The organism is Vibrio sp. J1-1 (assembly GCF_021728395.1).
GTDB lineage: Bacteria > Pseudomonadota > Gammaproteobacteria > Enterobacterales > Vibrionaceae > Vibrio.
Map to the genome: position 1 here is coordinate 57,672 of NZ_JAKKCM010000015.1, position 43,832 is coordinate 101,503.

Below are 43,832 nucleotides of genomic sequence, written 5' to 3' on the forward strand. Positions count from 1 at the left end.
CGACGTCTACGTCACCACGAATGGTGATAACGTCGGTGTTCATTAGTCCACCAGCGGTATCTTCGGGGTAGGACAGGGCTGTTTCAACGCGAAGACGATCTGCTGAGTCCATTTGGGATAGGACTTCGCGTGATAGATCATCTGGCAAACTACGGAGTACGTAAGCAACGTCATCGGTATCCATGCCTTCTGTCGCTTCTGCAAGCGCTTCAGGCGCCATTTTGGATACAAGGTTGTCTTTGACGTCTTCGTTGAGTTCATCAAGAATCTCACCGTAGTCTTCAGGGTCGGTCAGCTGCCAAAGCACGTCACGGCTTTTACGTGGAGCCGCTTCTAATAGGTGAGCGATATCCTCAGGTTCCATGTCCTGTAGTTGACGGCGAACATGGACGAAGCGTCCGTTTTCCAACGCTTCTGTGACTTCTTGGAGGGCTTGGTGAGCTTGGTCGAATTCTATTTGCTCTGCCATTCGTTCCTCCCAATTCCTGATGTTTACAATGCGTTGAATAATAACTTAATTCTAGGCGCCTTTTAATAACAACTTGTGAAACTAAACAAAATTATTTGCTAAAAGAAAGCAACTCAGCAAAATAACGGAGGGATATATGACCAAAACTAAAGAAAAACGCAAAGTTGTTTGCTTAGTTCAGGGTTATGGAGTTGGAAGGAGTTAGCTTAAAGTTATTGATTATATTGCATAAAAAAGTGAATCACTCACCTTCATCAAATTTATCTTCAATGAGCAGACACACCGCATCAAGCGCTTGTTCTGCTTGGTCTCCAGCAGCATGAATTGTGACGTATTGACCTTGAGCCGACTCAAGCATAAGAAGTCCCATCACACTATCAGCTGTGGCGGTAATGTCTTCTTCGTTATCAATGGTGATGACGGCTTCAAAACTTTGTGCCAGCTCCACTAATTTTACTGCAGCACGCGCATGTAGGCCGAGACGATTTTGGATCAATACTTTGCGACTTAATTCCACCGTTACTCCTTAGCACTTTTTTCTAGTGAGGTATGACGAATCTGTACTTTGTGTCCCTTCTTAGCGAAGTACTCACCTATTTTTTGTGTCAGGTACACCGAGCGGTGTTTACCGCCAGTACAACCTATGGCTACAGTGAGGTAGCTACGGTTGTTTTTCTCGAGCATCGGGAGCCAGTTCTCGATAAAGTTTTCAATTTGCAGCTTCAGTTCGATAACGGATTGGTGCTGTTCTAAAAACACGGCAACAGGAGCATCTAGTCCCGTAAATGGGCGCAATCCTGGCTCCCAGTGTGGATTAGGTAAAAATCGCACATCAAAGACATAGTCGGCATCGGAAGGTAGGCCGTATTTGAAACCAAATGATTCAAATACCATCACCAGTCCTTTACTTTCGCGCGCGACAACTCGCATTCGAACCGTTTCACTCAAATCATGAAGCGACTGTCCACTACTGTTAAGAACCAAATCTGAATGGGTTTTGAGTGGCCTCAAAATCTCCTTTTCTCGTTCGATGGCTTGATCAAGCGAGAGAGATTCACTGCCAAGTGACAGGGGATGGATACGACGGGTTTCGCTGTAGCGCTTAAGTAATGTTTCCTTATCGGCATCTAAGAATAGCATGGTCACGTCTAACTCTTGTTTGAGCCTTTCCAGTGTTCTGGTGAATTCTTTGATCTTTTTAGGAATGTTGCGAATATCGATACTCACCGCAACGTTCTGTTTGCTATCAGCAACGGACTGAACAAATGCGTCAAGCAAACTGACTGGCAAGTTATCAACACAGTAATAACCTGAATCTTCCAGTACACGCAGTGCAATACTCTTTCCTGCACCTGAATGCCCGCTAACAACGATTAGTCGCATGGTTAGTTGTCCTGCTTATTGGTGAATCATGATGTCGTAGAGTTCTTGATCACTTTGAGCATTACGCAATAATTTGAGTACTTGCTTGTCGCTCAGACGCTCTGCCATAGAGGATAGGGTCTTGAGGTGCTCTTTGCACTGTTCTTCTGGTACAAGGAGTGCAAAAAGTAAATCGACAGGACGATTATCAATCGCATCAAATTCAATCGCTTCATCACATTGTAGAAGCACAGCAACGGCTTTATCGCTTGATTGCATTCTTGCGTGCGGGATAGCAATACCGTTTCCGATACCAGTACTGCCCATTTTCTCTCTGTTGAGCATGCACTCGAACAGCTCGGTAGAATCTTGGCCGGTATGATCGGCTACAATACGGCTGATCATCTCAAGGGCTCGTTTTTTACTTGTACAGTGGACTGCACTTTTCGTGCAGTCCAATGACAGTATTTCGCTCAGTTGCATGATTAATGACTGTGTAGTTTTTCTTTGTGCTTGTTAAGTTGGCGAACCAGTTTATCTACCAGCGAATCGATCGCGGCATACATATTCTCGTCATCAGATGACGCATGGATTTCACCTTGATTTACGTGGAGCGTAGCTTCCGCGATTTGAGTTAATTTTTCAACTTTTAGTACAACGTGGACCTGATTTATATGGTCGAAGAATCTTTCGAGCTTCTGAAACTTAGTTTGAACATAGTCTTGCATTGAATCGGTAAGATCAACGTGATGGCCTTGAATATTGATTTGCATAGACTTTCCTTTTCAGTTAGTGCCTAAAGTAGGCGTTTACGCTGACTTGAAGGGGCGATACCCAAGGATTCTCGATATTTTGCTATCGTACGTCTCGCGACCTGAATCCCTTGGTCAGCCAGAAGAGTAGCAATCTTACTGTCACTAAGCGGTTTTGCAGTATTCTCTGCCGCGACCAGTTTCTTAATGAGTGCACGAATTGCCGTTGACGAACATTCTCCACCATTATCTGTACTAACATGGCTGGAGAAGAAGTACTTCAATTCAAAAATACCACGTGGTGTATGCATGAATTTTTGTGTTGTAACACGAGAAATTGTGGATTCATGCATTTCGACCGCCAAGGCTACATCATTTAATACCATCGGCTTCATGGCTTCTTCACCATACTCGAAGAAATCTTGCTGATGTTCAACAATACATCTTGCAACTTTGAGTAGCGTCTCGTTTCTACTCTCTAAGCTCTTAATTAGCCACTTTGCCTCTTGCAAATTGCTACGAATGTACTGGCTATCTGCACTATTGCCTTTTCCGAGTTGGGCGTACTGTTGATTTACTTTTAGTTTTGGAATGCTATCTGGGTTAATGGAGACCATCCATTTCCCATTATCTTTAAATACGGATACGTCAGGAATAACGTATTCGGTGTCATCAGGGGTGATCCGGCTTCCCGGGCGAGGATCCAGTTGCTGAATGAGCTTCAGAACTTCACGCAGATCCGCTTCTTTTAGTTTGGTCTCTTTGATAACCAGTTTGTAATCACGATTACCGAGATGATCGATGTGATCGGTCAGAATCATTCTGGCTTCTTCAAGCCATGGCGTATCTTCAGGGAAGGTCACTAGCTGAAGTAACAGGCACTCTTGTAGATTTCGCGATGCAACACCTAGAGGATCGAACTGTTGAACACGCTTACGTACCGCTTCTACTTCATCAAGCTCAATATCTTCGTTATCGAAGCTTTCATGAATCTCTTCTGGAGAGAGGGTTAAGTAACCGTATTCGTCAACGGCATCAATAATGGCCATCGCGATGGTGCGGTCGGTTTCGCTAAAAGGCGTTAAATCCAACTGCCACATCAGGTAGTCGTACAGTGACTCGGTGGTTTCACCTTGATATACCGGCATATCATCATCCAGAGCAAGCCCTGTACTGCCAGTATTCGCACTGTAAACATCATCCCAAGTGGTGTCGATTTCAAGCTCTGAGCTGATTTCAGACTTTTCAATTACATCGGAACTGTCTGGAACGTCAATTTCTGTAGGTTCGTTAGCGCTGTTGCTATTTTCAGATGCATCCAGATCTGATTTATCTTCACCGTTAGCTAGAGGCTCATCTTGGCCATCTTCAACTTCCAGTAATGGGTTTGAATCCAAAGCTTCCTGAATTTCTTGTTGAAGGTCGAGGGTCGACAACTGCAATAAACGTATCGCTTGTTGCAGCTGAGGTGTCATGGCTAACTGCTGACCTAGCTTTAATTGTAATGAAGGTTTCATTCAGTGTTACTTACCTTGTAATGCTCAGAATCTTACCGTTCCTAATATAATCATAGACGGAATTGTTCGCCGAGATAAACTTGTTTCACCTGTTCATTGTTGAGAACTTCATCCGGAGTTCCCGATGCAATTAGGTGTCCTTGGCTTACGATATAGGCTTTTTCACATACGTCTAGTGTTTCGCGTACGTTATGGTCGGTGATAAGTACACCAAGACCTCTATCGCGCAGGTGTTCAATAATTTTTTTGATATCGCCAACCGAAATAGGGTCAACACCAGCAAAAGGTTCGTCCAATAAAATAAACTGCGGATTTGCTGCTAAAGCGCGTGCAATTTCAACCCTACGACGTTCACCACCCGATAGTGCCATGCCCGCACTGGCTCGGATGTGTTGTATGTGGAATTCTTCCAACAAATCTTCTAACTTATCCTGGCGTTCTTCTCTGGTCATTTCCTGACGGGTTTCCAGAACAGCCATAATGTTGTCTTCAACAGACAGCTTGCGAAAAATGGATGCTTCCTGTGGAAGATAGCCAATACCAAGACGAGAACGACTGTGCATTGGCAAGATGCTGATGTCTTGGTTATCGATGGTGATGACGCCCTCATCACGAGGTACTAATCCGACAATCATATAGAAGGATGTCGTTTTTCCTGCACCGTTAGGACCTAGTAGGCCGACAATCTGACCAGATTCCACTTCTAAGCTGACATCGGTAACAACCTTGCGCTTTTTGTAGCTTTTCGCCAGGTTCTTCGCACTCAGTACCGCCATATTATTTCTCTAGCTGATTAGGTTGCAAAATAGTCGTGACGCGCTCGTTTTCAGAGCTGTCTGCCACCAGTTTTTGTTGACCGATTTGGTAACGGATAGTGGAGCCCTTTATGGTGTTACCGTCTTGGGCTAGCTGAGCGTGACCTTTCATGGTTAATTCGTCAGTCGATATGCGGTAATCCAGCTCTGTCGCTTGACCACTCAATGTTTTACCGTCGTCCATCAGCTGTGAGAACGTCGCTGGTTGGCCAAATGCCTGAATTTGATTAATCGTTTCTGTTTTAGGATCGCGAGTCACTACGATCTTATCAGCATCGATATTGATGCTACCTTGCTTAAGAGATACATCACCACTGAAAATTACCTGGTTACTCTTCATGTCCACCTGTTGGGTGTCAGAGTTTATGTAAACCGGCTGCTGAGTATCCGACTTAAGTGCCAGCGCATGAGGCGCTGCCAAAATCAGGGCTAGTAGGCTAAGGTGTAACGGTTTCATATCGACCTTGAACGTTATCTGTCAGAGTCGCAGTATGCTGTTTCAGGTTCCCTTGCATTGCGCCTCCTATAGTTTCAAATTGTGGTCCAACCAACATCACTTGTTGGTCAGCTTTAAAATCACGATTAGTTAGGTTAATCACCAGCTTATCTGTTGCCATGGTATCAAAACTTGCCCCTTCTAATAGGTTTTGCATTAATACTTTGTCATATAAGGTCAGCGTTTGGTTTTCATCTAACACAGCTCTTGTAGCTGTTACCTTCCACTCAACGACACTACCTTCACGGTAAACCATTAATGTCGGGTTGTTAAAAATTGTTTCTCCACTCTTAGCATAATAATCTAAGTCAGAGGAGCGAATGATGTAACTGCGAACACCATTTTCACCATAGGTGATATTTTCCAGTCCAGTGCCACTGAACATGGGCAGTTCAGTATCTGGTGCGACTTGAATCGTATCTGTGCTTTTTGGTGTCACTATATAGTAAGCACACCATGCAATAACGAAAATCAAGAGCAAATAAATAAGGCGAGTAAAACTCATAAATTAGAGGCCTATCTTCTAGCTCAGTACGTCCCTGACTATTGCCTTAACCTGTGTGATAAGTGGTTGCGATGAGTTTACATCACACCCGCTTTTAGTAAATCATGCATGTTCAGTGCACCAACAACTTTACCGTTATTACATAAAATCAGCGCGTTGATATTTTTGTTTTGCATGAGATTTAATCCTTCAACCGCCAGCATGTCTGGATGTGCTGTTGTTGGGCTTTGTGTCATCACCTCGCCAATGGCGGTCGTATGAATATCAATACGTTTATCTAAAGTTCTACGTAAGTCACCGTCAGTGAATATACCAAGCATAGCATCGTGCTCATCTACAATGGCGGTCATACCCAGTCCTTTTTCAGAAATCTCCAGAAGTGCGTCGCGAATCAGCGAGTCAGGAGAGACTTTCGGCAGAGCATTACCAAAATGCATGATATCAGACAATTTAAGAAGCAGTTTTCTTCCTAATGCGCCACCAGGGTGTGAAAGCGCAAAGTCTTCCGCAGAAAACCCACGAGCCTGAAGCAGCGCGACCGCTAAGGCATCCCCCATGACTAACGTTGCCGTTGTACTACTGGTTGGTGCTAAACCAAGCGGGCAGGCTTCTTGTGGAACCGTGATCTGTAAGTGCAAATCTGAAAGTTGCGCCATGTTCGATTCTGGCTTACCTGTCATGCTGATGATCTTGATGTTCAATCGTTTCAATACAGGAAACAGAGACAAGATCTCATGAGACTCGCCAGAGTTTGAAATGGCAATCACAATGTCTCCAGCGCTGATCATACCCAAGTCACCGTGCGAAGCTTCTCCTGGATGAACAAAAAACGCCGATGTCCCGGTGCTGGCTAACGTTGCAGCAATCTTATTTCCAATATGGCCTGATTTACCCATGCCCATGATGACAACTTTTCCGCTATTGGAAAGTATCATTTCGCAAGCTTGTTCGAATTGGTCATCAAAGTATTTATCCAGCTCTTGCAGAGCGGCAACTTCAATATCAAGAACTTGCTTTGCAGCAGCGCGAAAATCAAATTGACGGGACATATCAGAGCTCCAATTTATGTCTACGAAAAGATAGTGTTATTAAGCGGCCATGTTCGCGAACAAATAAACTTGGTAGCCAATGAAGCAAGTAAAAAGAACGGCACCTTCCACACGGTTAATGCTGCGTGATCTCCCCAAACACATTGCAACCAGCAATAAAGAGACGCCCAGCATGACCCAGAAGTCACGACCCATTGCGTACTCACTTAACATTGATGGATTGATGATGCCAGGAATGCCCATTACCGCGAGAATATTGAATACGTTCGAACCAATAATGTTGCCCACTGCCATGTCGTCCTCGCCTTTTAGTACTCCAGCAAGAGAAGCGGCAAGTTCTGGCAGACTAGTACCAATAGCGATGATGGTTAAGCCGATCACGAGATCGCTCATACCAAAATGTTTAGCAATGATAACCGCGTTATCAACCAAAATGTTCGCTGACACAGGTAGTAATACTAAACCAAGCACTACCCATATCGCGGCTTTTGAGTTGCTGACTCCTTCAGGGATTTCAGATTCCTGATCATCGAGGAAAGCGTCACCTGATTTTTTCTCTTTTCGGCTGATCTGCAACATCACAAATAAAAATGCACCGAATAGCACGAATAGAAGGGCACCTTCGTAAAAGCCGAGGTGATTATTCCAAAGTATCAGACCTGCGAGCAAAGTGACTGCTATCATCAAAGGCAGTTCGCGACGAATAACCCCAGAGCTGATCGACAGGGGCTTAATTAACGCGGTGATCCCCAGAATTAATGCAATATTGGCAATGTTAGAACCCAGGACGTTACCGACAGCGGTGTCGGTCTTTCCATCCAGTGCAGCGGTGGCGGACACCATCATTTCAGGGGCTGAGGAGCCCATAGCCAGGATTGTCATACCAATCACAAGAGGTGAAATGCCAACGTTGCGGGCTATGGCTGCAGAACCAAAAACAAGTTTATCTGCACTCCAGACAAGTAAAACAAGACCGACAATAAGCAACGCTACGGCTTCGAGCATGATAATTCCTAACTATTAAATGAGAGTGATGAGTAACCGCTAATTTTGACCTTTTGCAGCGGAAAATGGAAGATAAACAACGAATAAATTAAAGGTTAGTGACGAAATTGTGTTTAATTTTCTTTCATCTAACCGCTACTGTTAAAGCAGTGATTCTGCATTAAGGTTTAAATATAGAGCCATAACTCTGTCATTGTTGATCAAGAATTGATTGAATTTGAGTGACTTTATTTAATCGAACAGTGCTTTTAATTCGCTGCTAATGTGCTTATGATTGCAGCCTAATAAATGAACCGAAGCCGCTTTTTGCTTTTTAACCAACACTCTTGTGTACGAAGGTTGTCAATCATACGCCTTAACGTTGTGAGAGCACTATGGTTACAAATTAAAAACATTCGGACGTGAGTTGGCTTGATGATACAGCGAGTTCCAACGCTCCGATAGTAGAAGGGATGATATGTCGAACAACGATTTAGTCACCGTTAACAATCTCACTTTTTCACGCGGAAATCGCACGATCTTTGATGGTATCGATCTGCACGTTCCTGAAGGTAAAGTGACCGCAATTATGGGGCCGTCGGGAATCGGTAAGACCACGCTGTTACGCTTGATCGGTGGTCAGTTGTATCCCGAACAAGGCGAGATCTGGTTCGATGGTGATAACATTCCAACCCTGTCACGCAAAAAACTTTATCATGCTCGTAAGAAGATGAGCATGTTGTTCCAGTCTGGCGCTTTATTCACAGATTTGAATGTATTTGATAACGTTGCTTTTCCTCTCCGTGAACATACCAATCTTTCGGAAGAGTTGATTCGTACAATGGTACTGCTCAAGCTGGAGGCGGTTGGCCTGCGCGGTGCGGCCCAGTTAATGCCAAGTGAACTCTCTGGCGGTATGGCACGTCGTGCAGCATTGGCCAGAGCGATTGCGCTCGACCCAGACTTGATCATGTATGACGAGCCATTTGTTGGACAAGACCCTATCACCATGGGCGTCTTGGTTGAGCTCATCAGCAATTTAAATCAGGCATTGGGCTTAACCTCTATTGTCGTTTCTCACGATGTGCCGGAAGTGATGAGTATTGCCGATTGGGTTTATCTTATGGCGGATGGAAAAATCATCGCTTTTGGTACACCTGAAGACCTAAAACAGAACTCTGATCCTCGTGTGCAGCAGTTTTTACAAGGCGATGCGGATGGCCCGGTGCCATTTCGCTTCCCTTCTCAAAGTATCGAAAAGGATTTATTTGATGGTCGATAACTTTATTCATTTTGTCGCGTCATTAGGTAAACGCACATTAGCTATTTGTGAAGCTTTTGGCCGTGCAACGTTAATGTTGTTGGGGGCACTGTTAACCAAGCCTCAACCGAGTAAAGGGTTCCCTTTACTCATCAAACAGCTTTACTCCGTAGGTGTTCAGTCTCTTGCCATTATTGTCGTATCCGGCTTATTTATCGGTATGGTATTGAGTCTGCAAGGCTATGTTGTTTTGGTGGATTACGGCGCAGAAGGTAGCCTTGGCCAGATGGTTGCACTTTCTTTGCTTCGTGAACTCGGGCCTGTGGTAACAGCTCTGCTGTTTGCTGGTCGTGCTGGGTCTGCCTTAACCGCAGAAATCGGTTTGATGAAAGCAACTGAGCAGTTGTCGAGCTTAGAGATGATGGCGGTCGATCCACTGAAGCGAGTCATTGCACCGCGCTTTTGGGCCGGCGCTATCTCCATGCCTCTGCTTGCAATGATCTTCATGGCGGTTGGCATTTGGGGAGCTCAGCTTGTTGGTGTGGACTGGAAAGGTGTTGACCATGGCAGCTTTTGGTCGGCTATGCAGTCTTCAGTCGAGTTAGGGCAGGACATTGGCAACAGTATGATCAAATGCTTTGCGTTTGCGATTACCGTTACTTGGATCGCTCTGTTTAATGGCTACGATGCGACTCCTACTTCGGAAGGAATCAGCCGAGCAACTACACGCACTGTTGTGCATTCTTCTTTAGCAGTACTGGGGTTAGACTTTGTACTGACAGCATTGATGTTTGGGAATTAATCATGCAACAAACACGTAAAACAGAATTATGGGTTGGCAGCTTTGTATTAGCGGGAATTTGCGCGATTCTTGTGATGATTTTTCAAGTTGCTGACGTAAAAAGTATGGGCTCTGGTGATACTTACACCCTCAAAGCCGAGTTTGATAATATTGGTAGTTTGAAAGTCCGCTCCCCAGTTAAGGTCGGTGGTGTCGTTATCGGTCGAGTAAGTAATATTACACTCAACCCAGATAACCTAGTGCCAGAAGTCAGCTTATCGATTAGTAGCCAATACAATCAGTTCCCTGAAACATCGAGTGTACAGATTCTGACATCAGGTCTGATTGGCGAACAATACATTGGCTTAGTACCTGGTTTCGTCTTTGATGACGAAGTGATGCTGGTCGATGGGGATACCATCGAAGACACTAAATCAGCTTTGGTACTTGAAGACTTAATTGGTCAGGTGCTTTACAGCGTGGGCGGCTCAGACGATTCAAGTAAGGAATAACTATGTTAGCGAGATTACTAATTTCGGTTGTTGCGGTTTTTGCCGCTTTTAATTTGAATGCGGCACAAGTTGATAAAACGCAGCCTTATCAAATGATGAAGCAGGTGTCAGAAGTCACGTTCGATCGCTTAAAAGCGGAGCAGCCAAAAATCAAACAAGATCCCAACCATCTTAAAGTGGTTGTGGAAGAAGAGTTGATGCCTTACGTCAACTACCGCTACGCCGCGTTAAAATTGTTAGGCTCAAACCTGAAAGGGGCAAAACGTGAAGATGTGCTTGAGTTTATTGATGCTTTTCATGGTTATTTGATAGCGTCTTATGCTCAGGTTCTGACTCAGTACAGCGATCAGAAAATTGAGTTTGGCCCAGAGCCAAAACTTGATCAATCTGATCGAATTACCAACGTTAAAGTCGATATCATTGACGCGCCACGCCCTAACATCAAGTTAGAGTTTAAACTGCGCAAAGATAATAAAACAGGTGAATGGGAAGCGTTCGATATGATTGCTGAAGGCATAAGCCTACTATCAAGCAAACAGTCGGAGTGGAACTCGAAAATTCGCCAAGATGGTATTTTGTCGGTATCGAAAGATCTTGAGAAGTTGGCAGCGGAACCGATTCGTTTTGAGGCGAAAAAGTAATGGCGCAGTCTCACGCTCAGTGGAATTTAACCAGTCATAATCTGAAGCTTTCAGGCGCGCTGGACAGAGATTCAGTGCCGTCACTATGGGCGCACGCTCTGCAGTGGCAGCCTTCTCAAGCTGAATTTGAGTGTTCTCTAGAAGACGTAGTGCGAGTCGACTCTGCAGGAATGGTGATGTTAATTCACTTATTAGAGCATGCAAAAAAGCAAAACTGTCATATAATGCTCAGTTTCGTGCCCGCGCAACTGCGCACTCTGTTTCAACTGAGTAACGTTGAATCGTTAGTGGACAAACACATACAGAATTATCAGGGGTAAATTGTGGACAGCGCAAAAGTACAACAGTTATTAGAAGAAGCACTAAACCTTCAAGAAGTGCATGTAAAAGGTGAAGGTAGCCACTATGAAGTGGTTGCTGTTGATGCTTGCTTTGATGGAATGAGCCGCGTCAAGAAGCAACAATTAATTTATGCTCCTCTGATGGAATACATCCAGCGTAATGACATTCATGCATTATCAATTAAAGCGTTCACACCAGAAGAGTGGGCTCGTGATAAGAAACTAATGTCGCTTTAAGGTTTATTGATGGAAAAGTTTCGAGTTATTGGGTCAGACAAACCGTTAGTCGGTGAAGTGACCATTTCAGGTGCAAAAAACGCAGCACTGCCGATTTTATTTGCGTCTATTTTGGCTGAAGAGCCAGTAGAAGTGGCGAACGTACCACACCTTCGTGATATTGATACAACCATGGAATTGCTGAGTCGTCTAGGCGCTAAAGTAGAGCGAAACGGTTCGGTTCACGTCGATCCAAGCAGCATCAATGAATACTGTGCACCATACGATTTGGTGAAAACCATGCGTGCATCAATCTGGGCTTTAGGTCCTCTAGTTGCGCGTTTTGGCCAAGGACAGGTTTCTTTACCTGGTGGTTGTGCTATCGGCGCTCGTCCAGTTGATCTGCATATTACAGGTCTCGAACAGCTTGGTGCGACCATCACACTTGAAGATGGTTACGTGAAAGCAGAAGTAGATGGTCGCTTGAAAGGCGCGCATATCGTCATGGATAAAGTGAGCGTAGGCGCAACCATTACTATTATGTGTGCAGCGACTCTTGCTGAAGGTCAAACAACACTAGACAACGCCGCGCGTGAACCTGAGATTGTGGACACTGCTGAGTTCCTTAACAAGCTGGGTGCGAAAATCACGGGCGCGGGCACGGACACGATCACGATTGAAGGTGTTGAGCGTCTTGGCGGTTGTAAGCACAGTGTTGTTGCCGACCGTATCGAAACGGGAACATTCCTTGTTGCAGCAGCAGTATCTGGCGGCAAAGTGGTATGTCGTAATACCAACGGTCACTTGCTTGAAGCTGTTCTAGCGAAGCTAGAAGAAGCGGGCGCATTGGTTGAGACTGGCGAAGACTGGATTTCTGTTGATATGACAGGCCGTGAGCTAAAAGCCGTCACTGTCCGTACTGCTCCGCACCCAGGTTTCCCAACAGACATGCAAGCGCAATTCACGCTATTGAACATGATGGCGAAAGGCGGCGGCGTAATCACGGAAACCATTTTTGAAAACCGCTTTATGCACGTTCCTGAACTGATGCGTATGGGCGCTAAAGCTGAGATCGAAGGCAACACGGTTATCTGTGGTGACGTTGAATCTTTAAGCGCTGCACAAGTAATGGCGACAGACTTACGTGCTTCTGCAAGTCTGGTTATTGCTGGTTGCATTGCGAAAGGCGAAACTATCGTCGATCGCATCTATCACATCGATCGTGGTTACGACAAAATTGAAAATAAACTGGCTGCACTTGGCGCAAATATTGAGCGCGTGAGCGTGACAAGTTAAACTGCACGACAGATGATTTGGATATGAAGAGCCGAAACTCAGGTTTCGGCTTTTTTATATCACTCTCTTTGCTTTAGTAAATCTGCATGAAATGAGAGAAATTAATAGCTGTATCTGGCAGAAGCCGGTTTCTGGAGAACAAGAATGATTGCACTGTTACGTGTATTTGCTATCGCAATTTTCGCTATTGTGATGTTTATTGGTGGTTGTGGTTACTGCCTGCTAAGTCCGAGAAATCCTAAGCATGTATTCACCTTTGGTCGTCTGTTTGCCAAGATGTCACGTGTTTTGGGGGTTAAACTTGAACTTCGAATTCCCGAAGACGCATACTCCCGTGGTCAGCATATTTACATTGCTAACCACCAAAACAACTGGGACATATTTACTGTGTCTGCAGCGGTAACACCAAAAGTCGTTACGGTTGGTAAAAAAAGTCTCGCGTGGATGCCACTATTCGGCCAACTTTACTGGCTAACGGGTAACATTCTGATTGACCGTGCTAACCGCTCAAAAGCGAAAGGTACGATTGATCAAGTCGTTAACAGTATCAAAGAAAGTGATGTGTCGGTTTGGATGTTCCCAGAAGGTACGCGTTCTCGTGGTCGTGGTTTACTGCCATTTAAAACGGGTGCCTTTCATGCCGCGATTGGTGCAGGAGTACCAATTATACCTATAGTTTGTAGTTCAACCGATAAGCTCAAACTGAACCGCTGGAACAACGGTCACGTTATTGTGGAAATGATGCCACCCGTAAGCACAGAAGGTTATACCAAAGAAGGTATTCGTGAGTTAGCGAATACTTGTCGTGAGCAGATGAAAGAGAAGCTTAAAGAGTTGGATGAAGAAGTGAAACAGCGTAACGCCGCTTAATCTTCCAAATACAAGCATATAAAAATGGGTAGCTCAGGCTACCCATTTTTAATTCAAATGAACTAACGCGTTTTCTTATTTACGAACTGCGATAGCTTCGATTTCGATACCAACATCTTTAGGTAGGCGAGCAACTTCAACACAAGAGCGTGCAGGGTAGTTTGCTACTTGGTGCTCGTCGAAGAATTTGCCGTACACGTCGTTAACGGTGGCGAAGTCGTTCAGGTCTTTAACGAAAACCGTCATTTTCACGATATCCGTCACTTTAAGGCCAGACGCTTCTACAACTGCTTTTACGTTGTCTAGAGACTGACGCGCTTGTTCTGCGATATCAGCAGATACTTCACCTGTTGCAGGGTTTACTGGGATTTGGCCAGAAGTAAGAACCATGTTGCCAAGATCTACGCCTTGTACGTAAGGGCCGATTGCTGCTGGTGCTGATTCCGTGTGAAGTACTTTTGTCATTTTATTTGTTCCATCTGTTTTAGCGAATAAAGATTTTCAGTTTGCCTCTAAATCTATGACAGGTAAAGAGCAAAATGCCCTGTAAATACAGGGCATTTGAACTTATTAGAGGTCTGAAATGTTTACTGGATTATCGCTCGGTAACGATCTCTCTTGAGAATACTTTCTCACAGTATTTACACTTCAGGCGAATCTCTTCTTTCTTCTCAAATACCTTGAAGCTACTCTCTACTGGCTCGTTGTGAGAAATACAGTTTGAGTTCGGACATTCAAAGACGTCGTTGATTCTTTCCGGAAGCTCTAGCGCGAGCTTTTTCACTACTTCGTAATTTTCGATTTGGTTCACGGTAGCGTGCGGTGCATATAGTGCCAACTTACTCGCCTGCTCTTCGTTAATGAAGACATTTTCAATTTTCAGCAGATCTTTATGACCTAGTGCTGACGACGGTAAATTAAGGCCGATAGTCACTCGCTGAGACGAGTTGTGCATATCGAACAACTTCAGCACTTTGATGCCGATTTGTGCCGGGATGTGATCGATGACAGTACCGTTTTTGATTGCTTCTACCTGCAATTGAGTTTCTTTAGCCATGTGTATTCTCCTCGATTACAGTGTTTCGTTAAGAACGAGCGCCAACAAAGCCTGACGGGCGTAGACGCCGTTTTGAGCCTGCTGGAAATAGTAAGCGTGTGGTGTTTGATCAACATCCGTCGTGATTTCATCCACACGTGGTAGAGGGTGTAGGACTTTTAGATTTTCACGCGCACCTTCTAGCATTGCCGCTGTCAGAATGTAAGCGGATTTGATGTGTGCGTATTCTGACTCATCAAAACGCTCTTTCTGCACGCGGGTCATGTAGAGAATATCAAGCTCAGGAATCACGGTTTCCATATCAGTGTGCAGGCTGTACTCAATACCCGCTTCATCCAGCTCTTCACAGATGTAGTCAGGCATCGCCAATGCTTCTGGAGCAACAAAGAAGAAGCGGATGTTATTGAACTTCGCCAGAGCTTGAGTCAGTGAGTGAACGGTGCGACCGTATTTTAAGTCACCAACGAATGCCACATTAAGGTTATCTAAGCGGCCTTGCGTTTCTGCGATGGTGTAAAGGTCTAGCAGCGTTTGAGTTGGATGCTGGTTTGCACCGTCACCGGCGTTAATCACCGGTACGCCGTTTGAAAACTCAGAAGCCAGACGTGCAGCACCTTCCTGAGGGTGACGCATCACGAAAGCGTCTACATACGAAGAGATGACTTGTACAGAATCAGAAAGCGTTTCGCCTTTCTTAGCCAGAGAAGTGTTTCCATCGTTATCAAAACCAATCACGTCGCCGCCCACGCGTTGAATTGCCGTCTCAAACGACAGGCGAGTTCGTGTTGATGGCTCAAAAAAACAGCTCGCAACGACTTTATTTTTAATCAGTTCTGGTTGAGGCTCTTTTTTCAGACTGCCTGCGGTTGCGACAATAAGTTCCAGCTCTTCACGTGAAAGCTCTGGAATAGAGATGATGTGCTTCTGGTAAAGCGAGTTCGCCATGATCTTCTTCCCTATAACAGTGATGACTATCTCCAAAATAAACCTTGAGGAATTTTGGACATAAAAAAACCTCCCAAATAGGGAGGTTTAAAAATCGATAGAATTAACGAAAATAACACCACGTAAGCGTAGTCGCTTAGTTTGAGCAAATCGCGTTGTTACGGCAGCAATCGGCGTGGTCATTTCTTAATCCTCAGACAAATTGCCGTGCATTATACGCTGAACTTTCACTAGTGCAAGCGATTACATTAGGGTTTTTGTTACTAAAAACCGTTAACTTCCCAACGTTGCCACCATCACTGCTTTGATCGTGTGCATGCGGTTTTCTGCTTCATCGAAGACGATAGAATATTCAGACTCAAATACGTCTTCAGTCACTTCCAAACCTTTCATGCCGTATTTCTCAGCCACTTCTTTGCCGACGGTGGTTTCATCATTGTGGAAAGCGGGTAGACAGTGCATAAACTTCACATGTGGATTATTGGTTTTCTTAATCACATCCATATTGATTTGGTAAGGCTTCATCAGGGCAACACGTTCGTCCCAAGCTTCCGCAGATTCACCCATTGATACCCAAACATCGGTATACAAGAAGTCACAACCCTTAACACCTTCTTCAACGCTTTCCGTCAAAGTGATCTTGGCACCAGTTTGTTGCGCGATTTCCTGACAAGTCTGAACTAAACCTTCTTCAGGCCAGAACGCTTTTGGTGCGATCAGGCGAATATCCATGCCCATTTTAGCAGCGCCCACCATCAGTGAGTTACCCATATTATTACGAGCGTCACCCAAGTAGGCAAAGGTCATTTCATGCAGCTGTTTGCCTCTTCCATGCTCCTGCATTGTGAGAAAATCAGCAAGGATTTGAGTTGGGTGGAACTCATCAGTCAGACCATTCCAAACGGGAACCCCTGCGTAAGCGCCTAGATCTTCCACGATTGCCTGACCAAAACCACGGTATTCGATACCATCATACATACGCCCTAATACTCGCGCGGTATCTTTCATCGACTCTTTGTGGCCGATTTGTGAGCCTGAAGGGCCAATATATGAGACCTGAGCGCCCTGATCAAAAGCTGCAACTTCGAACGCACATCGGGTTCGAGTAGAAGATTTCTCAAAGATGAGTGCAATGTTTTTACCTTGGAGTGTCTTCTGCTCTGTTCCTGCATATTTTGCTTTTTTTAGCTCTGCAGACAGTTCGAGCAAGAACTGGATTTCTTTGGTTGAGAAATCTAATAGCTTCAAAAAGTTGCGATTTCGTAAATTGAAAGCCATAGCTCGTCCCTTTGTACGTGTGATTGATTTTGAATCACTGCATTAAAACATATAAATGCTTTTATTGTGAATGATTATTTTAATTAAAAACTAAAAAAGGTTGATGCATTCACATCAACCTTAGTTTTTATTCACTGGTTCGGAAAGAGATTAGATATCGTCTCGCTCAATCGGACAGCTCATACAGCGAGCACCACCGCGGCCACGACCTAACTCGTTACCCGGTACAGTCAGTACTTGAATGCCAGCTTTATCGTACTTCTCATTGGTGTAGACGTTACGTTCGTAACCAATTACCACACCTGGTTTCACGGTTAGTACGTTGTTTGCATCATTCCACTGTTCACGCTCTGCTTCATAGCTGTCACCACCTGTTGTGATGATTTTCAGCTGATCCAAGCCAAGTGCAGATTCAATCGCATGCAGGTAGTTGTGCGATGCTTCAACATTCATTTCACCGTCAGTGCCTTTCGGAGTCAGGCGCCATGTATCCAGATCTTTGCGCATGATCTCTGGGTAAACGGAGAAGGTATCTACGTCCATGTGCGTCATTACGGTATCCAGGTGCATACATGAACGGTGCTTAGGAAGATCGATAGCAATAACTTCTGTCGCCTGACCCGCTTTAAATAGGTTTGCTGCCAGATTCTCTACCCCTTGCGCTGTGGTACGTTCAGACATACCTACTAGTACTGCGCCTTTACCTATAACTAGAACGTCACCGCCTTCAACGTTGGCGTTATCGTAGTGTAGGTCTTCATCGCCAAAGTATTTAATGAAATCTTGACCAGCAAAGATTGGGTGCCAGCGATAAATTGCACGTAAATGGTTTGTTTCGCGTTGACGCGCAGGCATCATCATTGGGTTTAGAGAAACACCGCCGTATACCCAACACGATGTATCGCGGGTAAATAGGTGGTTTGGCAGTGGTTCAATAACGAAGTCTAGAGGGCGTCTCATCTTCGGTAGCATAGAAGATGATTTGATAGGCAGTTCAGAGTAGGCCAATCCACCTAGTAATACTGAAGCAAGGTGTTCATTGTCCATTTCTGCAAAGTAGACACGTAGATCTCGGGCAAAGGTCGGGCCGTAGCGGAAATCAGAGATCTGAGTATCCAATAGCCACTTTTTCGCTTCTGGAACCGCGAGGGTTTCAACTAGTAAATCGTGAAGTAGAAGGACTTCTACATCTTGGTCGCGTAAAGTACGAGCGAAAGCATCGTGCTCTTCGCCTGCCGCTTCTACCGCAAGAACATCATCAAACAATAACTCATGACAGTTAGATGGCGTTAAGTGGGTTAGGGCGCGCTCAGGGCGATTTAATAGAACTCGTCTTAATTGACCAACTTCTGATCCAACGTACAGCTTACTCATTTTGTATCCTTACAGATTTACCAGCCGCTATTTATGACAACCTTATGGACAAGATGCAAGTTGGTTAACTTTGATAATATTTTGTTAAATGTTTTAATTTTAAATTAAAGTTCCACTGGTATCGGTATTGTAAATTAAAACTGGTTTTTTCTATTGTTTTTATACTTTTGGGTAAAGTGCGTTTTTATTCTTTTGGTCCGACTAGAGTATATTACATGCTTAGTGCATAAAAGGTGCATATGTATTCTAAATTATGCACTTTTGGGTTCTCTTTATTCGCTGAGTTGAGAATTTAAGGCGTTTCTGTATTCAATATAGGACCATAAACACGCATTGAAAGCAGGTTTGCACCCTAATTATGCCAATTAGGATCTTCTGAATATTACAAAACTGCATTTCTTGTTAACTTTTTGTGAGCTTGTGAGTGGGGTTTAATATTTATCAAGGAATAATTGACAACAATTACTGTGGTTTGGTGTTTGTTAGTGGCTTTTCGTCGCAATCCGTGCCATATTTCACCGGATCGTTTCCACCAAGTAACTAATCTGGAGCCAAAACATGTCTCACGAAGATGAATATCTGTCAGTAGAAGAATTAATCGAGATTCAAAAGGAAGATACTCGCGATATCATTGCAGCATTGCTAGAAGATGGCAGCGATCCAGATTCGCTATACGAAATTGAGCACCACCTATTTGCAGAAGATTTCACTACGCTAGAAAAAGCGGTAGTTGAAGCATTTAAGATGGGCTTTGAAGTACTTGAAGCTGAAGAGACAGAAGACGAAGACGGCAAAAAACTACTTTGCTGTGATGCGACGATGGAATCTGCACTTGATGCAGAAGCAATTGATGCTCAAGTTGAGAAGCTAGTTCACCTTGCTGAAAAGTACGACATTATTTATGACGGTTGGGGTACCTATTACGAGGGCGAGGACGCTCTATACTCTGACGAAGATGATGAAGACGAAGAATAGTCTCTCCTTGATTGAAAAAACCAGCGTATTTCGCTGGTTTTTTTATGTCTAACAATTGATAACTGTAAGGTATGAAACTAATTCACATTGAGCTTGTGTGGTTTTTTTACCATAATGCGTAAAAATTGATCTAGCTCAAGGTGTTTATGCAACTGTCACTCGCCGGTTTATGGCAAGTCTCTCCACTTACGGACCTATCTATCCCTCAGGATGACATCACTTTTCCTGCTCCATTAAGCCAGGTACTTCCCGACGAGTTGTCTGAAGAAGCAATCTGTCAGCAAGAATGGCACTTAATGCATGATATTGAAGTGGATGAGTCGATGCTTACATTCCCCGCTGTCGATATGGTACTTGGTGGTGTCGACTACCATGCTGAAGTGCGCTTAAACGGAGTCGCACTGTTTGACTGTGATGGTACCCAGGGCGTGTATAAGAAAGACATTCGCCCATTCATGCAGATGGGGCGTAATCGCTTTGAAATATTATTCTTAGAAGAAGAAGAAGATCTACTTTTAGAAGAAGATCAGCCTGAAATGTGTTCTCTTGCTGAGCATGAATACAAGAAAAGCGATAACCGAATCGGTGTATGGCAAGAGCCGTACCTGCAGTTTATTCGCAATGTTCGACTAGAGCGTGTGGCGACAGAACAGATCTGGCACCATGGTGGTGGTTGTGAGTTTAGGGTTGATCTTTATTATCAGACGTTCGCGCCAGGGCTGGTTTCTGCATCGGTTAAATTCAACGGCATGACTTACCATATTCCAATTGATGTGCGTGCTGAGCAAGCCAGTGCGCTGTTTCAGATTGAAGCACCTAAGTATGCGGATCTCAACAACCCTGATCCAAGCGATCTCTATGAGTTATCAGTAGAGTTAGACGGGCAACGCCAAGATTTTTCAGTGGCATTAAGTCAGGAGCTTTGTGTTACCCACCTAGTGCTTTAAAATTTGTCGTGCTTAAATTCTTACAGGGATTTGAGCATCACGACTTCACACGCATCATGCCCTGTTTGTCCAAGCGGGGCATCTAAATGCTCAAAGCCTAACTTCTCATACAAACCTATCGCTTCTTTTAAGCACTCAGTGGTTTCTAAATAGCACTTCTGATAGCCAAATTGCTTTGCTAATTGCAGACTCAGAGCCACAATACGTTTGGCCAGGCCGTGTCCTCTAGTTTGCGGAAGAAAATACATTTTTTGCAGTTCACAAACACTCGGTTCTCCAGCCAGTGGCGCAAATCCGCCGCCACCTACGATTTTCCCATTGTGCTCAATCACCCAATACGCTGCGCCTTGTTGGTTGTAGAAAGAATACATGTTATCAAGCGTTGGGTCTGCCACACCATAGCCTTTGTCTGCGGTTAGACCATATTCAGCGGAAACCTGGCGAATGACGCTGGCTATGTTTGGATTATCTTCTGGTGTGAGAGAGCGGAGAGTGAAGTGTGCGATTTTTTCCATACTTTGCCTACAAAAATGAGCTCTTAAGGGCTCAATATATTGCGGTTAGGCATGTCGATGCAAACCAAAGTGAGGTGCAGGGGTTTGGCTTGCAGATTTACGCAACCACACTTTCTCATGGAAGTAGTAGGCTACAGTATTCAGCGATGGTTCTAGTATCGCCATTACGCCACCGATAAACGCATCACCAGTAAGTAGATAAACTACGGTAAAAGCGACGCTGAAGTGCACGGTTGCGAAGCTGGCGGTTTTTAATTTTGTTATTGACTGACGAGCCTTAAGAGCCGGAATGCTTGTCCATGCTTTTTCATGAAAGTAGAAAGCGACCGTGTTTACTGATGGCTCGATCATGGCAATTAAACTACCAATTATGATGTCGCCAGTAAGTACGTAAGCGACACTAAATGCGATAGTAAAATGTAATGCAGCGAAAGTTAGTGTCTTTTTCATGATAATTACTCATCGTGTTATTTCGATAGAGTTATTATCGATAATAATTCTCATTGTCGCCAATGGGTGGTGAGTATTAATTCAATAGGGGAAAGCTATCAATGAGTGCGTTGCGAAGGGAAGATACAAAAAAGGTTGGCCTTGATGACCAACCTTTTTGATTCAAGCATCGAAGCGTTTGGCTTCTGTTTTGCTTTAGCGATTAAAGAGCTGCAATTGTGGTTTTTTGCTCTTCTAGCTTAGTCAGTGTCTCTTTGTAGCCTTCAAGCTTCTCACGCTCTTTAGCAACAACCGCTTCAGGTGCTTTCGCTACGAAGCCTTCGTTACCAAGTTTGCCTTCAATACGCTTGATCTCGCCGTGCGTTTTCTTGATTTCGCCATCAAGACGCGCAAGTTCTGCGTCTTTGTCGATCAGACCCGCCATTGGGATCATCAGCTCAGACTTACCAACCAATGCTGTTGCACACGCTGGTGTTTCTTCGCCAGCTTCAAGAACGCGTACCGCTTCTAGCTTCGCCAGAGACATCAGTACTTGCTTGTTCGCTTCTAGACGAGTCGCATCTTCTTCGCTTGCTGCTTTTAGCATTACATCAATCGGTTTACCCGGGTTGATGTCGTACTCAGCACGTAGGTTACGGATGCTAGTGATGAACGCTTTAACCCACTCGATGTCGTCTAGCGCTTCTTGATGGAAGTTCGCTTCGTCGAATTGAGGTAGAGCTTGAAGCATGATTGTCTCACCTTCAACACCGTCGACTAGTGGCTTGATGCTTTGCCAGATAGTTTCTGTGATGTAAGGAATCACTGGGTGAGCCAGACGTAGTGTCTTCTCAAGAACCGTGATTAGCGTACGACGAGTACCACGTTGCTGCGCTTCAGACCCTTTCCATAGAACAGGTTTCGTTAGCTCTAGGTACCAGTCACAGAATTGGTTCCAGATGAATTCGTAAAGCGTGTTCGACGCCATATCCAGACGGAAGTTGTCGATATGGTTGTTGAACGCTTTCGCTGCTAGTTCAAACTGAGACTCGATCCACTTGTCCGCTAGTGAGTATTCAATGTCACCACCGTTGAAGCCACAATCTTGCTCTTCTGTGTTCATCATTACGTAACGGCTAGCGTTCCATAGTTTGTTACAGAAGTTACGGTAACCTTCAAGACGCTTCATATCCCAGTTGATATCGCGGCCTGTTGATGCCATTGCTGCAAGTGTGAAACGCAGTGCGTCTGTACCGTATGCTTCGATACCGTTTTCAAACGTCTTACGAGTGTTCTTCTCGATCTTCTTCGCTAGCTGAGGCTGCATCATGTTGCCAGTACGCTTCTCAACCAAAGACTCAAGATCAATACCATCGATCATGTCGATTGGGTCAAGCACGTTACCTTTCGACTTAGACATCTTGTCGCCGTTTTCGTCACGGATTAGACCTGTCACGTAAACGGTTTTGAATGGTACTTGTGGCTTGCCGTCTTCGTCTTTTACGAAGTGCATGGTCATCATGATCATGCGCGCAACCCAGAAGAAGATGATGTCGAAACCCGTTACTAGTACGTCTGAAGGGTGGAATACTTTCAGATCGTCAGTTTGCTCTGGCCAACCTTGAGTGCCGAACGTCCATAGAGCAGAAGAGAACCAGGTATCCAGTACGTCTTCGTCTTGGTGCAGTTCAATCACTGATTCTAGGTTGTTGTTGCTACGAACTTCTTCTTCAGTGCGGCCTACGTAAACATTGCCTTGGTTATCGTACCACGCTGGAATGCGGTGACCCCACCATAGCTGACGAGAGATACACCAGTCTTGAACGTCACGCATCCAAGAGAAGTACATGTTTTCGTATTGCTTAGGCACGAATTGGATGTCGCCGTTTTCAACTGCTTCAACTGCGGTTTTCGCTAGAGGCGCAGTACGTACGTACCATTGGTCAGTCAGCATTGGTTCGATAACCACGCCACCACGGTCGCCGTAAGGAACTTGTAGATCGTGATCTTTCACTTCTTCAAGTAGGCCTAGCTCATCGAATTCAGCAACGACAGCTTTACGCGCAGCAAAACGCTCCATGCCGTGGTATTTAGCTGGAAGTTCTGTGCTGTATGCGTCGCTTGCTTCGCCGTTGGTGTTGAATACTTCAGCCGCGTCACGGATGTTCGCGTCAAAAGTCAGAATGTTGATCATTGGCAGCTGGTGGCGCTTACCAACTTCGTAGTCATTGAAGTCGTGCGCAGGTGTGATTTTCACACAGCCAGTACCTTTTTCCATATCGGCGTGCTCATCGCCCACGATTGGGATGCGACGGTCAACGATAGGAAGAATGATTTCTTTACCGATAAGATCTTTGTAACGTGGATCTTCTGGGTTTACAGCAACACCGGTATCACCAAGTACGGTTTCTGGACGAGTGGTAGCAACGACGATGTAATCTTTACCGTCTGCCGTTTTTACACCATCCGCTAGTGGGTAGCGGAAATGCCACATGTTGCCTTTAGTGTCTTTGTTCTCTACTTCTAGATCTGAGATTGCTGTGTGCAGCTTTGGATCCCAGTTAACCAGACGCTTACCACGGTAGATTAAGTCATCTTCGTACAGACGAACAAAAACTTCCTGTACAGCATTAGACAGGCCATCATCCATCGTAAAGCGTTCACGATCCCAGTCTACAGACGCGCCAAGACGACGTAGCTGTTTAGTGATGGTGCCACCAGATTCACCTTTCCATTCCCAGATTTTGTCAATGAAAGCTTCACGACCGTAATCGTTTTTGGTTTTGCCTTCTTCTGCCGCGATCTTGCGCTCAACAACCATCTGAGTTGCGATACCTGCGTGGTCAGTACCTACTTGCCAAAGGGTGTTTTTACCCTTCATACGTTCACAGCGGATAAGCGTATCCATGATCGTATCTTGGAACGCGTGGCCCATGTGTAGGCTACCAGTGACGTTCGGTGGCGGGATCATGATGCTGTATGATTCTTTAGTAGTGTCACCGTGTGGCTTGAAGTAGCCTTTCTCTTCCCAAGTCTGATACAGAGCTTGTTCGATTGAAGTTGGGTTATATGTCTTTTCCATAGCGCTCATTTTTCCTCGTCATATTTGGTCTGATAGCGGCGTTAACTGCCTTGCTCTAAGCCCAACTATTTAGAGGTTTGATTCTGGTTAATGGTAAATCTTAGTCAATCTCTATAAGTGAACTCTCTAAAGAGAGAGCTTAACTATAAGGATTGACCGTTAAGGATATTGAATTTCGATCGTCTGCAGTTGGTAGCCTGCTTGTCGGTAAATTTTATATCTTTCTCTTGCGAGTTGTTTAGCTTTTTCTTCGCAGGGCACGAAGTCTACCACTTGAGCAAACTTGTTCGCAAAGGTTGTCTCATTTTCCGCCAAATTAATTACTAATTGGCGATTCCAAGACGGTTTTACACCATGATGCCCAATTTCAATGTTGGTGGCGTATTTCGGTCCTTCACCTACGAGATTATGTGCCATGAACTTATCTGCATCAATTTGCCAGAAAGCTTCAGCGAGCTGCTCGGCATGCATTTTGTCGTTGCAGTTCAGATATACTTTAGCGCCTTGGCGGGCAAAGTGCTGAGCTAAAAATACGACATACTCGTCAAAGCCAGTGGGCTGCGCTTGTGGGCTATCTTCTTTAATGATGTAGAAAGTTGCGGTTTGCATCATTCTCTCGCTTAGTTCTGCTCTCACCTTACCACTCTTGTTATAGAGAATATGGTGATAATAAAAAAGGGCCTTGCGGCCCTTTTCGATTTAGTTCAGAAATTATTCTTCTGTCTCTTGGCCGCTGCGGTTCAAAAGGAATTGGACTAGCATTGAGACCGGACGGCCTGTTGAGCCTTTCGCTGCACCTGATTTCCAAGCAGTACCTGCGATGTCTAAGTGCGCCCAGTTGTACTTCTTGGTAAATTTTGACAAGAAACACCCAGCAGTGATAGTACCAGCTGGACGACCACCGATGTTTTGCATATCAGCAAACGGGCTCTTCAGTTGCTCGTGATACTCGTCTGCCATTGGTAGACGCCAAGCGCGGTCACTTGCTTGTTCAGAAGCATTAACCAGCTCGTGAGATAGTGGGTTGTGGTTTGAGATAACGCCGCTGATGTGGTGGCCAAGTGCGATAACACAAGCACCCGTTAGCGTTGCAACGTCTACCACACAATCTGGTTCGAAACGCTCTACATACGTTAGTGCGTCACACAGTACCAAACGGCCTTCCGCATCAGTATTGAGTACTTCGACGGTTTGACCAGACATCGTCGTTAAAATATCACCTGGACGGTAAGCGTTGCTACCCGGCATGTTTTCACAGCCAGCCAGAACACCAATCACGTTAATTGGCAGGTTTAGTTTCGCTAACGCTTTCATTGTACCGAATACAGATGCAGCACCACACATGTCGTACTTCATCTCATCCATACCTTCACCTGGTTTTAGTGAGATACCGCCTGAATCGAATGTTAGACCTTTACCAACCAGTACAATCGGTTTTGCATCTGAGTCAGGGTTACCCTTGTACTCGATGACTGACATCATAGATTCGTTTTTCGAACCACGACCTACCGCTAGGTATGATGTCATGCCCAGTTTTTCCATCTCTTGCTCACCAATGATTTTGGTGGTCACGGTTTCGTAATCATCAGCTAGACGACGAGCCTGTGAAGCAAGGTATGCTGGGTTTGCTACGTTTGGTGGCATGTTGCCTAGGTCTTTGGACGCTTTTACGCCAGAAGCAATAGCAAGACCATGAGTGATCGCTTTTTCACCCAAGTTCAATTCACGACGTGTCGGTACGTTGAAAACAAGCTTACGCAGTGGGCGGCGAGTTTCTGGCTTAACGCTCTTGAACTGGTTAAATGTGTACAGACCATCTTTAGTTGCTTCAACTGCCTGACGAACTTTCCAGTAAGTATCACGGCCTTTAACGTGCAGCTCAGTCAGAAAACATACGGCTTCCATAGAGCCAGTTTCATTAAGTGTGCTGATAGTCTTTTGAATGATTTCCTTGTACTGGCGCTCGCCAAGCTCACGTTCTTTACCACAACCGACAAGTAAAACGCGTTCTGACAACACTCCTGGTACTTGATGCAGTAGTAGCATCTGGCCAGGCTTACCCTCTAGATCACCACGGCGAAGTAATGAACTGATGTAACCGTCACTGATTTTATCAAGTTGTTCGGCTACTGGAGAAAGGCGACGTGGTTCAAACACACCAACAACGATACATGCGCTACGTTGTTTCTCTGGACTGCCACTTTTTACACTGAACTCCATGCGTACTCCTACATCCTGAAGACAAATTGCTCTAAATGTTAGATAATGATCGCTTACTTGTTGAATTTTAGCTCCAGGCTTACATGCAGAGCTAATTAAGCGACTAACATTTAGTTTATAATTTTTCAAAAAATAAATGGTTCAACGGGAAACTATAGTGATTCGACCAAAAAAACAAGTTTTGTATAGGTAATTTCAGCGTGATTATTGTTAGATATTTGATCCGCGAAACACTCAAGAGTCAATTTGCGATCTTTTTCGTACTTTTTTTGGTGTTTCTGAGCCAAAAGTTCATCAGTGTTCTCGCAGACGCTTCTGACGGGGATATTCCAGCTGGATTGATCTTCTCGATTGTTGGTTTGAATATGCCAGCAATGGGCTTATTGATGCTGCCGTTGAGTTTGTATATCGGCATATTGATCACTTTTGGTCGTCTGTATGCAGAAAGTGAAATTGTTGTCATGAATGCGACGGGGATCGGAAACAAGTTTTTGGTGCAAGCTGCACTTTACTTGGCTCTGATTACTTCTGCTGTGGCGGCATTTAATGCTCTTTGGTTGTCGCCATGGTCGCAAGAAAGAGTGGAACAGCTCTATGAGCAGGTGGCGGCTGAAAATAGTGTTGACCTCCTACAGAAAGGTCAGTTCCAAGGTACCCCAGATGGCTCTTCTGTGGTGTTCATTGATGATATTAAAGACAACACGCTGAGCAATGTGTTTGTGGCCCAAATGCGTCCTCGAGACTCTGTTCTACCTAGCGTAATGTTTTCTTCTTCTGGCGAAGTAAAAGAGTTATCGGATGGTCGGCAGATCATTACGATGAAAGAAGGAACGCGGTATGAAGGTGTTCCTACTCGCGTGGAGTATATGATCACCAAGTTCGATGAGTACGAAGGCGTGATTGGTCAGCGTGAAGTGAAAAAGAAAGGCAGAGACTGGGAAGCTTACCCAACTGCTGATTTGATTGGTCACCCAGATCCTGAAGCGCAAGCGGAACTACAATGGCGAATTTCATTGTTTGTGTGTATTCCATTACTCACGATGTTAGTTATTCCGTTGTCTGCGGTTAACCCGCGTCAGGGGCGATTTGCAAAAATGGGTCCGGCGATTCTGATCTATTTGGCTTACTTCCTGGCGATCAGCGCGACGAAATCTGCACTGGAAGATGGCTCAATACCGACGACCGTCGGAATGTGGCCAATCAATGCGATGTTATTGCTCGTCGCTATTTTGGCTAACTTGATGGACAGCGTTCCAGCTCGACGTATGAAAGAAAAATTCCGCAAGAAGAGGCTAGCGTAAGCCGTGTTCAAAATCTTAGACCTTTATATCGGTAGAACCATCATTTCGACCACAGCCTTGGTTTTGGCAACCTTTGTTGGCTTGTCTGGCATCATCAAATACGTAGAACAGTTACGTAAAGTTGGTCGAGGTGTGTATGACCTAATGCATGCACTTTACTTTGTCCTGTTGAGTATTCCTCGTGATATTGAAATGTTTTTCCCAATGGCGGCTCTACTGGGTGCTTTGATTGGCTTAGGGATGCTGGCATCAAGCTCAGAGCTGGTGGTCATGCAGGCTGCAGGCTTTTCCAAATTGGATATCGGTTTGTCTGTGCTGAAAACCGCTGTTCCTCTGATGCTTATTGTCATGATGCTCGGCCAGTGGGGCGCGCCAGAAGCACAAAAGATGGCTCGTGACCTACGTTCCTTTGCGATATCTGGCGGTAGTATTGTGTCCGTACGAGCCGGGGTTTGGGCCCGTGATGCGAACGACTTTATCTTTATAGGCAAAGTCGAAGACGACAAGTTATATGCGCTTAATATGTGGCGCTTCGATGAGGATAAGAACCTCCAGAAAGTGATTTTTGCTGAAGAGGTGGATTATGAGCAAGGTAACAACTGGGTCATGAAGGACGTACAAATCACCGATATGCAAGGTGAGACCGTTATCTCCAAGCAAAATGTCGACCAAATGGAATGGCAAACGTCACTGGCGCCAGATAAGCTTGCCGTTGTGACAGTCAAGCCAGAAGAGCTGTCTCTTAGCGGCTTGTATGACTACGTGACGTACTTGAAAGCATCAGAACAGGATGCTTCACGTTACGAGCTTGCGTTTTGGCGTAAACTGACTCAACCACTCTCCATTGCGGTCATGATGTTGATGGCTTTGTCGTTTGTATTTGGTCCGTTGCGTAGTGTGACGATGGGAGCAAGGGTGTTATCCGGGGTTGTTGCTGGCTTTACTTTCTATATCTCCAGTGAGTTTTTCGGACCTTTAACACTCGTCTATGGTATACCGCCCGTGTTCGGCGCACTGGCACCAAGCTTGGTGTTCCTCGCTATCGCGGTCTCGCTACTGAGAAGAAAACTGTAAAAACAACAAAGGAAGGCATTTGCCTTCCTTTGTATTTAGGATGGTGGTTTTATTGTGCTTTCGGTAAAACCACCACTTGTGTCTTCGCCCACATATCGTGGAAACCACGCTTTTGCGGATCGATGGGTACCGTTAGGTTTGCTAAACCGAACCCTGACGTTGCTAAGCGAATCAGTGCTTGAGTGACTGTGATTGGCGCACCATCAGCGGCGTTACGTACTTGAAGTTTCCAGGCACGCATACCCAGAGTTTGGCCTGCACGAGTCCAAAAGAAAACAAAGAAATAGATCCAAACTACCGCTAAATACAGCGTAAAGATCGGGCTTATTACAGGGTGCTTCGATAACATATCCGCAGCATCCACGTATTCCCCATAGCTCAATAACCCGGCAGCATTGAGTGCAAAGACAATGGCCATAACCACACCAGCTGCCATCATTTCTATAGCAAGGACAATCAACGAGTCATAGACCAGAGCAGCTAATCGACGAAAGAGTCCTGCTGTTGGAAGAGTTGTAGAAGTAGTCATAATTCCATCACTTACCTTAACAAATTGTGCGTCAGAATATAGATTCCCTTCTCATGTGAAAAGAGAGCCAACGCACAGACTCTCTAATTGTGACGAAATCCCTCCTTTTTACTACCACACTTGTCGTTGATTGCTAAGGATGCAAGAGAAAATACATAGAGAATTCTCTTCAAATCAGTTCGAATCGGTTGTGTTTTCAGTCGTGGAGTCCTGATCTGTTACCTGATGTGAAAGCTGCGAGAGCTGATGTTTTTCATCTTCGGTATAATGTTGAGACAGTGCGAGTTCCAGTGCTTTTTCTGAAAGCTTTTTGGCCGGAGAGGCAAATAGTTTGGGATGTATGCTTGATATTGCAAACAATGATTTTTGCAGGCGAATCTGAACTTGGAGTTGGGCTGCGCCATCATGTGCTATTGGCAAGAACACATCATCAAATAAATCTTGGCAGCTTAATGAGGGAACAAACAACCGAGGAAAGCGCGTTTTTATAGGTCTCTGTTTTAGTAGTTCTCCCCAAAGTGACAGTGCCCTGATAGAGCGTCCTAGCACATCAATGGCGGTGCCGTTATCATTTACCGCAGGAGAAAGCGCTCTTGAAGCTATTTCTGCCAGTACGACCAAGCCAAAACGAGGGTCTTGGTCGAATGACCGTTCAGTACTAATGGTGAAAGCTGCGATAACTTCGCTTTCTTCCTCTAGTTCCCCACATAACCAAGCGATTGGTTGGCCTAAGTAAACAAAGTTACCCGGCTGGCGTGCTATGTAGATGGTGCATTCGTTCTCTTCGGCAATGCTGTCAAGGTGGTGCATATCAATATGCTGTAAGTAACCGATTTCTCGACTGTAAATAGGTTTGCTTCCCCGAGGTTTATGTTCAGGGTGACTCCAGGGACGAGCACCAAGCCAAGGCTCATTACCACGTTTACGAATCGCACTTAACAGAGCTTGTTCGACCTTTGACGTTGTTTCTGAAACTCTCCCAAGTACTGATAGGTGCTGAATCCAGCGCAGTAGGGTGAATATGATCATAACAATGACAACCATAGTAACGATGAAAAGGTAAATACGTGCCTGTTCGTGATAGGCACCGACACCAAGCGCGATTATCCCCACCAGACTAAATAAGAACGAACCAAGAAACGTTGCCAGTGCATTTTGCGTTGTACTGTCTTCCATCAATAACTTAGTGGCTCTTGGGGTTACTCCCGCGCTGGCGGCGGTGTATGCTGAGACCATAATATTGAGCGAAAAGGTAGTCACCGCCAACATTGAGGTCGCAAGAATATTTAGTATGTTATTCAGTAATTCTCTGCTGACGTTGATAGCGGGAGGCAGGACGACGAATTCGTTCAAAACAATCGACATCAACGCTGTAGCGACCGCAAGTAAGGCGAACAATGATGTCCGAACCCATAGCTTTCGAGTTATCTGTTTTAACAACCACTGCCATTTAGATCCTGTCATTCTCTGACTCCTATCGAGCAATAATTCGAAAGTGGATATAAAATTCAAAACGTTAGTATTGTTAAAGCATAGGTTAAATTTTCTGAAGTCAAATTAGTGTTTGATTCGCCATAATGGTAAAGGTACGTATATCAGGGGATTTTCAAACGTGCAGATAGTATGTGAAGTAAAGAGGTAGAAAATGATTCTAATTACAGGTGCAAGTAGCGGACTTGGTGCAGAGCTGGCTAAACTTTACGATTCCGATGGTAAGCCCACATACCTTACAGGAAGAAGCGAGAGCAAGCTTTCGGCAATCACAGCCAGGTTGCCTAACAACATTGGCTATCAATCCTGTGACCTTTCTTCATATAAGGATGTAGAACAATTATTTGAGCAATTAGAGCAGCCTCCTAAGACAGTGGTTCATAGTGCGGGAAGTGGTTATTTTGGGCTGTTGGAAGAACAAGAGCCGGAACAGATTCAAAAGTTAATTAACAACAACCTTAATTCTGCCATTAATGTCTTGCGAGAATTGGTTAGGCGTTACAAAGAACACCCTGTAAATGTGATCGTGATTATGTCCACTGCATCGCAACAGCCAAAAGCACAGGAGTCTACATACTGTGCAGTTAAGTGGGCGGTAAAAGGTCTGATTGAATCTGTTCGTTTAGAACTAAAGGGCAAGCCGATGAAAATTGTTGCGGTTTATCCTGGAGGTATGGCGACGGAATTTTGGGAGACCAGTGGCAAGTCATTAGATCTCAGTAGCTTTATGAAAGCTGAAGAGGCTGCACAAATGATTCATGATGCGGTGTTGAGCATTGGTAATGGCTACGTTTCTGATATTACGGTTAACCGTTTATAAACGCTATGGATATTGGGAAGATAGCTGCAGACTAAGTGGGCATTGACAAGGTTGGGGGCTAAAGCTCTCATTTGTCACAGTTTGTGGCGAAATTATCAGCAAACGATAGTTATTAAAGGTTTTTCTGCTTGCGAAGGCAAAAAGCTTACGTATAATGCCAATCATCAAAGGGCAATAGCCCAGAGATGCCGGTGTGGTGAAATTGGTATACACGACGGATTCAAAATCCGTTGCCTTCGGGCGTGGCGGTTCAAGTCCGCCCACCGGTACCATATTTTAAGACAGAGCCTCGACGAAAGTCGGGGCTTTGTTGTATCTGGTGTTTGTGAATTCAAATCCAGCGTGGCGGCTTGGATGCAATCCCAGTCAAGTCGCCCACCGGTACCATACATAGAAAGGTCGCTTTATAGCGACCTTTCGTCGTTTTGGGCATTTGAGAATATTCAACTTCAACGCTTTAATCATGGCGTAGGTTTCACCAACCTGAGCATTGTCGCTTCTCAGACTTAATTTCCCATCTAGCAACTGCTTCAATCGATACATGGCAGTTTCAGATTGATAACCAAACCGCTTTTCCACTTCTTGTTGGAGCCGTCCCACAGCTAAATTGCGAGGGTGCCCTTGCTTCTGCTCGCGAATGACTTCTTCTTCAATCCAGAAAATGTCAGAGCCACGGTTAATTAGAGCTTTGTTGTACTGCTTCCAGTTCGTTGCTTTGTAACGAGGTCTCATTAAGGTATTTTAGGTATGCTCGCTTTCAGTTGCTTCAGAACATACTGAAGAATGCCTCCCGAGTTGAAATATTCTAGCTCTTTCGGGTTGTCGATACGTGCAATAACAGGAATGGTGAGTTCCGAACCTTGAGCGGTTACAACGATAATATTCAGCTCTAATAAGGGTTTAAGAGGCTCATTGGGGGCGATAAAAACAGTCTCATTACCCTCTAGAGTCAGTGAATTTAATTCATCTGGTCGTATCAGTTGAAGAGGCAATACGCCCATACCGACTAAATTACTACGATGAATCCTTTCAAACGATTCCGCGATTACCGCTTTTACATTCAATAGCAAACACCCTTTTGCCGCCCAATCACGACTAGAACCTGAGCCATAGTCTTTGCCAGCAAAGATAACCAACGGAACTTGAAGTTCGATTGACCTCCTGCTCGCGTCGAAAATAGGAATGACTGGAGGCGCTTTTTCAGTGGTCGACATATTGCAGTCATCCAGTTTGGTATCACCGTAACATCGCGTGACGCCGCCTATAGTCGGGGAGACGATCTTGTTTTCCAAACGTACATTCGAAAAAGTCCCGCGAACCATGATGTGATGATTTCCTCGGCGCGAACCATAGCTATTGAACTCTTCTGGGGCGATATTTTTTGCAAGCAAATATTGACCTGCCGGACTAGTTTTTGAAATGAGGCCTGCTGGAGAAATATGGTCGGTCGTAATTGAATCTCCTAAAATTGCTAATACACGCGCTGACTCGATAGGAAATGCTGGTGGTGCCATTTCCAAAAACGGAGGGCGTTGTATGTAAGTGGAGTCTTGGTCCCACGGATAGCAGGGACTGTCTTTCATCGACAATTGCTCCCACTCTTCATCCCCTTCAGTAATGTCGTTGTAGCTCAGTCTGAAATGGCTCTCATGTACTTGATCCAGCATTTCATTCAGCATGGTTTGGCTTGGCCAAATATCTCTTAGATATACAGGCTCACTGTTACTATTGATAGCAATTGGGTCGTTTTCTAAGTCAATACAGGTCGTACCCGCTAACGCAAAAGCGACAACGAGTGGCGGAGAGGCAAGCCAGTTTAGGCTAACAGAGGGGTGTATTCTGCCTTCAAAGTTGCGATTACCTGATAATACTGCCGATACGTTCAGGCTGTTTTCCAAGATCTCGGTTTCAAGATTGTTTTTCAGTGGGCCAGAGTTACCAATGCATGTTGTGCAGCCGTATCCAACTCGATGAAATCCCAATAGGTCGAGGTAGTGTTGCAACCCAGTATCATTAAGGTATCGAGCGACAGCTAATGACCCGGGGGCGAGAGAAGTTTTGACGTAGCTAGGAACGGACAGCCCTTTTTTGACTGCTGCCATAGCGACCAAACCCGCAGTCAACATAACGGCAGGGTTCGATGTGTTGGTGCATGAGGTGATGGCTGCAATGACGACATCACCATGGTTTAAGTGCTTAGGTGAGTCTGAGCGTTCTGGTTGATGAGTTGAGGCACCTTCAATAGAACATTGGTCAAGGGTCGCTTGCTTAATTGCACTGATATTAAGTCTATCTTGCGGTCGTTTGGGGCCTGCTATTGAAGTGACGACAGCAGATAAATCCACCACAACATTTTCATCATACTCAGGTGAAGGGCTGTTTGTATCCCACCATAGTTCTTGTTCTTGAGCATAAGCACGAACTCTTTCAACGAGTGAAGCGGGGCGGTTTGTAAGCGTTAAATAGGCAATAGTGTTTTCGTCAATAGGGAAAAAACCGCATGTGGCACCATACTCTGGGGCCATATTGGCAAGGGTCGCACGGTCGGCCACAGATAAATGCGCTAAGCCACAACCATAGTACTCAACAAATTTACCGACCACTCCGTGTGACCTTAACTTTTCTGTAATTGTCAAAACCAGATCCGTCGCTGTAACACCGGGACGTAATTGTCCATCAAGACGCACTCCGACAACACGTGGGACAGCGATATTGAGCGGTTGACCTAGCATTGCAGCTTCGGCTTCTATGCCGCCCACTCCCCAACCTAATACGCCTAAACCGTTTACCATAGTAGTGTGGCTGTCGGTTCCTATAACGGTATCTGGTGTTAACACTCCATTTTCGTCTTCACGAACGACGTGTGATAGATACTCCAGATTCACTTGATGGCATATGCCTTTACCGGGCGGTATAACGGTCAAGTTGCGGAAATTTTTTTGTGCCCATTTTAGGAATGTATAACGCTCTCTATTTCGTTCCATTTCATGTTCACGATTTGTATCTATAGAGGATTCTGAACCTGATTTATCAACGATTAACGAATGGTCTATGACAAGATCTACCGGGCACTTAGGTGTTACATAGCTTGGATCCCCGCCAGATTGTGCAATCGCATCTCTAATAGCGGCTAGATCGACCAAAGCAGGTATCCCGGTATAGTCCTGCATCAGCACTCTGCTAGGATAGAAACTAAATTCTGATGAGTTATCGTTGCTATCTGAGTCAAGTGTCGTGTTTTTAAAGAACAATGCTTCAATAATCCGAGATGACTCTTTTAAATCAGAGAGTTGTCGCATTACATTTTCAAGAAGCAGACGCTTAGTAAAGGGAACTTTGGACAGGCTTATTTGATAATCTTGGGCAAGTTTTTTTAATGACCAGTATCTATATTCAGTGCCTTTTACATTCAGTGACTTTTGATATGTTTGGCACCATGTTTTTTCGTTGGTAGGTAGCATGATTTGTTTCCTTTCAATGATGGTTGACCTTGGTAAAAGGAACCTCCTTGTCATAGAGATGTTTTCTGGGACATTTTTATATTTCCCATATCCAAATAGCTTAAATCAGCTGAAAATCTATAACCTGAAAGGATCAGAGTTGAAATTCTAAAAGAAGGAAGAAGTTGGAATGGATTTTTTGCCATTAAACAAGAACTAGACTCATTACTATAAGGAAGGCATAACTTATGATCGCTAAGCCTTCAACTGTGCTCAAATGAGAGTCACCTTTGTAGCTTGCGGGCCTTTATCACCAGGTTCAACTTCAAAACTCACTCTTTGTCCTTCCAACAGGGTCTTAAACCCATCAGAAGAGATGGCACGGAAATGGACAAAGATATCCTGGCTATCGGAATCTTTGGTGATGAAACCAAAGCCTTTAGTTTCGTTGAACCATTTTACTGCCCCAGTCATTCTGTCAGACATACATACCTCTACTAGTAGTACAAGACAAGGCTCTGCTAACTAGAGTTATGCCTTAATCTACCAAGAGGTCTGTCGCAGAAGCTAAACGAAAGTGGTCGAAAATTACTGTGATAGGAGACTTGTTTTACAATGAAAAGATAACTCAAATTGGCGGAGCTACTTTAAGTATAAGCCTTAATTTGAAAATAGTTAGTTTAGCTCTCGGTCATATTTTCTCGTAGTTATACGGTGATGATTTTATGAGAAAATCTTCGGGTGTGGCGGTTAAAGTTCGCCCACCGATACCATATTCTAAGACAGATCCTCGACGAAAGTCGGGGCTATGTTGTTTTTGGATTTATGAGCTTAGAACCGAACTTACAAGCATCACGATAGCCAGTTTATTTAATTTCATAGCTGATTTATCTTCGGAAGCAATAATGACGTTGTCAGTAGTCATATATTGATAGTTGTAACTTTAAATTATTAATCTTCCTTAATTGTCTGACTTTACCTTCGACCTAAATAATTATTAAAAATAGGCCTTGTTTTCTAAATTGAGATTCGGTTCACGGATAACGCAACCGGTTGCGCTTTTTTGTTCTGGTTATTTTTGCTACAGTTTTTGCAGGTTGAAATTTACACAACGGGAGTAAGGCTATGAAAAAGATCCTTTTATGCTGTAGCGCAGGGATGTCTACCAGTATGTTAGTTAAGAAAATGGAACAAGCCGCTGTAGAACAGGGGATTGAATGCAAAATTGACGCTTTATCAGTGAGCTCTTTTGAAAGTGCGATAAGAGAATACGATGTTTGCCTATTGGGACCACAGGTCCGTTTTCAGTTAGAAGAGATGAAAAAAGTGACTGATGAGATTGGAATCAATATCGCAGCGATACCTCCTCAGACTTATGGAATGATGAAAGGAGATGAGGTTTTAAAACAAGCCCTTTCATTAATTAAGTAATTTAAAAAATTTTACGAAAATAATGCTTAACCCTGCCATTTAAATAATGGTGGGGCGGGGTTTTGCATGCTTAAAATAAAGGATTAACACCATGAAAATATATGATGCAATAATTTCGGGCGTCGAAAAGTATGTAGCGCCATTGGCTGCTAAGGTCGGTAGTCAACGTCATGTTCGGGCAATGCGTGACGGATTTATCGTTGCTATGCCATTTATTATTGTTGGTAGTTTTGTACTGATTTTAGCTTTCCCACCTTTTGATCAAGATACGACAAATGGTTTCGCTCGAGGCTGGTTGGATTTTGCTGCAGCGAACTTCGATATGATTATGATGCCTCACTTTATGTCAATGGCGATCATGGGGATCTTTGTTTCGATGGGTGTAGCCTATAGTTTGGCGAAATCTTACAACATGGATGGGATTACCAGTGCTGCACTGTCTCTGATGACTTTCTTCCTTGTTGCTTCTCCAGCAGCGGATGACGCCTTATCTATGGCATACATGGGAGGTACAGGAGTATTTACCGCGGTGCTGTCTGGTTTTTTTTCAGTTGAGCTATATCGTTTGATGAAAAAGTACAACATCACGATAAAAATGCCTGAGCAAGTACCGCCTGCAATCCAGCGTTCGTTTGAAGTACTTCTGCCGGTTGTTGCGATATTTGTTACCATCTACCCAGTCAGTGTATGGCTTCAAGCTACTCATGGCATGCTTATTCCTGAAGCTATCTTAGAAGCGTTTAAACCTCTAGTCAGTGCATCCAACACATTACCTGCGATCCTCGGTGCCATTTTACTTTGCCAATTGCTTTGGTTTGCGGGCATACACGGTGGTGCAATTGTTGTGGGTCTAGTGACACCGATCTTCCTTACCAATGTGACAGCCAATATCGAAGCTTTTATGGCAGGTGAACCAGTCACTAATATCTTTACGCAAGCATTCTGGGATTACTACATCTTGATTGGTGGCTCAGGTGCCACTTTAGGCCTAGTTGCACTTATGGCATTTAGCCGTTCTGCTCATCTAAAAAGCCTAGGCCGTATGAGTGCTATTCCAGGCATGTTCCAAATAAACGAACCCGTTATCTTTGGTAGTCCAATCGTAATGAATCCAACGCTTTTCTTGCCATTTGTTTTTGTGCCAATGATTAATGCTGTTGTGGCTTACATAGCGGTTCATTCGGGTTTTGTTGGCATGAGCATCGCAACACTGCCATGGACGACACCTGCGATTATTGGTGCTTCATGGGGTGCGGGATGGACATTTATGCCTGTTGTTATGGTGGTTCTGCTATTCATCATGGATATCTTGCTCTACTACCCATTCTTTAAAATGTATGAACGTGAACTTTTAGCTCAAGAGCAACCGCAAGAAGAATCACAGATAGAAACAAGCGCAAGTGGTGTTAGTGCTACCGCTTAAACCTTAGATTTGGCTGCCGTGTAGGCAGTCAATAATTGACAGTTTTGGAGAGAAGTATGGATCAAGAGATGACGGTCATGGAGATCATTTGCAATGCAGGAGAGGCAAGAAGCCTGTGTTTTGAAGCATTAGCGCTTTCGCGTAAGCAAGAGTTTGCAAGTGCAGAAAGCACACTGGTACAGGCCAAAGAATGCTTGAACAAAGCGCACCTAATGCAAACTCAACTCATTGAAGCAGACCAAGGAGAAGGGAAGATACCCATGACTTTAGTGATGGTCCACGCTCAGGATCACCTTATGACAACTATTTTAGCTCATGAATTGGCGACAGAAATGGTCGCTCTACACAAACAGCTTGCGGGGTAACTACGGATGTCTAGAGATAGCTTAAAGCTCGCCATTATTGGTGGTGGTAGCAGTTACACGCCGGAGTTGGTTGAAGGGGTAATCAAACGCTTGGATTACTTGCCTGTTAAACAGATTCACTTTGTGGACATAGAGTCAGGCGCGGAAAAGTTAGAAATAATTAAAGGCCTAGCACAGAGAATGGTCGACAAAGTGGGCGCGGATATTGAAATCAAAGCTGATTTTGATCGTCGCGCCGCCATCAAAGGTGCGGACTTTGTTATGACGCAATTCCGTGTTGGCGGGCTTGCTGCTCGAGCGAATGATGAAAGAATTCCCATCAAATACGATGTGATTGGACAAGAAACCACGGGGCCTGGCGGATTTGCCAAAGCCTTAAGAACCATTCCCGTTATTCTTGATATCTGTAAAGACATCGAAGAGCTGGCTCCAAACGCTTGGATGCTCAACTTTACGAACCCGGCAGGTTTAGTGTCAGAAGCGGTCAGTAAGCATACCAAAGTAAAAAGTATCGGGTTATGCAACGTACCAGTCTCAATGGAAATGATGATTGCGGAGATGATGGATTGTGAACCTAAAGAACTACAACTTGAATTTGCAGGCCTAAATCATTTGGTTTGGGTACACAAAGCATGGCTCAAAGGCGAAGACATCACTCAAACGGTTTTAGAGAAAGTCGGTGATGGTGCCAACTTCAGTATGAAGAACATTTGGGAAGAACCGTGGGACCCTGCGTTTCTAAAAGCACTTGGTGCTATTCCATGTCCTTACCATCGATACTTCTATCAGACTGATGCCATGTTAGCGGAAGAAAAGCAGAGTGCCAGCGAGAAGGGGACTCGTGCTGAGCAAGTCATGGAAACTGAACATGCGTTGTTTAAGCTCTATCAAGATCCTAACTTAGACCACAAACCGAAAGAGTTGGAAGAGAGAGGCGGCGCGTATTACTCAGATGCGTCCCTCAACCTAGTGGACTCTATTTATAACAATCGCAACAGTATTCATGTCGTCAACGTCTTAAATAACGGCGCAATTAATGGTCTACCGGATGATGCAGTGATTGAGTGCAGTGCAGTGATTGGTAGTTGGGGAGCAAAACCACTTGCTGTCGGTGAGCTATCAAACAACATCAAAGGGCTACTGTATCAAGTTAAAGCTTATGAGCAGTTAACGATAGAAGCCGCTGTTGAAGGCAGCTACGACAAAGCGTTAATGGCGTTAACGAATAATCCTTTGGTGCCTGATATTGGCCGAGCTAAGGCGATATTGGATGATCTCTTAGCGATTAATGCACCTTATTTACCTCAATTTAAACTGACAGTGTTGTAATACTAAGGAAGAGCGTCAATGAAAGTCATTTTTAATGCGGACGATTTTGGTCTAACTCAAGGTGTTAATAACGGCATTGTGAAATCCCACCAAGCAGGTGTAGTGAAGTCGACAACTATGATGGTAGGAATGGATGCCGAGCAGCATGCAATCGCGTTGGCCCATCAAAATCCTGACTTAAAAATTGGCGTACATCTTCGGTTTACTGCGGGGGCTCCACTCACAGAGCACCCAAACTTAACCAATGGTAGAGCACATTTCGTTAAGTACAGTGAATTGTGGAGCAAGCAAGATTATGATGCTCAAGTGGTTTACGATGAGGCAAAAGCTCAAGTTGAGCATTTTTTATCACTCGGGCTAACCCTCAGTCACCTTGATAGTCATCATCATGCACACACGCATCCTCAGATTCTTCCTATCACTCAGAAACTCGCAAAAGAGTATCGAGTGCCGCTTCGAGGAAGTGGCATATGTCATCAACCAATGACTAAATGCTATTTCTTTACCGATGAGTTTTATGATCAAAAGGTAAGCTTAGATGGATTAATGCAACACCTTCTGAGCTTAAAAGAGCATTACGATGTGGTCGAGGTGATGTGTCATCCAGCTTTTGCCGATCAACCTCTTATTAAGAAAAGTGGTTATGCATTACAAAGAGAGCTAGAGCTACAAGTGCTCACATCGCCGATTCTAAAAGAACAACTGGTACAGCATGGTATAACCGTCACGGATTACTCCGAGCTCGTTTCTACCAGCCAAGTAGTAGGTGTATGATTAAGGCTGCCAGATTCGCCCCCTATAGTCACCTTACGAATTGCTGGCAGCCGTTTTTCGAATAGAAACATTCATTATTTATTAGCAGTTGGATTCATTAGCATTATGGCAAGGATTAAAGATGTCGCCGAACTCGCCGGTGTAAATCGCTCTACCGTTTCTCGTATCATTAATGGCGAAGGAAAGTTTCGCGAAGAAACCAGAAAAAAAGTAGAACAAGCCATGGCGCAATTGAATTACCGTCCAAGTGCGATAGCCCGTTCTCTTGCGACTTCGTCAAGTAATATGGTCGGTTTGTTGGTGACTTACTATACCGGTGGTTTCTTCGGTGAAATGATGGAGCAAGTGCAAACAGAATTAGATATTCACAAGAAGTTTCTCATCACTGCCCAAGGTCATCATTCTGCAGCAGGTGAGAAAGAGGCGATTCAGCGCTTTAATGATCTTCGCTGCGATGGTTATGTTCTTCATAGTCGCTATCTATCCGACGACGATTTGCGTGAGTTAGCCCAACTCCCGACGCCTTTTGTGCTTCTCGATCGCTCTGTCGAAGGGATTGAAGAGCGCTGCATTACTTTTGATCATCACCATGCCAGTCGTATCGCCGTCGAGCATTTATTAGCTGGTGGTCATAAACATATTGCGTGTATTACTGGACCGTCCCTACGTCACAATAGCTTACTGAGAAAGCTTGGCTATGTTGATGCGATGAAAACAGCGGGCATCGACATTGATGAAAGCTGGTGTGAAGAAGGGAATTACGGCAGACAAAGTGGCTACGATGCGATGGCCTCAATTTTAAAACGTCACCCGGAGGTAACCGCAGTATTCTCATGTAGTGAGGAAATGACGGTAGGCGCGATGCATTACCTTCATGAGCATAAAATCGCGGTGCCGGAGCAAATTTCATTGACCAGTTTTGACAGTGTGGACTTGTGTGAGAGCCTCTATCCGACGGTCTCCGCGGTACATTTTCCTATTAGTGATATGGCACGCGCGGCTGTACAAACATTAATGGGGTTAGTAAAAGCACAGGAACGTAGAGGAAAACCTGTCTTCGAAGCCAAGTTAAAGCTACGCAATGCGGATCGGGTATTAAAGTAAGTCTCTGATTAGTATTGAGGTATGAACTTGATTCAAATTATGAACAATATACAGTCTCTTAACGCGAATGACTCGCATTTGTTAACTCTTATTGATGAATTTGTTTATAGGATCTACTACTATTCTTGGTTTATCGTGAAAACTTAATAGTAGTGAAAAAGTGGCAGCAATTAAACTTACAGTGGATCGTATTCAGCCAGGATTACATATCCGACTTCCGCTAAAGTGGAACGATCACCCCTTCCTACTCAATAGCTTTAAGATTAAAGACCAAGAACAGATCGAGATGATTCGTCATCTCGGTGTGAAGTTTGTTTACTTTAATCCCGAACAAAGCGACACCGCACCATTGCCTGTCAATCAAATTCAAACTGACAGAACGACAAACGATGAATCGTTGGGGTTAGAAACGCAGAAACTGTGGCAAGATAAACAGAAACGTATTGAAAAGCTCAGTGCGTATCGTCGACGAGTGATTCAATGCGAGAAAGAGTTTGAGCGCTCTCTTGCGCGAATGCGATCGGTGATGACGAAAATTCGCAACCGGCCAACCGCTGCTGTTGATGAAGCTCGACTATTAATAGAAGACATCGTTGAGAAGTTGATGTGTGATGATAACGTCACGCTTCATCTAATGAATGGCAAAAACGAATTTGAAGATATCTATTTCCACTCTCTAAACGTAGCCGTTATCACAATGATGATTGGCCGTGCGAAAGGGTATTCTGCCAAGCAACTAAAAGTGCTCGCTTTTGCTGCTCTGTTTCATGATATGGGCAAGATCAAAATCCCTACCACTATATTAAGAAAGCAAGTACCGTTAACTGAGCCGGAAACCAACTATTTAAAGTTACACATCAAATATGGTTTGGATCTCGCGAATCAAATCGAAGGCTTTCCTGAACCAGCAAAAGTCGTGATTGCCCAGCATCACGAATTAAGAGATGGCTCCGGCTACCCAGAAGGGCTCAAAGGGGATGAAATTGACGAATTTACTCAAATCGTCATAGTGGCGAATGCATTTGATAACTTGTGCCATACACCGATAGCTTCTGAACAGAAAATTCCATATACAGCACTTTCTCATTTATATAAAAACTGCAAACACCTATATAAAGAAGAAAACCTGAATATCCTAATCAAGTTTATGGGTGTTTTCCCTCCAGGTACAGTCGTGCAGCTATCTAATAATATGGTTGGGTTGGTTATCTCAGTAAATGGTTCGAATTTATTATTCCCGAATGTTTTGGTTTATGACCCATCGGTACCGAGGACTCAAGCACCAATACTTGATTTGGCGTCGAAGGATTTAAAGATAGTAAATGCGATCCATCCGTCTAAGTTGCCAGAGAAGATAAAAGAGTACCTTAATCCTCGTTCACGAATTTCATACTTCTTTGATACCGACGGTTAGTTATCCACAGGGTTTTGTGGGTAATCTGTAGAAATGCTGGGTGTTATTGTGGGGTAGTTTTAGGGTTGGATGGAAAATGTCCATTTGGCATGTTTTTTTGAAATAAATGCATTTTTAGTATTGCCAAAGAAATTCTTCTCCCTATAATGCGCATCCACCGACACGGCAGACGCGATAAGGCTTCAGCAGGGTCGGAGAGGTAAAAAGCTTCTACGAAAATAAGTTGAAAAAAGTGTTTGACACTAACAACCAAATCGCTAGAATGCACCTCCGCTTTGAGAGAAAAACTTCTCGCAAAGCAAGCTCTTTAACAATATAGACCTATCAATCTGTGTGGGCACTCGTTGATGATAATCCAATTCGATACCTCGGTATCAAATTAGGTTTCAATGAACTGAGTGACCAATACAAATAACTTCGGTTATTTGGCACAGTCAATTCATTATCGTTCTGTTGGAACGATAATAGCTTTAAAATTACTTCTTACTTTCGAGTAAGAGCAGTTTTGAAGTCAGTATTCGTTGAGCCGAACAAAATCTTAAATTGAAGAGTTTGATCATGGCTCAGATTGAACGCTGGCGGCAGGCCTAACACATGCAAGTCGAGCGGAAACGAGTTGTCTGAACCTTCGGGGAACGATAACGGCGT

45 protein-coding genes, 1 tRNA gene, 1 rRNA gene and 2 pseudogenes (1 of these 49 only partly in view) are annotated in these 43,832 nt (G+C 44.4%); 22 read left to right on the top strand and 27 right to left on the bottom strand.

Annotated features, from left to right (window positions below):
* From mgtE to L3V31_RS19180, 11 genes are all read right to left on the bottom strand, one after another.
* Positions 1-469 carry the beginning of a magnesium transporter gene (gene mgtE / locus L3V31_RS19130; RefSeq protein WP_237318411.1) on the bottom strand. 887 nt of this gene lie to the left of the window's left edge, so the window shows 469 of its 1,356 coding nt (coding positions 1-469); it begins with the start codon at positions 467-469; the stop codon falls past the left edge of the window.
* Between the two features lie 241 nt (positions 470-710).
* Complete coding sequence (locus L3V31_RS19135; RefSeq protein ID WP_237318413.1) at positions 711-986, bottom strand: HPr family phosphocarrier protein; 276 nt, start codon at positions 984-986, stop codon at positions 711-713.
* Between the two features lie 2 nt (positions 987-988).
* The gene (gene rapZ / locus L3V31_RS19140) at positions 989-1,852 is read right to left on the bottom strand and encodes an RNase adapter RapZ (RefSeq protein ID WP_237318415.1); all 864 of its coding nucleotides are present in this window, start codon (positions 1,850-1,852) and stop codon (positions 989-991) included.
* A 15-nt stretch (positions 1,853-1,867) separates the two neighbouring features.
* Complete coding sequence (ptsN, locus tag L3V31_RS19145) at positions 1,868-2,314, bottom strand: PTS IIA-like nitrogen regulatory protein PtsN (RefSeq protein ID WP_014233081.1); 447 nt, start codon at positions 2,312-2,314, stop codon at positions 1,868-1,870.
* Between the two features lie 2 nt (positions 2,315-2,316).
* Positions 2,317-2,604, bottom strand: coding sequence for a ribosome hibernation promoting factor (gene hpf / locus L3V31_RS19150; protein ID WP_237318417.1), 288 nt, complete (start codon positions 2,602-2,604; stop codon positions 2,317-2,319).
* A gap of 23 nt (positions 2,605-2,627) precedes the next feature.
* Positions 2,628-4,100 (bottom strand): RNA polymerase factor sigma-54, encoded by a 1,473-nt coding sequence (locus tag L3V31_RS19155; protein WP_237318419.1) that lies wholly within the window; start codon positions 4,098-4,100, stop codon positions 2,628-2,630.
* Positions 4,101-4,150: 50 nt separating this feature from the next.
* Positions 4,151-4,876, bottom strand: a complete 726-nt coding sequence (gene lptB / locus L3V31_RS19160; protein ID WP_014233078.1) for an LPS export ABC transporter ATP-binding protein — start codon at positions 4,874-4,876, stop codon at positions 4,151-4,153.
* A 1-nt stretch (position 4,877) separates the two neighbouring features.
* Positions 4,878-5,372 carry a lipopolysaccharide transport periplasmic protein LptA gene (gene lptA / locus L3V31_RS19165; protein WP_237318421.1) on the bottom strand — a complete coding sequence of 165 codons (495 nt, stop codon included), beginning with the start codon at positions 5,370-5,372 and terminating at the stop codon, positions 4,878-4,880.
* Positions 5,353-5,916, bottom strand: a complete 564-nt coding sequence (lptC, locus tag L3V31_RS19170; protein ID WP_237318424.1) for an LPS export ABC transporter periplasmic protein LptC — start codon at positions 5,914-5,916, stop codon at positions 5,353-5,355. Before lptC ends, lptA begins: the two co-directional genes overlap by 20 nt.
* A 77-nt stretch (positions 5,917-5,993) precedes the next feature.
* Positions 5,994-6,965, bottom strand: coding sequence for an arabinose-5-phosphate isomerase KdsD (kdsD, locus tag L3V31_RS19175; RefSeq protein ID WP_237318426.1), 972 nt, complete (start codon positions 6,963-6,965; stop codon positions 5,994-5,996).
* 39 nt (positions 6,966-7,004) lie between these two features.
* Positions 7,005-7,970 (bottom strand): calcium/sodium antiporter, encoded by a 966-nt coding sequence (locus tag L3V31_RS19180; RefSeq protein ID WP_237318428.1) that lies wholly within the window; start codon positions 7,968-7,970, stop codon positions 7,005-7,007.
* A gap of 457 nt (positions 7,971-8,427) precedes the next feature.
* Between L3V31_RS19180 and mlaF the strand changes: the two genes are divergently transcribed.
* The 8 genes from mlaF (at position 8,428) to L3V31_RS19220 (ending at position 13,867) form a co-directional block, all read left to right on the top strand.
* Positions 8,428-9,231, top strand: coding sequence for a phospholipid ABC transporter ATP-binding protein MlaF (mlaF, locus tag L3V31_RS19185; RefSeq protein ID WP_237318430.1), 804 nt, complete (start codon positions 8,428-8,430; stop codon positions 9,229-9,231).
* On the top strand, positions 9,221-10,012 hold the full coding sequence (gene mlaE, locus L3V31_RS19190) for a lipid asymmetry maintenance ABC transporter permease subunit MlaE (protein ID WP_237318432.1): 792 nt from the start codon (positions 9,221-9,223) through the stop codon (positions 10,010-10,012). Before mlaF ends, mlaE begins: the two co-directional genes overlap by 11 nt.
* Positions 10,013-10,014: 2 nt before the next feature.
* Positions 10,015-10,503: an outer membrane lipid asymmetry maintenance protein MlaD gene (gene mlaD, locus L3V31_RS19195; RefSeq protein WP_237318434.1), complete on the top strand. Its 489-nt coding sequence runs from the start codon at positions 10,015-10,017 to the stop codon at positions 10,501-10,503.
* Between the two features lie 2 nt (positions 10,504-10,505).
* Positions 10,506-11,144 carry a phospholipid-binding protein MlaC gene (gene mlaC, locus L3V31_RS19200; protein ID WP_237318436.1) on the top strand — a complete coding sequence of 213 codons (639 nt, stop codon included), beginning with the start codon at positions 10,506-10,508 and terminating at the stop codon, positions 11,142-11,144.
* On the top strand, positions 11,144-11,464 hold the full coding sequence (locus tag L3V31_RS19205) for a lipid asymmetry maintenance protein MlaB (protein ID WP_237318438.1): 321 nt from the start codon (positions 11,144-11,146) through the stop codon (positions 11,462-11,464). The genes mlaC and L3V31_RS19205 overlap by 1 nt, the downstream gene beginning before the upstream one ends.
* A 3-nt stretch (positions 11,465-11,467) precedes the next feature.
* On the top strand, positions 11,468-11,722 hold the full coding sequence (ibaG, locus tag L3V31_RS19210; RefSeq protein WP_005381092.1) for a BolA family iron metabolism protein IbaG: 255 nt from the start codon (positions 11,468-11,470) through the stop codon (positions 11,720-11,722).
* 9 nt (positions 11,723-11,731) lie between these two features.
* Complete coding sequence (gene murA / locus L3V31_RS19215) at positions 11,732-12,997, top strand: UDP-N-acetylglucosamine 1-carboxyvinyltransferase (protein WP_237318440.1); 1,266 nt, start codon at positions 11,732-11,734, stop codon at positions 12,995-12,997.
* Between the two features lie 144 nt (positions 12,998-13,141).
* Entirely contained in the window at positions 13,142-13,867 is a 726-nt protein-coding gene (locus L3V31_RS19220) for a 1-acylglycerol-3-phosphate O-acyltransferase (protein WP_237318442.1), read from the top strand.
* 75 nt (positions 13,868-13,942) lie between these two features.
* Here the strand turns inward: L3V31_RS19220 and L3V31_RS19225 are convergent, their stop codons facing one another.
* The 6 genes from L3V31_RS19225 to arcA all read right to left on the bottom strand — a co-directional run bounded on the left by L3V31_RS19225 (position 13,943) and on the right by arcA (position 18,521).
* Entirely contained in the window at positions 13,943-14,332 is a 390-nt protein-coding gene (locus L3V31_RS19225; protein ID WP_237318444.1) for a RidA family protein, read from the bottom strand.
* Between the two features lie 130 nt (positions 14,333-14,462).
* Positions 14,463-14,924, bottom strand: coding sequence for an aspartate carbamoyltransferase regulatory subunit (pyrI, locus tag L3V31_RS19230; RefSeq protein WP_237318446.1), 462 nt, complete (start codon positions 14,922-14,924; stop codon positions 14,463-14,465).
* A gap of 15 nt (positions 14,925-14,939) precedes the next feature.
* A complete protein-coding gene (pyrB, locus tag L3V31_RS19235; protein ID WP_237318448.1) occupies positions 14,940-15,869 on the bottom strand; it encodes an aspartate carbamoyltransferase in 930 nt (309 codons plus the stop codon).
* An 87-nt stretch (positions 15,870-15,956) separates the two neighbouring features.
* A complete protein-coding gene (locus L3V31_RS19240; protein ID WP_237318449.1) occupies positions 15,957-16,052 on the bottom strand; it encodes an aspartate carbamoyltransferase in 96 nt (31 codons plus the stop codon).
* Positions 16,053-16,142: 90 nt separating this feature from the next.
* Entirely contained in the window at positions 16,143-17,147 is a 1,005-nt protein-coding gene (gene argF / locus L3V31_RS19245; RefSeq protein WP_237318451.1) for an ornithine carbamoyltransferase, read from the bottom strand.
* A 150-nt stretch (positions 17,148-17,297) separates the two neighbouring features.
* Positions 17,298-18,521 carry an arginine deiminase gene (gene arcA / locus L3V31_RS19250; RefSeq protein WP_237318453.1) on the bottom strand — a complete coding sequence of 408 codons (1,224 nt, stop codon included), beginning with the start codon at positions 18,519-18,521 and terminating at the stop codon, positions 17,298-17,300.
* A gap of 558 nt (positions 18,522-19,079) precedes the next feature.
* On the opposite strand from arcA, the gene rraB reads away from it, so the two are divergent.
* Positions 19,080-19,496, top strand: coding sequence for a ribonuclease E inhibitor RraB (gene rraB / locus L3V31_RS19255; RefSeq protein WP_237318455.1), 417 nt, complete (start codon positions 19,080-19,082; stop codon positions 19,494-19,496).
* Positions 19,497-19,642: 146 nt separating this feature from the next.
* On the top strand, positions 19,643-20,443 hold the full coding sequence (locus L3V31_RS19260) for a hypothetical protein (protein WP_237318457.1): 801 nt from the start codon (positions 19,643-19,645) through the stop codon (positions 20,441-20,443).
* Between the two features lie 20 nt (positions 20,444-20,463).
* On the opposite strand, the pseudogene L3V31_RS19265 reads toward L3V31_RS19260, so the two are convergent.
* The 5 genes and pseudogenes from L3V31_RS19265 to pepA all read right to left on the bottom strand — a co-directional run.
* Positions 20,464-20,940: pseudogene (locus tag L3V31_RS19265) on the bottom strand (GNAT family N-acetyltransferase); the annotation flags it as partial.
* 63 nt (positions 20,941-21,003) lie between these two features.
* On the bottom strand, positions 21,004-21,408 hold the full coding sequence (locus L3V31_RS19270) for a DUF2061 domain-containing protein (protein WP_237318461.1): 405 nt from the start codon (positions 21,406-21,408) through the stop codon (positions 21,004-21,006).
* A 202-nt stretch (positions 21,409-21,610) separates the two neighbouring features.
* On the bottom strand, positions 21,611-24,469 hold the full coding sequence (locus L3V31_RS19275) for a valine--tRNA ligase (RefSeq protein WP_237318463.1): 2,859 nt from the start codon (positions 24,467-24,469) through the stop codon (positions 21,611-21,613).
* A 159-nt stretch (positions 24,470-24,628) separates the two neighbouring features.
* Positions 24,629-25,078 carry a DNA polymerase III subunit chi gene (locus L3V31_RS19280; protein ID WP_237318495.1) on the bottom strand — a complete coding sequence of 150 codons (450 nt, stop codon included), beginning with the start codon at positions 25,076-25,078 and terminating at the stop codon, positions 24,629-24,631.
* A 102-nt stretch (positions 25,079-25,180) separates the two neighbouring features.
* A complete protein-coding gene (gene pepA, locus L3V31_RS19285; RefSeq protein ID WP_237318465.1) occupies positions 25,181-26,689 on the bottom strand; it encodes a leucyl aminopeptidase in 1,509 nt (502 codons plus the stop codon).
* Positions 26,690-26,889: 200 nt separating this feature from the next.
* On the opposite strand from pepA, the gene lptF reads away from it, so the two are divergent.
* Positions 26,890-27,990: an LPS export ABC transporter permease LptF gene (lptF, locus tag L3V31_RS19290; RefSeq protein WP_237318467.1), complete on the top strand. Its 1,101-nt coding sequence runs from the start codon at positions 26,890-26,892 to the stop codon at positions 27,988-27,990.
* A gap of 3 nt (positions 27,991-27,993) precedes the next feature.
* Entirely contained in the window at positions 27,994-29,064 is a 1,071-nt protein-coding gene (lptG, locus tag L3V31_RS19295) for an LPS export ABC transporter permease LptG (protein ID WP_237318468.1), read from the top strand.
* A 49-nt stretch (positions 29,065-29,113) separates the two neighbouring features.
* On the opposite strand, the gene L3V31_RS19300 is transcribed toward lptG, so the two are convergent.
* Both L3V31_RS19300 and L3V31_RS19305 read right to left on the bottom strand, forming a co-directional pair.
* Positions 29,114-29,593, bottom strand: coding sequence for an RDD family protein (locus L3V31_RS19300; protein WP_237318470.1), 480 nt, complete (start codon positions 29,591-29,593; stop codon positions 29,114-29,116).
* A gap of 174 nt (positions 29,594-29,767) precedes the next feature.
* Positions 29,768-31,057, bottom strand: a complete 1,290-nt coding sequence (locus L3V31_RS19305; RefSeq protein ID WP_237318472.1) for a DUF2254 domain-containing protein — start codon at positions 31,055-31,057, stop codon at positions 29,768-29,770.
* A gap of 181 nt (positions 31,058-31,238) precedes the next feature.
* On the opposite strand from L3V31_RS19305, the gene L3V31_RS19310 reads away from it, so the two are divergent.
* Complete coding sequence (locus L3V31_RS19310; protein ID WP_237318474.1) at positions 31,239-31,904, top strand: SDR family NAD(P)-dependent oxidoreductase; 666 nt, start codon at positions 31,239-31,241, stop codon at positions 31,902-31,904.
* Between the two features lie 187 nt (positions 31,905-32,091).
* Positions 32,092-32,176, top strand: a tRNA-Leu gene (locus tag L3V31_RS19315).
* Positions 32,177-32,270: 94 nt separating this feature from the next.
* On the opposite strand, the pseudogene L3V31_RS19320 reads toward L3V31_RS19315, so the two are convergent.
* The 3 genes and pseudogenes from L3V31_RS19320 to L3V31_RS19330 all read right to left on the bottom strand — a co-directional run.
* Positions 32,271-32,531 (bottom strand): annotated as a pseudogene (locus tag L3V31_RS19320) (hypothetical protein); the annotation flags it as partial.
* A gap of 104 nt (positions 32,532-32,635) precedes the next feature.
* Positions 32,636-35,419: an aconitate hydratase AcnA gene (gene acnA / locus L3V31_RS19325; RefSeq protein ID WP_346014866.1), complete on the bottom strand. Its 2,784-nt coding sequence runs from the start codon at positions 35,417-35,419 to the stop codon at positions 32,636-32,638.
* Positions 35,420-35,617: 198 nt separating this feature from the next.
* A complete protein-coding gene (locus L3V31_RS19330; protein ID WP_237318478.1) occupies positions 35,618-35,830 on the bottom strand; it encodes a cold-shock protein in 213 nt (70 codons plus the stop codon).
* Between the two features lie 639 nt (positions 35,831-36,469).
* Between L3V31_RS19330 and L3V31_RS19335 the strand changes: the two genes are divergently transcribed.
* The 8 genes from L3V31_RS19335 to L3V31_RS19370 form a co-directional block, all read left to right on the top strand.
* Positions 36,470-36,775: a PTS sugar transporter subunit IIB gene (locus tag L3V31_RS19335; RefSeq protein ID WP_237318481.1), complete on the top strand. Its 306-nt coding sequence runs from the start codon at positions 36,470-36,472 to the stop codon at positions 36,773-36,775.
* Between the two features lie 91 nt (positions 36,776-36,866).
* Positions 36,867-38,198, top strand: a complete 1,332-nt coding sequence (locus L3V31_RS19340) for a PTS sugar transporter subunit IIC (protein WP_237318483.1) — start codon at positions 36,867-36,869, stop codon at positions 38,196-38,198.
* A 56-nt stretch (positions 38,199-38,254) separates the two neighbouring features.
* Complete coding sequence (locus L3V31_RS19345) at positions 38,255-38,563, top strand: PTS lactose/cellobiose transporter subunit IIA (protein ID WP_237318485.1); 309 nt, start codon at positions 38,255-38,257, stop codon at positions 38,561-38,563.
* 6 nt (positions 38,564-38,569) lie between these two features.
* Positions 38,570-39,892 (top strand): 6-phospho-beta-glucosidase, encoded by a 1,323-nt coding sequence (locus L3V31_RS19350; RefSeq protein WP_237318487.1) that lies wholly within the window; start codon positions 38,570-38,572, stop codon positions 39,890-39,892.
* A gap of 18 nt (positions 39,893-39,910) precedes the next feature.
* Positions 39,911-40,666 (top strand): chitin disaccharide deacetylase, encoded by a 756-nt coding sequence (gene chbG / locus L3V31_RS19355; RefSeq protein WP_237318489.1) that lies wholly within the window; start codon positions 39,911-39,913, stop codon positions 40,664-40,666.
* A 105-nt stretch (positions 40,667-40,771) separates the two neighbouring features.
* Entirely contained in the window at positions 40,772-41,770 is a 999-nt protein-coding gene (locus L3V31_RS19360; RefSeq protein ID WP_237318491.1) for a LacI family DNA-binding transcriptional regulator, read from the top strand.
* A gap of 160 nt (positions 41,771-41,930) precedes the next feature.
* On the top strand, positions 41,931-43,184 hold the full coding sequence (locus L3V31_RS19365; RefSeq protein ID WP_237318494.1) for an HD-GYP domain-containing protein: 1,254 nt from the start codon (positions 41,931-41,933) through the stop codon (positions 43,182-43,184).
* A 540-nt stretch (positions 43,185-43,724) separates the two neighbouring features.
* Positions 43,725-43,832: ribosomal RNA gene (locus tag L3V31_RS19370) — 16S ribosomal RNA — on the top strand; the annotation flags it as partial.

Bases quoted from the DNA above. Each gene is read 5' to 3' on its own strand.
- argF (WP_237318451.1), bottom strand. From the start codon at position 17,147: ATGGCTTTCAATTTACGAAATCGCAACTTTTTGAAGCTATTAGATTTC.
- L3V31_RS19345 (WP_237318485.1), top strand. From the start codon at position 38,255: ATGGATCAAGAGATGACGGTCATGGAGATCATTTGCAATGCAGGAGAG.
- L3V31_RS19280 (WP_237318495.1), bottom strand. From the start codon at position 25,078: ATGCAAACCGCAACTTTCTACATCATTAAAGAAGATAGCCCACAAGCG.
- mlaD (WP_237318434.1), top strand. From the start codon at position 10,015: ATGCAACAAACACGTAAAACAGAATTATGGGTTGGCAGCTTTGTATTA.
- L3V31_RS19340 (WP_237318483.1), top strand. From the start codon at position 36,867: ATGAAAATATATGATGCAATAATTTCGGGCGTCGAAAAGTATGTAGCG.
- ptsN (WP_014233081.1), bottom strand. From the start codon at position 2,314: ATGCAACTGAGCGAAATACTGTCATTGGACTGCACGAAAAGTGCAGTC.
- L3V31_RS19305 (WP_237318472.1), bottom strand. From the start codon at position 31,057: ATGACAGGATCTAAATGGCAGTGGTTGTTAAAACAGATAACTCGAAAG.
- L3V31_RS19205 (WP_237318438.1), top strand. From the start codon at position 11,144: ATGGCGCAGTCTCACGCTCAGTGGAATTTAACCAGTCATAATCTGAAG.
- L3V31_RS19220 (WP_237318442.1), top strand. From the start codon at position 13,142: ATGATTGCACTGTTACGTGTATTTGCTATCGCAATTTTCGCTATTGTG.
- L3V31_RS19335 (WP_237318481.1), top strand. From the start codon at position 36,470: ATGAAAAAGATCCTTTTATGCTGTAGCGCAGGGATGTCTACCAGTATG.
- lptA (WP_237318421.1), bottom strand. From the start codon at position 5,372: ATGAAACCGTTACACCTTAGCCTACTAGCCCTGATTTTGGCAGCGCCT.
- mlaF (WP_237318430.1), top strand. From the start codon at position 8,428: ATGTCGAACAACGATTTAGTCACCGTTAACAATCTCACTTTTTCACGC.
- L3V31_RS19225 (WP_237318444.1), bottom strand. From the start codon at position 14,332: ATGACAAAAGTACTTCACACGGAATCAGCACCAGCAGCAATCGGCCCT.
- L3V31_RS19360 (WP_237318491.1), top strand. From the start codon at position 40,772: ATGGCAAGGATTAAAGATGTCGCCGAACTCGCCGGTGTAAATCGCTCT.
- L3V31_RS19180 (WP_237318428.1), bottom strand. From the start codon at position 7,970: ATGCTCGAAGCCGTAGCGTTGCTTATTGTCGGTCTTGTTTTACTTGTC.
- arcA (WP_237318453.1), bottom strand. From the start codon at position 18,521: ATGAGTAAGCTGTACGTTGGATCAGAAGTTGGTCAATTAAGACGAGTT.
- acnA (WP_346014866.1), bottom strand. From the start codon at position 35,419: ATGACAAGGAGGTTCCTTTTACCAAGGTCAACCATCATTGAAAGGAAA.
- pepA (WP_237318465.1), bottom strand. From the start codon at position 26,689: ATGGAGTTCAGTGTAAAAAGTGGCAGTCCAGAGAAACAACGTAGCGCA.
- L3V31_RS19310 (WP_237318474.1), top strand. From the start codon at position 31,239: ATGATTCTAATTACAGGTGCAAGTAGCGGACTTGGTGCAGAGCTGGCT.
- rapZ (WP_237318415.1), bottom strand. From the start codon at position 1,852: ATGCGACTAATCGTTGTTAGCGGGCATTCAGGTGCAGGAAAGAGTATT.
- hpf (WP_237318417.1), bottom strand. From the start codon at position 2,604: ATGCAAATCAATATTCAAGGCCATCACGTTGATCTTACCGATTCAATG.
- lptB (WP_014233078.1), bottom strand. From the start codon at position 4,876: ATGGCGGTACTGAGTGCGAAGAACCTGGCGAAAAGCTACAAAAAGCGC.
- murA (WP_237318440.1), top strand. From the start codon at position 11,732: ATGGAAAAGTTTCGAGTTATTGGGTCAGACAAACCGTTAGTCGGTGAA.
- mlaC (WP_237318436.1), top strand. From the start codon at position 10,506: ATGTTAGCGAGATTACTAATTTCGGTTGTTGCGGTTTTTGCCGCTTTT.
- L3V31_RS19350 (WP_237318487.1), top strand. From the start codon at position 38,570: ATGTCTAGAGATAGCTTAAAGCTCGCCATTATTGGTGGTGGTAGCAGT.
- L3V31_RS19300 (WP_237318470.1), bottom strand. From the start codon at position 29,593: ATGACTACTTCTACAACTCTTCCAACAGCAGGACTCTTTCGTCGATTA.
- lptC (WP_237318424.1), bottom strand. From the start codon at position 5,916: ATGAGTTTTACTCGCCTTATTTATTTGCTCTTGATTTTCGTTATTGCA.
- L3V31_RS19260 (WP_237318457.1), top strand. From the start codon at position 19,643: ATGCAACTGTCACTCGCCGGTTTATGGCAAGTCTCTCCACTTACGGAC.
- L3V31_RS19270 (WP_237318461.1), bottom strand. From the start codon at position 21,408: ATGAAAAAGACACTAACTTTCGCTGCATTACATTTTACTATCGCATTT.
- L3V31_RS19275 (WP_237318463.1), bottom strand. From the start codon at position 24,469: ATGGAAAAGACATATAACCCAACTTCAATCGAACAAGCTCTGTATCAG.
- pyrB (WP_237318448.1), bottom strand. From the start codon at position 15,869: ATGGCGAACTCGCTTTACCAGAAGCACATCATCTCTATTCCAGAGCTT.
- pyrI (WP_237318446.1), bottom strand. From the start codon at position 14,924: ATGGCTAAAGAAACTCAATTGCAGGTAGAAGCAATCAAAAACGGTACT.
- chbG (WP_237318489.1), top strand. From the start codon at position 39,911: ATGAAAGTCATTTTTAATGCGGACGATTTTGGTCTAACTCAAGGTGTT.
- kdsD (WP_237318426.1), bottom strand. From the start codon at position 6,965: ATGTCCCGTCAATTTGATTTTCGCGCTGCTGCAAAGCAAGTTCTTGAT.
- mlaE (WP_237318432.1), top strand. From the start codon at position 9,221: ATGGTCGATAACTTTATTCATTTTGTCGCGTCATTAGGTAAACGCACA.
- L3V31_RS19240 (WP_237318449.1), bottom strand. From the start codon at position 16,052: ATGACCACGCCGATTGCTGCCGTAACAACGCGATTTGCTCAAACTAAG.
- L3V31_RS19155 (WP_237318419.1), bottom strand. From the start codon at position 4,100: ATGAAACCTTCATTACAATTAAAGCTAGGTCAGCAGTTAGCCATGACA.
- L3V31_RS19330 (WP_237318478.1), bottom strand. From the start codon at position 35,830: ATGTCTGACAGAATGACTGGGGCAGTAAAATGGTTCAACGAAACTAAA.
- rraB (WP_237318455.1), top strand. From the start codon at position 19,080: ATGTCTCACGAAGATGAATATCTGTCAGTAGAAGAATTAATCGAGATT.